At 36.3% G+C, this 57,671-nt stretch carries 49 protein-coding genes (2 of these 49 cut by a window edge); 9 read left to right on the top strand and 40 right to left on the bottom strand.

The window, feature by feature from the left end; translation table 11 throughout:
- The 22 genes from ACE1OF_RS06050 to ACE1OF_RS05945 all read right to left on the bottom strand — a co-directional run.
- Positions 1 to 719, bottom strand: partial view of a hypothetical protein gene (locus ACE1OF_RS06050; protein WP_448893352.1) — the 5' portion only. 514 nt of this gene lie to the left of the window's left edge; only the first 719 of its 1,233 coding nucleotides appear in the window; the start codon lies at positions 717 to 719; its stop codon lies beyond the left edge, outside the window.
- Between the two features lie 96 nt (positions 720 to 815).
- On the bottom strand, positions 816 to 1,112 hold the full coding sequence (locus ACE1OF_RS06045) for a PAAR domain-containing protein (protein WP_448893351.1): 297 nt from the start codon (positions 1,110 to 1,112) through the stop codon (positions 816 to 818).
- A gap of 82 nt (positions 1,113 to 1,194) precedes the next feature.
- Complete coding sequence (locus tag ACE1OF_RS06040) at positions 1,195 to 1,548, bottom strand: hypothetical protein (RefSeq protein WP_448893350.1); 354 nt, start codon at positions 1,546 to 1,548, stop codon at positions 1,195 to 1,197.
- 2 nt (positions 1,549 to 1,550) lie between these two features.
- Positions 1,551 to 3,359 carry a type VI secretion system tip protein TssI/VgrG gene (gene tssI, locus ACE1OF_RS06035; RefSeq protein ID WP_448893349.1) on the bottom strand — a complete coding sequence of 603 codons (1,809 nt, stop codon included), beginning with the start codon at positions 3,357 to 3,359 and terminating at the stop codon, positions 1,551 to 1,553.
- Positions 3,360 to 3,426: 67 nt separating this feature from the next.
- Positions 3,427 to 3,906 carry an Hcp family type VI secretion system effector gene (locus ACE1OF_RS06030; RefSeq protein WP_216021911.1) on the bottom strand — a complete coding sequence of 160 codons (480 nt, stop codon included), beginning with the start codon at positions 3,904 to 3,906 and terminating at the stop codon, positions 3,427 to 3,429.
- A gap of 337 nt (positions 3,907 to 4,243) precedes the next feature.
- Positions 4,244 to 6,847, bottom strand: coding sequence for a type VI secretion system ATPase TssH (gene tssH, locus ACE1OF_RS06025; RefSeq protein ID WP_448893348.1), 2,604 nt, complete (start codon positions 6,845 to 6,847; stop codon positions 4,244 to 4,246).
- A gap of 63 nt (positions 6,848 to 6,910) precedes the next feature.
- Positions 6,911 to 7,897: a type VI secretion system baseplate subunit TssG gene (gene tssG, locus ACE1OF_RS06020; RefSeq protein ID WP_448893347.1), complete on the bottom strand. Its 987-nt coding sequence runs from the start codon at positions 7,895 to 7,897 to the stop codon at positions 6,911 to 6,913.
- A 62-nt stretch (positions 7,898 to 7,959) separates the two neighbouring features.
- Complete coding sequence (tssF, locus tag ACE1OF_RS06015; RefSeq protein WP_448893346.1) at positions 7,960 to 9,792, bottom strand: type VI secretion system baseplate subunit TssF; 1,833 nt, start codon at positions 9,790 to 9,792, stop codon at positions 7,960 to 7,962.
- A complete protein-coding gene (tssE, locus tag ACE1OF_RS06010; RefSeq protein ID WP_448893345.1) occupies positions 9,792 to 10,280 on the bottom strand; it encodes a type VI secretion system baseplate subunit TssE in 489 nt (162 codons plus the stop codon). Before tssE ends, tssF begins: the two co-directional genes overlap by 1 nt.
- A gap of 253 nt (positions 10,281 to 10,533) precedes the next feature.
- On the bottom strand, positions 10,534 to 11,313 hold the full coding sequence (locus ACE1OF_RS06005; protein ID WP_448893344.1) for a type VI secretion system accessory protein TagJ: 780 nt from the start codon (positions 11,311 to 11,313) through the stop codon (positions 10,534 to 10,536).
- Positions 11,314 to 11,331: 18 nt separating this feature from the next.
- Positions 11,332 to 12,864: a type VI secretion system contractile sheath large subunit gene (tssC, locus tag ACE1OF_RS06000; protein ID WP_448893343.1), complete on the bottom strand. Its 1,533-nt coding sequence runs from the start codon at positions 12,862 to 12,864 to the stop codon at positions 11,332 to 11,334.
- Positions 12,865 to 12,908: 44 nt separating this feature from the next.
- On the bottom strand, positions 12,909 to 14,396 hold the full coding sequence (tssC, locus tag ACE1OF_RS05995) for a type VI secretion system contractile sheath large subunit (protein ID WP_448893342.1): 1,488 nt from the start codon (positions 14,394 to 14,396) through the stop codon (positions 12,909 to 12,911).
- Positions 14,396 to 14,896: a type VI secretion system contractile sheath small subunit gene (gene tssB / locus ACE1OF_RS05990; RefSeq protein ID WP_448893341.1), complete on the bottom strand. Its 501-nt coding sequence runs from the start codon at positions 14,894 to 14,896 to the stop codon at positions 14,396 to 14,398. Before tssB ends, tssC (ACE1OF_RS05995) begins: the two co-directional genes overlap by 1 nt.
- A 49-nt stretch (positions 14,897 to 14,945) precedes the next feature.
- Positions 14,946 to 16,058 (bottom strand): type VI secretion system protein TssA, encoded by a 1,113-nt coding sequence (gene tssA / locus ACE1OF_RS05985; protein WP_448893340.1) that lies wholly within the window; start codon positions 16,056 to 16,058, stop codon positions 14,946 to 14,948.
- A 173-nt stretch (positions 16,059 to 16,231) separates the two neighbouring features.
- Positions 16,232 to 17,005 carry a PP2C family protein-serine/threonine phosphatase gene (locus ACE1OF_RS05980; protein ID WP_448893339.1) on the bottom strand — a complete coding sequence of 258 codons (774 nt, stop codon included), beginning with the start codon at positions 17,003 to 17,005 and terminating at the stop codon, positions 16,232 to 16,234.
- A gap of 2 nt (positions 17,006 to 17,007) precedes the next feature.
- Positions 17,008 to 17,724: a type VI secretion system-associated protein TagF gene (tagF, locus tag ACE1OF_RS05975; RefSeq protein ID WP_448893338.1), complete on the bottom strand. Its 717-nt coding sequence runs from the start codon at positions 17,722 to 17,724 to the stop codon at positions 17,008 to 17,010.
- On the bottom strand, positions 17,706 to 21,263 hold the full coding sequence (gene tssM, locus ACE1OF_RS05970; protein ID WP_448893337.1) for a type VI secretion system membrane subunit TssM: 3,558 nt from the start codon (positions 21,261 to 21,263) through the stop codon (positions 17,706 to 17,708). The genes tagF and tssM overlap by 19 nt, the downstream gene beginning before the upstream one ends.
- Positions 21,264 to 21,282: 19 nt before the next feature.
- Positions 21,283 to 22,578, bottom strand: coding sequence for a type VI secretion system protein TssL, long form (gene tssL / locus ACE1OF_RS05965; RefSeq protein WP_448893336.1), 1,296 nt, complete (start codon positions 22,576 to 22,578; stop codon positions 21,283 to 21,285).
- Positions 22,579 to 22,721: 143 nt separating this feature from the next.
- Positions 22,722 to 23,468 (bottom strand): hypothetical protein, encoded by a 747-nt coding sequence (locus ACE1OF_RS05960; RefSeq protein ID WP_448893335.1) that lies wholly within the window; start codon positions 23,466 to 23,468, stop codon positions 22,722 to 22,724.
- A gap of 156 nt (positions 23,469 to 23,624) precedes the next feature.
- Complete coding sequence (locus tag ACE1OF_RS05955; RefSeq protein WP_448893334.1) at positions 23,625 to 24,797, bottom strand: lipase family protein; 1,173 nt, start codon at positions 24,795 to 24,797, stop codon at positions 23,625 to 23,627.
- Positions 24,798 to 24,842: 45 nt separating this feature from the next.
- Entirely contained in the window at positions 24,843 to 25,376 is a 534-nt protein-coding gene (locus ACE1OF_RS05950) for a DUF6795 domain-containing protein (RefSeq protein WP_448893333.1), read from the bottom strand.
- Between the two features lie 165 nt (positions 25,377 to 25,541).
- Positions 25,542 to 25,955: a hypothetical protein gene (locus ACE1OF_RS05945; RefSeq protein ID WP_448893332.1), complete on the bottom strand. Its 414-nt coding sequence runs from the start codon at positions 25,953 to 25,955 to the stop codon at positions 25,542 to 25,544.
- A gap of 416 nt (positions 25,956 to 26,371) precedes the next feature.
- Here ACE1OF_RS05945 and ACE1OF_RS05940 point away from each other — a divergent pair, with 416 nt between their 5' ends.
- The 4 genes from ACE1OF_RS05940 to tssK all read left to right on the top strand — a co-directional run bounded on the left by ACE1OF_RS05940 (position 26,372) and on the right by tssK (position 31,553).
- Positions 26,372 to 28,342 carry a serine/threonine-protein kinase gene (locus tag ACE1OF_RS05940; protein WP_448893331.1) on the top strand — a complete coding sequence of 657 codons (1,971 nt, stop codon included), beginning with the start codon at positions 26,372 to 26,374 and terminating at the stop codon, positions 28,340 to 28,342.
- Between the two features lie 100 nt (positions 28,343 to 28,442).
- Positions 28,443 to 29,720, top strand: a complete 1,278-nt coding sequence (gene tagH, locus ACE1OF_RS05935; RefSeq protein WP_448893330.1) for a type VI secretion system-associated FHA domain protein TagH — start codon at positions 28,443 to 28,445, stop codon at positions 29,718 to 29,720.
- Between the two features lie 16 nt (positions 29,721 to 29,736).
- Positions 29,737 to 30,207, top strand: a complete 471-nt coding sequence (gene tssJ, locus ACE1OF_RS05930) for a type VI secretion system lipoprotein TssJ (RefSeq protein ID WP_448893329.1) — start codon at positions 29,737 to 29,739, stop codon at positions 30,205 to 30,207.
- Positions 30,208 to 30,224: 17 nt separating this feature from the next.
- Positions 30,225 to 31,553, top strand: a complete 1,329-nt coding sequence (gene tssK, locus ACE1OF_RS05925) for a type VI secretion system baseplate subunit TssK (protein WP_448893328.1) — start codon at positions 30,225 to 30,227, stop codon at positions 31,551 to 31,553.
- A gap of 176 nt (positions 31,554 to 31,729) precedes the next feature.
- On the opposite strand, the gene ppsA is transcribed toward tssK, so the two are convergent.
- Positions 31,730 to 34,111: a phosphoenolpyruvate synthase gene (gene ppsA, locus ACE1OF_RS05920; RefSeq protein WP_448893327.1), complete on the bottom strand. Its 2,382-nt coding sequence runs from the start codon at positions 34,109 to 34,111 to the stop codon at positions 31,730 to 31,732.
- 160 nt (positions 34,112 to 34,271) lie between these two features.
- Here ppsA and ppsR point away from each other — a divergent pair, with 160 nt between their 5' ends.
- On the top strand, positions 34,272 to 35,081 hold the full coding sequence (gene ppsR / locus ACE1OF_RS05915) for a posphoenolpyruvate synthetase regulatory kinase/phosphorylase PpsR (protein ID WP_448893326.1): 810 nt from the start codon (positions 34,272 to 34,274) through the stop codon (positions 35,079 to 35,081).
- A 317-nt stretch (positions 35,082 to 35,398) separates the two neighbouring features.
- Positions 35,399 to 36,448, top strand: coding sequence for a 3-deoxy-7-phosphoheptulonate synthase (locus tag ACE1OF_RS05910; RefSeq protein ID WP_448893325.1), 1,050 nt, complete (start codon positions 35,399 to 35,401; stop codon positions 36,446 to 36,448).
- 114 nt (positions 36,449 to 36,562) lie between these two features.
- On the opposite strand, the gene ACE1OF_RS05905 is transcribed toward ACE1OF_RS05910, so the two are convergent.
- Positions 36,563 to 38,875 (bottom strand): EAL domain-containing protein, encoded by a 2,313-nt coding sequence (locus tag ACE1OF_RS05905; RefSeq protein ID WP_448893324.1) that lies wholly within the window; start codon positions 38,873 to 38,875, stop codon positions 36,563 to 36,565.
- 399 nt (positions 38,876 to 39,274) lie between these two features.
- Here ACE1OF_RS05905 and ACE1OF_RS05900 point away from each other — a divergent pair, with 399 nt between their 5' ends.
- Positions 39,275 to 41,146 (top strand): choice-of-anchor I family protein, encoded by a 1,872-nt coding sequence (locus ACE1OF_RS05900; RefSeq protein ID WP_448893323.1) that lies wholly within the window; start codon positions 39,275 to 39,277, stop codon positions 41,144 to 41,146.
- Between the two features lie 90 nt (positions 41,147 to 41,236).
- Here ACE1OF_RS05900 and ACE1OF_RS05895 read toward each other — a convergent pair whose 3' ends face one another.
- Positions 41,237 to 42,541 (bottom strand): DEAD/DEAH box helicase, encoded by a 1,305-nt coding sequence (locus ACE1OF_RS05895; protein WP_448893322.1) that lies wholly within the window; start codon positions 42,539 to 42,541, stop codon positions 41,237 to 41,239.
- A gap of 245 nt (positions 42,542 to 42,786) precedes the next feature.
- Here ACE1OF_RS05895 and ACE1OF_RS05890 point away from each other — a divergent pair, with 245 nt between their 5' ends.
- Entirely contained in the window at positions 42,787 to 43,974 is a 1,188-nt protein-coding gene (locus ACE1OF_RS05890; protein ID WP_448893321.1) for a hypothetical protein, read from the top strand.
- Positions 43,971 to 44,777: a hypothetical protein gene (locus ACE1OF_RS05885; RefSeq protein ID WP_448893320.1), complete on the top strand. Its 807-nt coding sequence runs from the start codon at positions 43,971 to 43,973 to the stop codon at positions 44,775 to 44,777. The genes ACE1OF_RS05890 and ACE1OF_RS05885 overlap by 4 nt, the downstream gene beginning before the upstream one ends.
- Positions 44,778 to 44,903: 126 nt before the next feature.
- On the opposite strand, the gene ACE1OF_RS05880 is transcribed toward ACE1OF_RS05885, so the two are convergent.
- The 15 genes from ACE1OF_RS05880 to ACE1OF_RS05810 form a co-directional block, all read right to left on the bottom strand.
- Positions 44,904 to 45,383 carry a low molecular weight protein-tyrosine-phosphatase gene (locus ACE1OF_RS05880; protein WP_448893319.1) on the bottom strand — a complete coding sequence of 160 codons (480 nt, stop codon included), beginning with the start codon at positions 45,381 to 45,383 and terminating at the stop codon, positions 44,904 to 44,906.
- A gap of 139 nt (positions 45,384 to 45,522) precedes the next feature.
- Positions 45,523 to 46,068, bottom strand: coding sequence for a hypothetical protein (locus tag ACE1OF_RS05875; RefSeq protein ID WP_448893318.1), 546 nt, complete (start codon positions 46,066 to 46,068; stop codon positions 45,523 to 45,525).
- Position 46,069: 1 nt separating this feature from the next.
- On the bottom strand, positions 46,070 to 46,930 hold the full coding sequence (locus ACE1OF_RS05870) for a hypothetical protein (RefSeq protein WP_448893317.1): 861 nt from the start codon (positions 46,928 to 46,930) through the stop codon (positions 46,070 to 46,072).
- Between the two features lie 2 nt (positions 46,931 to 46,932).
- Entirely contained in the window at positions 46,933 to 48,033 is a 1,101-nt protein-coding gene (locus ACE1OF_RS05865) for a hypothetical protein (RefSeq protein ID WP_448893316.1), read from the bottom strand.
- Between the two features lie 2 nt (positions 48,034 to 48,035).
- Positions 48,036 to 51,380, bottom strand: coding sequence for a phage tail protein (locus ACE1OF_RS05860; protein WP_448893315.1), 3,345 nt, complete (start codon positions 51,378 to 51,380; stop codon positions 48,036 to 48,038).
- Between the two features lie 18 nt (positions 51,381 to 51,398).
- The gene (locus tag ACE1OF_RS05855; RefSeq protein WP_448893314.1) at positions 51,399 to 52,004 is read right to left on the bottom strand and encodes a baseplate hub domain-containing protein; all 606 of its coding nucleotides are present in this window, start codon (positions 52,002 to 52,004) and stop codon (positions 51,399 to 51,401) included.
- The gene (locus ACE1OF_RS05850) at positions 52,004 to 52,576 is read right to left on the bottom strand and encodes a hypothetical protein (RefSeq protein WP_448893313.1); all 573 of its coding nucleotides are present in this window, start codon (positions 52,574 to 52,576) and stop codon (positions 52,004 to 52,006) included. The genes ACE1OF_RS05855 and ACE1OF_RS05850 overlap by 1 nt, the downstream gene beginning before the upstream one ends.
- Before the next feature lie 72 nt (positions 52,577 to 52,648).
- A complete protein-coding gene (locus ACE1OF_RS05845; RefSeq protein ID WP_448893312.1) occupies positions 52,649 to 54,688 on the bottom strand; it encodes a phage tail length tape measure family protein in 2,040 nt (679 codons plus the stop codon).
- A 211-nt stretch (positions 54,689 to 54,899) separates the two neighbouring features.
- Complete coding sequence (locus ACE1OF_RS05840) at positions 54,900 to 55,250, bottom strand: hypothetical protein (RefSeq protein WP_448893311.1); 351 nt, start codon at positions 55,248 to 55,250, stop codon at positions 54,900 to 54,902.
- A complete protein-coding gene (locus ACE1OF_RS05835; protein WP_448893310.1) occupies positions 55,250 to 55,663 on the bottom strand; it encodes a hypothetical protein in 414 nt (137 codons plus the stop codon). The genes ACE1OF_RS05840 and ACE1OF_RS05835 overlap by 1 nt, the downstream gene beginning before the upstream one ends.
- A gap of 3 nt (positions 55,664 to 55,666) precedes the next feature.
- Positions 55,667 to 56,059 (bottom strand): tail completion protein gp17, encoded by a 393-nt coding sequence (gene gp17, locus ACE1OF_RS05830; RefSeq protein ID WP_448893309.1) that lies wholly within the window; start codon positions 56,057 to 56,059, stop codon positions 55,667 to 55,669.
- Positions 56,040 to 56,573, bottom strand: coding sequence for an HK97-gp10 family putative phage morphogenesis protein (locus ACE1OF_RS05825; RefSeq protein ID WP_448893308.1), 534 nt, complete (start codon positions 56,571 to 56,573; stop codon positions 56,040 to 56,042). The genes gp17 and ACE1OF_RS05825 overlap by 20 nt, the downstream gene beginning before the upstream one ends.
- Entirely contained in the window at positions 56,573 to 56,899 is a 327-nt protein-coding gene (locus ACE1OF_RS05820) for a phage head closure protein (RefSeq protein WP_448893307.1), read from the bottom strand. The genes ACE1OF_RS05825 and ACE1OF_RS05820 overlap by 1 nt, the downstream gene beginning before the upstream one ends.
- Positions 56,896 to 57,510 (bottom strand): head-tail connector protein, encoded by a 615-nt coding sequence (locus ACE1OF_RS05815; RefSeq protein WP_448893306.1) that lies wholly within the window; start codon positions 57,508 to 57,510, stop codon positions 56,896 to 56,898. The genes ACE1OF_RS05820 and ACE1OF_RS05815 overlap by 4 nt, the downstream gene beginning before the upstream one ends.
- 17 nt (positions 57,511 to 57,527) lie before the next feature.
- Positions 57,528 to 57,671: the 3' end of a hypothetical protein gene (locus ACE1OF_RS05810; protein WP_448893305.1), read on the bottom strand. It continues 174 nt past the right edge of the window; 144 of the gene's 318 nt are visible here — the last part of the coding sequence; the start codon falls outside the window, past its right edge; it ends in the stop codon at positions 57,528 to 57,530.

The raw sequence follows: 57,671 nt of genomic DNA, 5'->3' as shown, positions 1-57,671 counted from the left end.
ACATCAAACAACGTACTATGCATATAATCATTCTGTATAAACTGCTGGGTTATTGCTTGTACATCAAACTGATTATTTGCCCTTAGCTCTGTACCTAACTCTGCTCTTAATTCTGTACTCAGACAATTTGATAATACATCGATAGTTAGCCAATTTATTACCGATAAATTATTATTGTTATGTCTGTCGTTCCTATTTTTATACTTAGGTATCATTTCGTTTAAATAATCATTGAGTGTTTTACGATAATACAAATGAAATAATACTTGCTGAATAAACGCTTGTTGATGCAAACATTCATTGGATTTTGTCGTGAGAATATATTGGGTTGCCTGAGTAAAATCTAGCGTAATGATCAACTTATCACCAAGCAGTTTTGCAACAGCTAATACCAGAGATTGTAATTGCGGTTGTGCGCTATTTAAATAACGTGGTAATAATTGTTTTTGTAAGCTTGGCTCTAACATTAATTTCAGCGCTATAACTAGCGCAAGCTCATCGTCACTGTAATAATGTTCAGCATTGATATGCGTGATGATTTGTTCAACATTTTGGGCACTAAGAATACATTGGTTATTATTTTCATACTGAATTAATCGAGCAATTGTTAGTAATTTTTGTGTATTATTAACCATATTGTCTTTATAACAGCAAAAATTAAAACTCAAAACATTTCGTTGAGCCATTAATTGAGCTAGTTGCACAGTTAATTCATCCATAAGACTATTTACTTAACACAAGAGTAATGTACCGTTTAATTGGTTATGCTCTTGAAATCCTTTTTTAATTTATTCAATTTATTTATCTAATATAGGTTACCCAATTAACACCGTTGGATTACCCACCACAATTGACCCACCATGAGCAGTACCATCACCTAAACGAGCAGCAGGCTTTCCATTAATTTTTACAGTACTTGACCCCCCAGTAATAGTGTCGGGTGGCCCAACACAAACGAGCTTATCGCCCTTTCTTGCTGCGGGTAAACTGCCAATTAACACATTGGGTGAACCTGCCACAATAGGACCACCCACATGAGGAATAGGTGGGGTTCCTGGATTGACCTTAGGGCAAACATGCATATGCGTGATAGTAGAAGCTGGCATTCCCATTTTATCTTCCTTTTAATTGGTTTGAGGTAAAGTACATTCTAAAATTTATGGTAACTTGATATTGAGTGAAACAAGCTAATTATTAAGACTCACTTAACGGAATTATTAACAAGTTTCCAATAAATAATTCATGTGCAATCCACTTTATCGATTTAGCTAAACTTTGTGTAGAATGCTGGTAATCATCATGTGCAAGGTAATGGAAAATTTGGTCAATAATATTTTCTTTGTTTTTCCACGGGTGTAAATTTCTTAAAAATTGTTCACCATACGTACTACTCACTAAAAATTCTTTTAATGATGCCTTTAATAAAGGATCATCTGGCTTATCTTCAGGACGACAAACCAAATAATGGTAACCAAACTGACATATAACATAATGCCCTTTGCAAAAACGACCTGAACGACCTACATTAGGGTATTGATAAGCTTCCATTATTAATTCAACTTAATTTGAGGAGCTTTCATAGTGATACTTGTACCGTTAACTTTTATATCGGTTCCTTGAACTTTGATATTAGTCCCTTTAATGGTAATAGAACCATCACTAGTCATTTTGATTGAAGCACCACCTGTTTTAAATTCTATTTCGCTACCGGCTGTCATTTTAAGAATATTACCAACGTCTAACGTGTCATTATTGGCAATAGTCGTTAGTCTGTCATTGTCAATTGTATCTTTTTGATCATGCTTAACTTTTAGTTCATGGTCTTTTTCGGCTTGAAAAAATAAGAGTTCTTTACCTTTGTCATCTTCAAAGCGAACTTCATTAAAGTTATCTGCCCCACCATTTTTAGTACTGTGCGATTTGATGCCACTTTGCGTTTTTTTAGCAGGTAATGCATACGGAGGCATTAAATCAGCATTATAAATAGCACCACTAATAATAGGTTGATCGGGATCACCATTAATAAATTCAACTAACACTTCTTGGCCGACACGAGGAAAAAAGAATGCGCCCCATTTATTGCCCGCCCAGTTTTGAGCAACACGGATCCAACAAGAGCTTTTACTGTCATATGCACCTTCACGATCCCAGTGAAATTGCACTTTAACTCGACCATATTTGTCAATGTGTTGTTCGTCACCAGGATCACCAGTAACAACTGCTGTTTGCACACCGTTTATCAACGGTTTGTTAAGCGATATGGTAGGTCTGTATGGCGTATCTTTAGGTACACATTCAAAATCATTAGTAAAAACATTATCAGACGCCGATTGATTGGCACCCGATTGATTGGGCTGTGTTGCATTGGTTCGAATTGCTGTTAATAAATACGTTTTACCCTTATAACTGCTGTCTTCATGATCTTCAAAAGTAAATAATTTACCGATACTAAAACTACGGCAATCCCCTTGACCAGAGCACTTATGCATGTCTTTTTGTAATGCTTCTAACTGGGTATTAGCATAGGGTTGTGGACGTTTGTTAAATTCTGATTCGCCTAAATAGTCAAATATTTCCAAACTACCTTGCGCTGGTAAACTTGCGGTTACTTTATTGCCACTTGGAAAAAGTGTCGGTTGTTCAAAATCATAACCTTTTTGTTGGTATGCTCCACTAACCATACTCAAACCACCTTGCCAATGCGACACATGGGGTTTGGAAAGATGTCCTGAAAAACATCTAACTTTTGCTTCAGCACATTTTTTATAAGCGGTGATATCATCAGCTAAAACTAAAGTGTGTGCTGAGCTACTATGTTCAAAAAAGTAAAAAATACCTTCTTGTTGTAATAAGCGCGCAACAAAATCTAAATCAGACTCTTGGTATTGCACACAGTATTCGTATTTGGGATAAGATTTGGTAGTTTTATCTTGAAAAGCAACACTGTGCTGTCCAAAAAGATCTGCCACTATATCAATCACTGATAAGTTTTGGTAAATACGGCAGTTACTTCTTTTTTTCATAAACGCAGCTGTTGGCACAATAACAGCTTGGTAATCAATATAATCTGCAGCATCATCAGGTGCTGATGTGCGCATACCCGTTGACTCTAGATGGCTAACAACACCATGGTAATAACGAATAGCACCACCACTTTCAGCATTTCTTAACGAAACGCAAACATTTTTGCCCACTAAGCCATCAAGTGAAATAGTTGTACCGACAGTAAACATAGAAACTGTAAAAGAATACAGTTGTGAAATAGCCTCGGTGGCACAAAGATGTGTTAAATAAAGGGTATCTTTACCTAAGGGTGTAGAGATAGAGATAATATTATTTTTTTGGGTAGCTTTTTGCATTCCTTGCCTCAATAATCAAAAATAACCTTAAGGGATGAATCCCTTAAGGTTTAGGTAACAAAAAAAATTACATTTGTTGACCTTTAACGCCACTGTAGCCGTATCTAAGCGCAGCAGTAATGTTGTTTTTGTCGTCTGTTGGTGTAACAGCCATCATCATTTCAGTGTAACTAATAGTGATAGTTTCAACTGGACGATCACCCTGAATTGAAACACTATAGCTAGAAATCATTGCATCAGTTAATTCAATTTGCATGATTTCTTCAATTTTATCACCTTGCTTAGTGATATAAAAAATTGCTTTTTTACCTTTACCTATAGTTGCTTCTTCAAATAAATACGTTGATGCATTATCTTGAAGTTTAGTGATTGTTACATCACCAAGACGTGTTGCGCTAGCTTCACGATCTTGTGCTGTACCAGTATATGAAGAAAGTTCACGGCTAACATTCCAATCAACAGAAAGTACAGTAATTTTGTCTTTGTATCCTTCAGCCGTTGTTTCGCCTTTAATTCCTTCGTAGTCCAAATATGTATTTGCTTGCATTATTAATGCTCCTTTTGCATGTATTGTATCCATTAATGGATAGGCTATTTTTAATTTAATTAAACATTAAATTAAATTTTATAGAATATAAAAATCTACACTCTATTTTATAAAAAAACTCATTCTTATCGACTTAACTGCACATAAAAAATTTGTTTATAAAATAGCTGAATTATCACCAAATAAAAAAAGATTATACTCAAAAAAAACAACATAGCAACCACAAAATTAAAACAATTTCAATATAAATCAACAGCTTATAAAAAATAAAATTATACAAATGTCTTCCTTAATAATAAGGAAGACATCATAAAAATATTATTTTGATTGTTATATTTTAAACTTTATAAGTGAATTCATCTTCCTTAACATTAATATTCACATTGGTCGTTTTCTTATCACTAGTCATCTTATTCAAAATTTTAATCGACAATTCAGGTAACATAATATTTTGCAAAATATTATGTATATTACGTGCTCCTGATCCAGCGTCTTGACATAGTGAAACTATTTTTTTCACTACATCATCACTATACGTAAATTTAGCTTGATGGTGATTAGTAAGTCTTACACCAATTCTTGCCAATTGAAGTTTAGTTATTTGATTGAGCATCTCGTCAGACAGTGGAACATAAGGTACAACATTTATACGTCCTAAAAACGCTGGTTTGAAATATGTCAATAAGTCATCTTGTAATGCTTTACGTAAACCAGTGATAGATGGTGCTGTATTTTCATCTTCAAATAACGTCATTGTTGTGTCTGTACCCGCATTTGAGGTCATGATAATAATGGTATTTTTGAAATCAATATCTCTACCCTCACCATCTTTGATCGTTCCTTTATCAAATACTTGATAAAAAATATCTTGCACTCCTGGATGAGCCTTCTCCATTTCATCTAATAAAATAACACTGTAAGGTTTACGGCGTACCGCTTCAGTGAGTACTCCACCCTCACCATAACCTACATAGCCTGGAGGAGAACCAAGTAATAAGGATACTTTATGTTCTTCTTTAAACTCAGACATGTTGATAACAGTTATATTCTCTTCACTTCCGTACACTTGCTCGGCTAGTGTCAGTGCAGTTTCAGTTTTACCTACTCCACTTGGCCCTGCAAGTAAAAAGACACCAATAGGACGTTTTTCATCTCCTAATTGTGCTCTTGATATTTGTACTGTTTTAGCAATAAGATCCAGTGCATGAGGTTGGCCAATAATTCTTTTTTCCATGGTGTCTTTTAACGACAAAACCATGTCAATTTCATCGTTTTGCATTTTACCGACCGGAATACCTGTCCAATCAGAAATAACCTCAGCAACCAGCTGTTCATCAACTTGCCAGTGCACCATCGGCTGTAGGTTTTTAGATAATTTATCCTTTAATTTATTCAACTCTTTTAACTTGCCATCACAATCAACAACGTCATCGTGCTGTAATTCTGTCACTAGTGTTGCAACGTTTTTCACAAGTTCAAGTTCATCTTGCCATTGCTTTGTTAAAGGGAGTAATGCTTGTTGAGTTTCTTTTAAGGTTTTACTCAGTTCTTGCAATTGCTTTTTATGGTTTGCACCTGTTTTGACTTCTCGTTTTAACAAGTTTATTTGCGCTTGAATTTGTTGTTCTGTTCGTTGTAAATTTTCTACAGCACCAGGAGTAGAGCCCTGGCTCATCGCAACTCTTGCACAAGCCGTATCAAGTAAACTCACGGCTTTATCTGGCAATTGTCGACCGGTTATATATCGATGAGATAAGCTGACAGAAGCACGGAGCGCTTGATCAGATATGATAATTTTGTGGTGACTTTCCATGACAGGTAATAAACCACGCATCATAACTATGGCTTGCTTCTCTGTTGGTTCTTCAATTTTAACCACTTGAAAACGGCGTGTTAATGCAGCATCTTTTTCAAAGTATTTTTTATACTCGGCCCAAGTCGTGGCCGCTATCATTCTCAACTCACCTCGCGCAAGTGCGGGTTTCAGTAGATTAGCGGCATCATTTTGTCCTGCTTGTCCACCGCTACCTATCATGGTATGCGCTTCATCAATAAATAAAACAATAGGATTTATCGAATTTTTAACTTCATTTATAAGTGATTTCAAACGGTTTTCGAATTCACCTTTCATACCTGCACCTGCTTGTAACAATGCTAGGTCTAATACATGAACGCGTACTTTTTTTAATGCTTTAGGTACATCTTGTTGTGATATTTTAAGCGCTAATCCTTCAACTACAGCTGTTTTACCAACCCCTGCTTCCCCAGTCAAAATGGGATTATTTTGTCGGCGGCGAGTTAAAATATCTATCATCTGCCTAATTTCATTATCACGCCCTAAAATAGGATCAATTTTACCTAATTCCGCTTGTGCCGTTAAATCTTGCGTGTATTGATCTAAACTCGGTGTTTTGGTTGTTTTAGTTACCCTAGCATCATTGTTAGATTGGTTATCACCTGTTGATTCACTTGATTGATTTGAAAGTTGTGGCCAAGCATGAAGTAACTGTCCCGCATCAATTTTTAGTAGCTGTTTCGCGGAGCGAGAAATAAGTACACTTAATGAATCATTATTTAATAACGTATAAATAATATAAGCTGTGCGGATAGAATTATCATTAAATTCGATCGTAGTATTAAGCCAAGTTTGGCTTAATAAGTTAACAATATGTGGGGATAAACTGGGGGCAGCGCTATTACCTGTTTTTAATTTTTCTAAACCTTGTTGTAGCTCTTTTATTAACAAAGTACGATCAACAGAAAAACTGGCCATGATGAGTCTTAAGTCATCCGATTCCTTTTCAAGTAAAGCAAGTAACCAATGCTCTATTTCTACAGTAAATTGACTTCTGCTATGACAAATACTTGCAGCAGCCTCTAGTGACTGCCTACAATCTGGTGTTAGTTTTTCTACGAGTTTACTTAAGGTCATTGCTGACATATTCGTTAGTCCCTTATTTTTTCATTTTCTTATAATTCAATTTGTTATAGTGTAATTATCTAACTACAACGGTAATAAGCACATTTTTAATTCTGTATTCTTTTTTGATAATAAACCACACCCATGTCCTAGCGGTACAGCGGCTTTAGAAAATTGAGCCATTGGAATTTGCCTAGTTTGTATTTCCAGGTGTAATTTAAATTTCATAGCAATACCTAAATAACTCTTTATCAAACTCTTTAACAAGCGACTTGTTTCTTGTCCCGGTAAAAATGAACGTATTGGTGTATCAGTTCTCGGTTTGATAACAATCGCTATACCCGCATTGATATCCCATACTTTACTGCCAATGGTGGCATCAACCCCAAAGGCTGCAAACTGCCCCTCAGGAGATTTTCTACCCCCTAAACGTGTTTGATCAGTAATTGATAATTTCTGCCATCGACCTTGAAATTGTTTAATCGTCACGTCACATTGCGTAAAATCTTTTAAAATCAATGTTAGACCATCAATGGTTCTAATTTTCTTATTAAATAAACCAGCGTAATATTGTTTTATTGCTTGTTCACCAGACAGTTTTTTTAACACTGAGGTAAAGCTGTCAGGGTTATTCTGTAAATTATTTTGATAATTTACAGAAAATCTATATTTTTCCCAGGCACGATAAAAGAGTGAAATAAGACGGTGATTGAATAAATCATAAAAATCACGCATGCCCGTATCTTTTAATTTAAGCCTTTCTAACACTAATTCACTATAATGTTGCGGCAATGCGCCACTTATACCCGTTAGCCCCATAAAAGAAACATGCATATCTACAGCAACTTTATCCTTATCGTGACTATCTTTTAGCTTAATTTTACTAATAGATTGACCAGGAAAACCTAAATGTTGATCAGCCTTAAATCTAATAAGCTCACTTTTGGGTATACCGTCATGCCCCACTTTATTGTGTTTAGACTTCTTTGAATTCAATTGCTGCTGCAAAATGAATACAGCTTTATAAAAGTCATGTTCATTTGGGTTATCTATCAGTGATTGAATACTCATATTTTAATACTCATACTCTTTAATCATTCTCTTTAATCATTCTCTTTAATCATTCTCTTTAATCATAGTAACGGTGCCTTGCCTGCTCTACTTGGCCAAGTATGATATATGCCGTCTTGATTATTAAATTGAACACTTAATCTTGTAAAACTATTAATAGCCGCAAATTGCGCAAAGAAACGGTCTAATACTGTGCAAAAGAAAAACACGCCACTACCTAAATAATGATCTTTAGCAAACGTAAGTAGAATGTCATTACCCGTACTAAAACCAACTAAACCACGTTGATTTACTCTTGCTGTTGCCGTTTTAATATCAATGGCAATAATGTTTTCTATTAACGTTTTGTTTTCAGGCGAGCACCTAAAGTCATAAAGTTTTAAAACTTCTTTTAACTGATGTAGTGCGTTTTCACCACTAAAACTATCAAGTGATAAATGACTGATCAGTTGCCATCTTGATGCTTCATTTAAGGCAGCTCTAACGGGTAATGTGGGTGCTAATAAACATTTAACCTTTTTAATAATATCAGCCCTATCGGGAATAAACATTTTAGGTTCATCAGTACCAAAAGGTAAATGTGCCGGTAAATTTCGATTACTACATTCTGCTCTTATACTTAATAACCATGAGCCATAATCCTCTTGCGCATTAAAACCTTTAAATTGATGGTCAACTAACGATAAGTATAAATCTGTACCAAATTCAGCATAACCACCAGCCCAATTAGCAGCTTCGCGACGGGCATTCCAAAATAGTCGATCTTGATCAAGGTATGCTGGATGCGTTTCACCATAAAAAGGTGTCACGGTCGTTTTATTGTCTTTTGGATCAAAAGCAACCACTTCTTGAATATTTATTATTTCAGCGACTTCAGCATCAAGATACCTAGGAGAGAGTTTGTATTCATATTCAGAAGACTCGATACGAACAGGTTCAAGCTCTTGTTCGAATACATTAATTACTGGCGTACAACCTAATAAAAAGTTATTCACGTTAACTTGCTTTTCGAGATCCTCAGAGCCTTCTTTTAAATAGACGAAAATTTCAAATTTATCATCAATATTCACCCACTTTTTATCTAGATCATCAATATCAAAAAATAGGAATTTTTCCGGAAAAATAAAATTTTCAACCAATAACCGAAAGCCAGATAAGGTTTTTTTACTATAGGGTACTACCTGATGTTCATCATCGAAACCAACCGCTTTAAGGTGTCTTTTCTCTAAATATTTAACTGTTGACCAGTCACCATTTTTTACAATGGCAAGCCCGACACAATGTTGGAATAACAATTGATATAAATAATAGGTTTGATGTGCTTGACCATTTAGGAAAAATCTTAATTTATTAAGCCCTAATGTCGCCATCGTGACATCTTCAAACTCACCTTGTATTGAAAGTTTTATGATTGCTTTTGGCCGTGTATTCCATATAGGCTCAGGGGCATTGAATGGCGCATTTTGGAATTGAGCACCAACAACTTCAATCGGCCACAAATAACTGTCATAACATGTTTTAAAGTGACATGTTTTCATCCCATCTACTTGTGTATCCACCTTGGTATTTTGTGGAAGTAAAACCCCCGTAGTTGATACATTTTCGGTGACCATTTTAATCACTGTCATTGATGGAACAGGTGCTTGATAATCAGGATAAAGCTGTCCTAATAGTGCTTCAGTTAACTCAGGAAAACTGTCATCAAGCTTTTGTCTAATCTGTGCTGTTAATAATGAAAAAGCCTCAATTAAACGTGAGACATGCGGATCTTCAACATGTTCATCGCTTAAACGTAATCGCCCTGCTAGCTTAGGGTAATTTGTCGCAAACTCTGATCCCATATGACGGATAAAAGCGAGTTCTCTATTGTAATATTTCAATAAATCTTCATTCATTACATAGTCTCAACTACTTTTAGCCCTAAATTTACTGGCTCTACTTCTGAGTCAAAGGTGATATATTCTGGTTCAGGGTCAGCATAAAGCAACGCATTTATCCGCAATCTCATTATACGGTCTAAGGGTTGTTCACTATCTATCGCTTCAACATCAACCTCAATAAAGCGAGGCTCAAAACGTCTAATAGCTTCAGCAACCTGTTGGCATAAAAGTTTCCTACCTTCAAGACTGGCAACAGCCATACTCGAAAAATCGCGCAGGCCATAATTAAGTAGGGAATGATCTAGTTCTTTATAGTTTTCAGGCCATGTTAACCAAGGTACTTTAGCATTAAGCAAGTTTTCGAGGTCGCGCCTGACATTCGCCCGTAATTGTTTTAAATTAAGGCCTTTATTAGATTCTTTAATATCTGGAGTTTGGGGAGAGTCATCTATAAGCCTATCTAAAACAGAGGCTTGAATGAACTGTTGCTTATTTATACGCACGCACTTTCCATAATATCTTCCATAATACTTATAACGTAACCCCTAATTATTTGCAGAAATATTTCTCAAACTTAAGTTTACGTTTATCCAATAGTCTATATCCGTTTAACAATGATCATTCTACGTATAAAATAACTAAATGTTAAGCATAATTTTCTATTTTAAGTAAAAAAATTTAATGCTGTTTTTATCAATTAAAACGGCATTAAAATCTTAAATAAATTGGGTAGTGTTTTATACTTTCAATAATCGCCTAACTTGCTAATTTAATAAAATTAGATAGTGGTACCGCTTGATCATTAACAAACCACATTTTTTGACCAAGACCCACCATGACATCAGGTACAGTTTCTTGCCAATCAGTTTCTCTACCTAACTTTTCAGCATCGGTAATACTATTAGCATAAACTAATGGAATATGTGCTTCACCACTTGGCCCATCTTTTATGCTGAGTTCAACACGACGCCATACTTGTTCAATAAGCGAACTTACGGGTTTAAAATAGATATATTCAATATCTTTTATTTGTGCAATATAATATTTTCCATCGGTACCAAATATCTCAATAAATCCGCCAAGAGAATCGTCTAAATCTCTAAACTCTTTTACGCTTTCACCGTTTAACTCTACTGTGGTTTCTGGTCTTTCTTCTTCAAGAGCTAAGACACTTTTGGTTATACTTTGTTGGTCACCTTGTTTCATTTCAACTCGCAACTTCATGAAAGCTTCAATATGCGCGTCTGATGGAGTGAATAAATGGGGTACTGATTTACCAATCAAAAAGTCTTGTCGACTTTGTTCTGCAAGAATTAGCTGTCTTAAATTAGCTGCACCAATTAAAAAGTCTGGGTGTTTTTGTACCATATAATTAAGTTGTTTATCTGCTCGTTCCAGCTCTCCATTAATACAAAGTAATTCGATAAAACTACTTTTCAAATCAACGTTAAGTGGATCATCTCTCAATTGAACTTCTAGGTATGTAATGCAATCAGATAATCTCGCTTCTTGCAGCATTTCTTGTATTTTTTTCATTTTAATTCCTTTTGAAAGTTAATTTTTAGGTGTTAACTCTGTCACTAGTTTTATACTTGAGATCATTTGATCTAACTGAAAATGGGGTTGCAATTGAATAGTTGAATAAAAATGTCCTGGTTTACCTCGCATTTCTTTTACTTGTACTTGTGCTGTTTTCAATGGATATTTACTTCGAACAGCATCCGAAGCAGATTCTGATGCTGTCGTATATTGAAAAAGCCACTTTTGTAACTCACGTTCACAGAGATCCGCATTTCTGTATGTACCAATTTTTTCACGACCAATTGCTTTTATATAATGAGCAAATCGAGAAACACATAAAATGTATTGCAGCATGCATGATAACTTTGCATTAACAGTTGCTGACAGTGAATCGTATTCAATAGGCTTCTGGGTTGAAGCATTACTATAAAATACCAAATGTTCAGTGCCAGAAACCGCTGATAAGGGAATAAAACCGTTATCTGATAACATTTTTTCTGCGCGATCACTAATAAGAAGATTAATAGAAGGTTTGCTTCTACCTCGATATAAATCGGTTTCATATTGGCAAACTGGTAGGTCACACACTAAACCTTTACTTTTTTGACCTGGTTGCATTCCTCTAATTTGCCCGAACCAAGCAGATTCAGCAAAAGCACGAATTAGTACACCACCAAAGGCAAAAGCAGCATTTCCCCATAGATGATCTTTTTGCGGATTTTTAATCACTTCCGAAAACCGAAAAGCTTCATTTCGACTACCATCGTTTTTGTACGGAGCCCTCATCAGGATATAAGGCAAAGTGAGTCCTAAAAATCGGGCGTCATCCATTTCTCTTAACGAATTCCACTTTGTGTATTCAATTTGGTTAAATGTATAGGTAAAATCTATATGTGATGCTAAATCAGAAAATTTATCTGCACCAAAAAAAGAAGGTGCTGCTGACGTAATAAAAGGTGAAAAAGCAGCTGCTGCAGTACGAGTAATTTCTTTAAGAACGTCCATATCATTTATCAGTGTACCCTTTCTATTTTGATGAGATATTTGATAATTACCAATTAATACCCCGAAAGGTTCACCGCCTGACATATCGTATTCGTTGTTATAAACAAGTTTAAAAAATTCACTTTGGTCGAATTCTATCGCCTTATTTATATCTTTACTTAGTGTTGTCCAACTACAATCAAGTACTTTTATTTTAACTTTTTGATTTTTATCGTTGTTTTCTTTCTGATTAACTAAATATAAAACACCACGCCAACCTGATTCAAGTGCTTGAAATTCACTATGGTGGATGATGCAATTAATTTGTTTGGATAGCTTTTTATCAATATCTGATATTGCTTTGCGAAGCAGTGAAAGGATACTGATCTTTTTCATGTTATTAATGTTATAGCCAGAATTTTCTAGCCATAACATTAATGATTTTTTTAAGTCTGTTTCACGTAAAAAGCGGTCAACTAAATGTTTACTTTGTAACTGTTGAGCTGAAGAGTATGTGGTTTCAGTATCAACCTGTTTGGTAAATACTTCATGTTCCACAAATGAAATAGCTTCCTGCTGCATAATGCTTGTATGTCCTTTAACCTGTCAGCTCAATAGTCTACGTGTTAACCAATACTTGGAATTTTAGCAACTAAACGTAAAGAAGCAGTTAACTCTTCCATTTGCAACCATGGACGTAACCAAGCAACGGCATTATATGCACCTGGTTGACCGGGTATTTCTTTAACCTCAACTTTTGCATCAGCCAAAGGATATTTAGCTCTAATTTCTTGACCACCTCCTTCTGACGCATTAACAAACGTTAAAATCCAACGGTTTAACCAAGCTTCTACATCGTCTGCTTCCATAAAGCTACCAATTTTATCTCTTGCCATTACTTTTAAATAATGAGCAAAACGTGATGTTGCCATTAAATAAGGAAGACGTGCAGAAATTGCGGCATTTGCCGTCGCATCATGACTATCAAATACTTGCGGTTTTTGACAGCTTTGTGAGCCAAAAAATACCGCATAATCAGTATGTTTATAATGGCATAAAGGTAAGAATCCAAGTTTACTTAATTCCGCTTCACGTCGATCAGTAATACCAATTTCTGTCGGGCATTTAAGATCTGGATCACCATCATCACTGGTAAATATATGCGCAGGTAAACCTTCAACTTTACCACCGCCCTCAGCACCTCTAATTGCAGTACAAAAACCATACTTGCTAAATGCTTTGCCCATGTTTGTTGCCATAACATAGGAAGCATTCATCCAACAGTAATTGCCATGGTCTGCTGTTTTCGAACGAGTTTGTGCATCATCCAATTCTAATTCTTCATAGCGAAATTCTTCCACAGGCAGAGTTGATTGACCATAAGGTAATCTTGCTAATACTCTTGGCATGGTTAAAGTAACAAAACGAGAGTCATCACTGTCTCTAAATGAGCGCCACTTAGTATACTCTAATGATTCAAATACTTTCTCTAAATCACGTGGTTTGCTAAGTTCTGTCCAGTCATCAAAACCGAATAAAGATGAACCAGACGCCGAAATAAATGGGCAAAAACCAGCAGCAGCAACATTTGACATTAGCGATAACGTTTCTACATCTGCAGGGTGATTACTAAATTCATAATCACCTACAATGCATCCATAAGGTTCACCACCGGGGGTACCAAACTCAGCTTCGTATATTTTTTTAAACGTTTGGCTTTGATCAAACTCAACCGCTTTACTTAAATCTTTATGTAGTTCTTTTTTACTTAAACTCATAATACGCACTTTTAACGTTGCATTTGTTTCTAAGTTTTGAACCGTGTGATTAAGCCCACGCCAACTTCCTTCAAGTTTTTGAAATTCATCATTATGCATAATAGCAGCAAGTTGCTTTGAAATAGTTTCATCAATAGCTTGAATAGCTTGGTTAAAGGTAACGGTAAGGTTTTTATTCCATTGTACCGTACCTTTGAGTGCTTCCTCTGTTAAGGAGCGAATCAACTCTTCAGCACGAGATGATTCCGTTTGTTTAGTCGCATCAATCGCTTGGTCCAAAAGAGAAAAACTGACTTCTTCAGTTGATTGTTGTAATGCTTCAGCTTCCGTACTCATTATTCTGCTCCCTGAATATCTAATTCTTTAGCCAATTTATCTAAACTAGCCGTATTACTTAATACATCTTCTAAAATATTTTCTAAGTCTTCAGACCGATCAACTTTAGTCATCAAATCTCGTAACTTATTACGTGTTTCCATCATTTTTTTAAGTGGATCAACCTGATTAACAATTGCCGCAGGTTCAAAATCATTCAGCGATTTAAAGTCTAAAGACACCTTCAATTGTGTGTCATCATCCGCTAACGTATTGTCAACCGCAATATCTAACTTCGGGTTCATACGATTTAACACATCATCAAAATTATCACGGTCTATTTGAACAAAACGGCGATCCTTCAACGGTTTCAAATCTTTAGTATTATGGCCCGAAAAATCACCTGTAATACCAATGACAAAAGGCAATTCTTTTTTAACAATAGCACCTTCAGTTTCTACGTCGTATGTAATGTGAACTCTAGGTTTTCTAACTCTTTTTAATTTATCATGTATACTCATGAGATCTCCTTTCAAATATTAAATTACGCAGTGTAGTACCGCTTGAGTGTTATATTTCTGTTTCAGTTTCTGTTTTTATGCCTGATAATTTGAAAAAGCCATTTCTCGCTTCTCCGTCTTGAATAAGCTCTTGTAACAATTCGGGGAGACTTAAGTCACTCCAGCGAATAACTTGTTCAATCGCATACGACATTGGTGAATGAGGTTCTGTTTTGCGAAAAAAATCGGCAATAGTGCCCAAGTTTTGAATGGCTTTTTCTCTTGAGTTGATGTGTTGGTTGACACCTTGTTCTGTCACAGGATTGTCATCGTTCTGAGCAGTATTTTCCGTTTGTTCTTCAACTTCATTATCTGACGCTTTTTTAAGTATTTTTTCAGCAAGTTGTTTGACGCAAGTAGAACAAGATTGAATAGCCGTACTGATGTAACTGGTTGGTTGAGGTTCCCCACCCATGGCTAAATCCATGACCTTAGATAAACGATTAAATGCTGATATTGAGGCTTCAATATCAGCATTTAATTCTATAAAGAAACTATCTGGCGTTTCTTTTATTGCAATACTAACATCCTCTAAAGCTACAGCCCCAGATTCAAATTTTTTGATTTGTTTGTCTTTATCTAAACGATCAACTTCTAAGGCTTGTTCGTATTGCCAAGTAGAAAATGGCCCTTCTGACTGACCTTCAATAATTAAAATAGCTTTAATTGGTTGTATTAATGAGCCTTCGCTTTCAATACCATTTAAACCAATTAACGGTGCTAACCTTTCTGAGAGATCATTTGGATCTGGGGTTGGATATAAGTTATCCCAATAACGTTCAATAAGTTCAGCCGCGAGTGTAAAACCAAGTGCTAAGCCTTTAAAGCCTTGTAAACGGCATAGCGCTTCTATTAGCCAGGCAACAAATTCCAAATCTTTGCTCTGATTTTGTAATATATCGGGTACTTGTTCAAGAATTGGACGCCATTCAATTGCAATAGAAAGTAAATTTTCTTCGTTAACTAACGCTTTACGTTCTTTTGCCCTAGCAGTATTACGAATATCTTTTAAAAGATAATAAATAGACGTTGGAGATATATCATCTCGAGGGTTTATTCCCGTTTCGACAGCAGCATCGATAGGTTTAATAAGATCTTCAATTGTAGATATATGAATAGACAAATTTTAACTTCCTTGTATTTTCTCTAGATTCATCATCGAATCAGCTCGACAATACTAAACCAAGTGAATCAAGCATAGCAATAATTATTTTATTATTTAACCGAATTACTCACTAATTGCTTGAGTATTTAAATTAATATTTACAATCTATATTAAAAAATATCATCATAAACTTAAGTAAAAACAGGAATGGTGGCATCATTATTATTTATCGTTTTATTACTTTCGAGTGAATTATTTTTAACAAGAATACAAGTGACGTTGTCCCTAGCATTACGCACCAATGATGCATGCATTAAAGCCATACCCGCGTCAATTATATTACCTGGCTGTAATGCTTTTTCAATTTCATTATCACTCACTTCTTTATTAAGACCATCGCTACATAATAAAAAAACATCGCCAACCAAAATAGGTGCACTTTTTACATCAATATTTAAAGTATCATCAACACCAACTGCCCGCGTAATGACATTGGCTAACGGGTGACTTTCAGCTTCTTCCGCTTTTAATACACCTTCATCTACCATGTCATTCACTTGGCTGTGATCTTTAGTTATTTGCTGTAATTTATGATTCCGTAATAAATAACCACGACTATCACCTGCCCATAGCAACGTGTAATGATCATCTTTGAGCCATAAAACAACAACCGTGCTACCAACAATATTACCAGCAAACTGACTTTCGCTCATTTGTTGTAATTTAGCATTACTCTGTTGTAGTGCCTGAATTAATAACTCGGTACTGATTTGATCAACAGGATTATATTCCACAGCTTGTTGAATCGTATCAATCACAAGTTGGCTTGCAACATCACCTGCAGCATGTCCTCCCATACCATCAGCAACCACCCACACCCCCTGTTGAGGTAATTCTAAAAAAGCATCTTCATTCAATTGTCTAACGGTGCCCCGATGAGTTTGAGCATGGCTTGATAGATACATAATTATTCCTTTAACATTCTCGTAATATTCCAACTATTTTCTTGCCATTGGCCATTCAACATGGCAACAAATTGACTTACCTGAGGTAAACCATTTGTAATAATAAAACAAGGTTCGACTGAGTATGAACCCAGTGTCCACCACAAACTATAACAACCATAATGGCAACTATATTGTTGATGAAGCAAGTCTATAAGTGCTGGGGAAACATCTCCTTGAATTATCCAAGCTTTTTTTACTTTATCATCAGACTCGCAACTTACTGTACTCGTTTTTAAATTACTCATTTCAATATGTTCGTCAGTTAATTCGACATACCAAGCATCTAATTCAAACTCATCCTCAAGGACAGCTAGGATGTGCTTTTCGAATTTTTCTGACCAACTATTTTTATACCATCCTTGTAATGCAGAGCCCTCATGTTCTGCCGCAAGTGTAAAAGGAAAGGGTCTATTCACTTGATCGACACTGGGAATCACAGTACCTACCATCGCTGAATCACAGCAAATACCAGCAGAAAGTGAAAAATGCCAAACAGGGCTGGTTAAAAAACAATTTAACCAGCCTCCTCCTAATTGCTCTTTGCTAACCGAGATAACAGCTTGGAGCCACTCATTCCAATGTTTTAAAAACTCACTGTTTAATTCATTTTGTACAAAATCCCCTTTTGTGGGGATTTTTCCACAAAATCCGATTGAACTTATAGTGTTGTTGGGCATGAAAAACTCTCCAAATTCACCATCCAAAAAGGATTGTTCACACTATTAGCAATTAACATAACATCAGCATTGTATCCACTAAGTGATATTTTTAATAATCCATCCTTTTTAGTTTCGGGTCTTGCTCTATTTAAGTCATCAAAAAATTTGAATAGTGACCATTCGCCAGCATACTTTTTATTAAGTGGACGACCACCGTTTGGTGGAGTAAAAGCAATTCTAGTCTCATTATTGGCACTTGCTCCAGGCCAAATAAATTGCTCTTTTCTGGTGGGGCCATGACGATAATTAAGTTGTTGACCATCAATTTCCAACATAAATTGGCTAACATTTCGATCAAGGTATTGTGCCTCAAGGCTAAAATCTACCTTAGGATATTTAGTCTCTGATTCAAAAAACGCCTCTCTAATTACATTTGCACGTTGATACATGGTTAAAATCTTATTACTAATACCAATGTTTTTGGTGAAATGCCAAGATGATTTACTGGTGTCAACATACTCAGCTAAATATTGTTTCCAAAATTTATCTAACGTGCCACCATAAGCAAAAAATCGACTAAAATCTTTAATTCTTACTTCTCTAGTTGCACTACGTTTAAAGGGGTAACGACCTCTAATGGCTCGGCGATATTCAGCTAACACTTGTGATTTCCAAATACTATTTAAGCGTTGACTTTGATTGGTTTGTGCAAATCCTTTGGTTCGTTTGGCAATGGGTTCAAGCCAACCAGCTACTGGAAATGGCATATCGGCAATTTGTTTTTGTAAATCAGAACCCAATGAAGCAAATTCATTTTCTAGACGCTGATTCATGTAAGATGAATTTTGCTGAGAAACTTGAGAAGACAAGGCTATCTTGCCAATACTACGATTAATTAATCTAAGAGTTCCTTGTACATCATCTAATTGTCTAATATCTACCGAAAGTAAATCAGTAAAGGCAAATTCTACTTCTTGGCCTGGTAAATCAATATCTAGCTCTATCGGCTCATCAGGTAGTAAACGACTAATTCGGGACTTTTTAGATGCAAATAATACATCTGTTGTACTTTTAGCAATTTCTGCCGCTGCTTTACCATTTTTTGACAAAGGTATTTTGGTTAACTGTACATTTTTTTGTGCTGCGGCAATAATACTTTTAATAGGTGCATCTGAACTTGACAAGGCGCGAGTGACATCAGCTCCTTCATCCAAAGAATTCATTGGTTTAACTATTAAATCACTTAAAAAATCTTCCCAATAGAAAATATAATCTCGAATATATTTCTGTTCTAACTGGGTTGTTATTTGCGACTTAGTTGCCTCATCAAGTGTATTTAAATCATCACCATAAACCCAACTATCTTCAATTAATCGTTTTATAATTCTATTTTTTTCTATGCTGAAAATCCCATGAAAACCATTATAGGTATATAAACTGGGAATTCCGTCGTTAAAACTACGTCCACTTTGAAAAGCAAATCCTTGGAGGCTATCAATACTTAAAATATCAATTAATTTGAAATCAGGAATGCTGCTATCAACAAAATCGCTTTTTAGCCGTTGATAAGCTCTTTCAACTAACGGTAACATAGTTAATGTGCGTCTGGCTTGTAAAACAGCCTCTTCATTATATTCATTTCCTCGCGTTCCCTTAGCCAATAAAGTTGATAAATGCTGATTAAGTTCATTACGAATACTTGTATTAATTTTTCCAGGTATATTTCTATCAAAATAAGCCGAGAACCAAATCTTAATATCTTCTTCTTGGTAATATTCAGGATTATATAGCATTAAATAGGTCTTAAGCGTTTCATATACATAGTTTAAATGTAATGAATTATCTAACATTTCTTGCGTTAATGCCTTGGTTAAATAAGGTAATAAATAGGCATCTAATGCTCTTTCATAGGCAGCTTTCGCAGGTTGCTTTAATTTATTACCTTGGTATAAACCTAAGGTACGAGCATCATCGCTTTCTTCATGGGCGTAACCAACTGGAAAGTTTCTTAATGTCGATAAGCCTTTAGTTAACGTGATAATTTCAGATTGAGCAGTTAACCCACCAGCGGTAACTTCTTGATACTTCTCAAGGGCATCTTTGGTATGATCGACGAGTTCAGTATTCCAAGAATAACTCGACCACCAACCATAAATAAAGAAAACAGTAACCACTGAGGCAATAGCGACCGTAGCGCGTCTTAGTAATAAGTTATGCTTATCATGTTGTCGATTAACCGAAGCTAAGTTTTTTTCAGGAAAAATAACATCTTCAAGCAAACGCTTAATAAAGTAACTACGTTGATGTTTTACTTCACTAGATTTTAACTGCGTTTTACCTCCAGCAGCCAATGTTGACGACAAGTGGTCAATGGGAGTTCCTTCTTGTGTCGCACTGGTTAAGTAAACACCACGCAATAAAGGTGCTTCTTCATAAGCATTAGGTGAAAAGATTTCTTTTAAAAAATCATCAGCCGCACCTTGTAATAAACGTAATTGCTTTGGAAATTCATATATTGCAGCACGGCGATCAAGATCTCTTTCATTTTTTAATCGAGCGTTAATTCGTGCGTTTAAATTACTTAATAACGTATGAAATTCTTTATTAAAAGTACTAACAATGCTCTCTTGATCATTGTTTATTGTCAGTGGAAATGTTACGCCCCAAATTTGCTCGCAATCTTCTTTTGCAAAATCATCGAAAAACTCATTAAAGCCAGCTATTAAATCAGATTTAGAGAATAAAACATAAACGGGGAAAGTCATACCAAGTTGGTTTTGTAACTCTTGCAAACGTTGTTTTATTGCACGAGCATGTAAATTTCTTTCAGTTTTAGTTTGATTCAATAACTCAGACATTCCCATACTAATGATCACGCCATTAATCGGTCGTAGTGGTCTAAATTTTTTCAGTAAACCTAAAAACCCTTGCCAAGCACGTGAATCTTGTTTTGCATGGCTGTCTTGTGTTGTATATCTGCCTGCAGTGTCAATTAATACGGCTTTATTAGTAAACCACCAATCACAATGGCGAGTACCTCCTACGCCTTGTATCATGTCTATACCCATTTTTTCTTTTAACGGATACTCTAAACCTGAATGTTGAATGGCCGTAGTTTTACCTGAACCTGGAGGACCAATCATAATATACCAAGGTAGTTCGTATATATTCTTACTATTAGCAAACTTTGTTGCTTTTAAAATATCTAACGCTTGCAGCATCTTTTTATGTAAGACATCAATTTCACTCTTCACGGTATCATCAGTTGAGCTTTCTGCGCTACCCTCCTCACCATTAATGAGGTTATTAACCATTTCTTCACTTTGCTTTTTATCTTTAACTTTACTGGTAAACTTTATTGCTCCCCAAATGATTACAATAATTAATAAGAGGATAATACGAGCAGACATACTAATCAGCGGTTCATGACCAGCAATGGCAATTAATGGCCCACCAAACCAAATTAATAATGCCAAACAGACAAACCCTAAAATAGTAATCACTGTTTTAGATTTTAATTTGGTAATAAGTTTATTAAAATTTTCTTTAAATGACATAACAATTCCCTGTAAACAACTAAAACAACAAGTCTATTTCAATTCGACGATTTAATGAGCGATTCTGTTCGTTACTATTATCAAATCTGGGTTGAGATTCCCCCATACCTTCTGGCCATAAACGTCCTTTTAACGAAGCATTATTAGCGAGAAAATTACCGATTGATGTGGCTCGAGCTAACGACAAATGCCAATTAGAGGGGTATTTAGTCGTAAATATTGGCTCGTCGTCTGTATGACCTGTGATTAATATTTTTCCTTCTGTACTCTCAAGTGTTCTAGCAATTTTGGCTAATATCGCTTCAAAATCGGCTCTAGGTTGCGTGCTACCTGACGCAAACAATGCGCCTGCACCAATGCGTATTCTGATTCGATCAGACAATTGATCAACTTCTAGTAAGTTCTTATCTATTTCAGTTTGTAATAATTGTTGTAAAATTAAGGCTTCGTCACGACTAAGGCTTTGGCTAAGTGTATTTTCAGGTTCTTGCCATGGCACTAAAGAGACTAATTCTTTATAGACACTAGAAGAGTAACTATTGATGTTATAGCTGAACGACATATATATAAAAAGCAATAACACACCAAACAAGGCACCAATTACCCATAATGGAAAAGGTTGCTGAAATTCGGTATTGTGAATTACTTTATCTCGCCAACCTGGTGATAATTCACGTAGCAAATCACCTTTGAAGGATTGGACGCTGTGATAAGCTTTTTCTCTTAAATCCTCCAGCTTCTGTTCACCTTGCACTTCTACCTTCATCTTTCCAACAAAACCTAGTGTTAAACAAATGTACATAAGTTCAAGTAAATGGTACTTTTCAGAGGAATACTGTAAAGCGTTTTCAAGCAAGGTATAAAAATACTCGCCACCAAAAGTTTCACTATGAAAGGTCGATAATAAGCTTTCTGAAGCCCACACACTATCGCCACCCCAAGGCGTATTTAAAATAATTTCGTCCATGAAACTACATAAACAATAACGTGCTGATTGAATATCTTCAGCGCTGACATTAGCAACCCGCAATGTATGTTCGTAATTTTTAATTAAATCTATGCATTGAAGTCTTAAGGTACTGACATCATCGTACTCTTGAGTATTTCTTAATTTGATGCAAGTTGAGAGTATGGCGCCCGCGTTATCAACTAGAGGGTTATTCGTCATTGTTAAGATGGCATTGGAAGCTTTACTATCAACTTTTTCTTCGTGCACAATGGTTTTAACATTATTTTCTGACGGGGAGCTATCTACTTTACTAAACGAGCCAGCACCTCGTCCTGGCCGTGGTTTTACTATAGTTTTATCGTTCACAGTAATATCAATCCTTAATTTAATAACTAAAACCAAAATATTTTACGTTTTAAAAACCTTAAATTTTTAGCACAAAAGATAATGAAAAATTCTTTTGTGCTAAAAATTTAGGGCTATTTTCCATAATAACTCTTTCAATCAAACTAATAGAACAACCAGTAAAAAAGTACATTTAAGTGGCTTAGAGCAAAATAGACATAGCTAAAGAGTCTTGCTATATCAATGGCTTCCTGTTTATTTTCTTCTTTATATCCATAAACAAAAAACACCACCAACGGCATAAAAATAAACGTAACGAGTAAAAACCACCAAAAATGATCGCTAAACCAAGGTAACACTAGGGATGCTGGTATAAGAAAAAGTACAAAAAATACAGAAAACTCATCTTTCTCTTGTCGCTCAGGCAAACGATCAAATAGAGTGGCTAATAACATAACAAGAATAAGTGCAACATAGGTTAGGTATGGCCAATGATTTAACCCCGTAATTATCGTGTTTGTTTTGTTAAACCATATTTCGGGCTTTGCCATATCAGAAAACTCAACTGACACGAATAAAGATCTCATATAAGCCACTAATTTATATAGCCCATACCCCAATAAAGCCAAGCCGACACTGCCAATGCTGTAACTTTTCATGAGTTCAAGGTCAAATTTAACCCATCGATATTTATGCGCTACAACTTTTAAAGCTATTCCATATATCACAAGCAGCATTAATATTAGTAATGCATAAAAAAACTGCGCACAGTAGAAGAATGCCAATAACGGAGTAACTGCCAAAATAAACTCACTATTTTGCTTCTTTATTGAATCAACTGACTTGTAATCGCTGTAAATGATGATGGGTATTAATAAAAATACTGCCATCATCATAAGATTAAAACTCATTTTTATTACCTAATACCAATAAAAACCCTACCTTTTTCTAGCCTTGTTTATTGATTAAAACATCAATAAACAAGGTCCAGCTATCGAGCTGTTTTTAATAATTCATACAATCTAAAGTAGAGTGTTACAAACCGTTTATAATTAACCTAATAATATTTAAAAAGTACTATTAATAGCTTCTCTGACCGAGCGATATAACACCCCTAAGGTTTTATCAAAAACCCATTTTATTACTTCATATGTCAACTCTGTTAGTTTATAAGCAATCTGCCCTGCAAATACCAACATATGACCAAGCAAACCAGCAACTTGTTTGGAACGCTTAACCGATGCCTGTGCAACTTTGACTAAGGTTCTGGAAATTAGATCATAAAAAGTTAATGCCGAAGAAGCCGTTGCTTGTGCCATTATGGCATGATAATACCCCGCATCTTTCAACAAGGTAATCAGCGCGGCACTAATTTTATCGGCCCAATAGGCACTGTAAGAAGCTTGATTGCGGTTTTCATAATCGAGGCGCACGGGAGTACTTAAAAAGTTATCAGAACGTTTTTGTAATGCTCCCCAGTCATACCCTTTAGCCGAGTTAACATAGCCAGGATTACCATTCGTTCCCATTTTATGCGCACTTGGGCTAAAACCTTGACCACTATTTAAGCGATATTCGGTGCCGTTATAAGGCGCATGAGCGAATGGCCATAAAGGCACGTTAGGCACAGGATCTGCACCATGGGTACAACGGAATATGTTATCAACTCTTGCAGTTGTTTGGGCTGAAAAACCATTTAAACCTATACGTGGCGCACCAAAGGTATATAAATTTACTGGCATACCATATTCACTTTTCAACCAATCAGCGGTTAATCCTGCCAAAGCACCACCTAAGCTATGACCAACACAATGTACCGTACCAATCGAACCTTGCTTTTTTGCTTCAGTGATATATTGCTGGAAAGCAGGTTTCATCGTGTTAAAGGTCTTATTAAAGCCTGCATGTACACTCGATCCATTTTCTGAACTTGTTAAACCGACATGAAAATTAGTTATCCAATCACGTGATATGTCTGTTCCTCTAATAGCAATTACATGATCACCATGAAATATACCTTTGCCTTTCCCAAGTAAAGCAAAACCCGTGGTTCGATTGAATAGGTGTGATAAAAATCCACCAGAGACCCCTTTTACTGGGCCATTCGATAGATCAAAGCTGAAATATTCATTCAATCTTTTTGCATTTTTTCCAAGTTGATAACCAGCCCGTCCTGAGTCTTTAATTTTATATACAGTATCTGCCAGCAATGAAGCAAAGTGAGGGGAAATAGTCGACATACTTTAAGTCCTTTTAAATATTATTTATAATTAATTTTTTGAAGGTTACCAACGGCAAATACTGTGCACTAAATAACCTGCTTGTGGATACTCAACACTATCAAATTCAAATTCTTCTTGTGAATTAGTTAACTCACAATTTAACTTTATTAGACGCTCTGTTAACGCTTTATTTGGCTCAATACCTATTGCTTCGGTATACCATAGAATATATTTTTCACCCTCATAATCTACGTCTATCGTCTGTCGAATACTAGACTCATCAAACATAGAACCAGGTTTTCTTGAACGGATGTTTTTTTCAGGAAAAGAAAAACGGCCTTCATCGTCAGTTAAGGTTTCGTCAATCAACTCTTTGTCATCACCATAGGTCAACCCCCGAAAAACCTTTAGACCTACAACAGGTGCTCCGTTATTGGTAATAACACCGTGAACTTCTGGTGATAGGTGAACATCGTATTTTTTAAATAAACCAAACATAGTGGTGGCTGCCTGTGTCGAAAGTAAAAAAAGAAGCGCAGAAACAGCAAGTATTACAATAACGAAAAAGCGTTTTTGATGAGAGAAAGCAGAAGCCATAGTCGTCCTTGATTACTTGATATTCCTTTATTTTTTAAGCTACTGCTTAAAAGCAATGTATTAGCATTACAATGCGAGAGTAATATAAAAGAAAAAATGTGTTGTTTCAAGTGCAAGTTCTCACTGATGTTATCGATACATTAAATTTTCCAATAATAAATAAAATCAATGGGTACGTGTAATATTAAATTTATCCATAAACAAATCAGCACTAAAAACACCAATAAGCCCACCAAACGATAGCGTAAACATAATAATGAATGGCAAAGGTTTTAGATAAGTATTATCAAGATATGTCCCCAGAAACCATTGAATAAAAATAGCTAGTACTAAAAATAAATAAGGCAGTTTACTTAGAATGAAATAGGTCGCTATTTCAAATACCCACAATTCTTGGCTATCTTTAAAGCCAAGAAAGCTAATAAAAAGGTATAAGGACAATGAACAAAGAACAACTAGAATCAGTATTACTGAATGTGATACAACTGAATAACTTACCATCAACGAATAGCCCATTTTCAATGCATAGATGGCAATCAAAACCCACACAATGACAATAGGCCCTAAAATTAATCCCATAACAACTCCATGTTTATATTTATACCATTAATTCACTAAATTATTGCCCACTTGTGCTGGTTAAAATACTCTATGGCGGCGTTGCTCTCAATCCCAATAGCCTGCTATTGCTCAATCACGCGCCTTGCTCTAATTTATTTTTCCTACGCACAACAAGGTCACAAACTTAATGAAACTGCTATTAGCTATATCTTTAAGCTAAAATATTAGATTAGCATCTTAATCGTGAATGTTAATATCGATAGATCCAAATTTACAAAACCAACCTAAAGAACACAAGCCTCTTTTTATTATTTTTAAAGTAATAATTATTTCTTATTGAATTTTTCTCATTTAAGTTGCAGAATATTGCTGCTGTTTCATTAGGTACACTTCTTATTGCCTATAAATGTTTTTAAAGGACTAATGATTAAATTATGGATAATACTCATACAAACACCCCTATTGCAGATGATAAAACACTCGTCGCTGGCGTTTCACCGCGAAAAACCACTGCGCCTATCAATTTAATTGGTAAATGTCTCAAAAATCGATACCTAATAGAATCACTCATCGGCTCTGGTGGAATGAGCGATATATACAGAGCGAAAGATTTACATTTAGAAACAGCCGGAATTAATGAGCCTTATGTTGCCATTAAAGTGCTACTGCAACAGTTTTCATCTATTCCAGAAGCAAAACAAATTTTAATTAAAGAAGCAAAAAAAACACAGCAACTTTCTCATCCAAATATTATTAGAGTTTATGATGTAGATTCACATGATGGTTTTCATTTTATTATCATGGAGTGGTTAGACGGTGAAACACTCGATCAAGTAATTAAACGTTCTAAACCTATGGGATTACCTTTTAAAGGCGCTAATAATTTAATTCAACAAATTGGGGCGGCTCTTATTTATGCTCATAAAATGGGGATTGTTCATACAGATTTAAAACCTTCTAATATTATTTTAACAAGACAAGGTAATATTAAAGTGTTTGATTTTGGTGTTGCAAGCGCACTGCAATTAAACTTTGATAAATATGCTATACAAAATAATGACCTTTCATCTCCGTTAAGTGGGTTTACCCCCGCTTACGCAAGTTTTGAACAATTAGAAGGTAAAGCGCCTTGTGCAGCTGATGATATTTTTGCTTTTTCTTGTATTATTTACGAGCTTTTATCATGTAAACACCCTTACCAGCGCATAGCAGCAAATAAAGTAGACTTAACTAAAACACCATTAAAAAAACCAAAACACTTAAATTGGCTTTTATGGCCCAGTTTGAAAAAAGGCCTAGCAATACATAAAGAACAACGTTGCGATAATATTCAAAAAATAAATGATGCTTTTTCTCAAATAATTTGGCCTAAAGTGCTAACGGCATCAGCGGCTATTATTATTGCAACGGCAACATTTCAAGTTTATCAAACCCAACAAAATGAGATAAAAAACCTTAATGTACTTATCACATTAAACGATAATGAACAAAGTAAATTGAATGCATTTAAAAACTTGTCAACAATCGATTTATTAGCGCAATTAGATAATATTCCCACAGAACAAAGACTATTAAAACAAGGCTTACTTCGAGAACACCGACAATCAATTATCAATATTTCTGAAAAACGAATCATGAACGTGGCAAAAGACCCGAGTGGAATATACAAAGATTACGATCAAGTTGATTTTATTCTTGCTAATGCTCTTAACATTTTTCCTGACTCTGTTCGATTAAATCAATTAAAAAATGAAGCCAGCACAAGCCGCATAGCTATAGTTGATGCATTGTCCGAACGCCTAAATTTACTGTTACTTCAAGGTAGATATAACGAAAAAGACGACAATAGCATAGAAAAAATAATCAATGATTTAAGCTTTGTAGACCCTACATTTAAGTTTAAGCCTGAAGAAGAAGTTTTTGCTATTTATAACGACAACTTTAATCTAGCGTTGACAGAGCATAATGTTGATAGAATTACCTTACTAATTACAGTGGGTGAACTTGCCTTTACTCATTATGCTGATGCCGAACCCCTATTAGATTTTGGCAAAAAAATGAAGTCATCCGTTGCTGAATTAGCTAAGTATAATGAAGACATTGAAGTCGGAAGATCTACCGATTACCCCTACGAAGCTGCTGAAGTTTTTTACAAGTCAACATTTACTCAGTTTAACTATGAACTTTCACTGGTTGTGAATCCAAAAGAGTTAATGAAAATTGATGACAAAATTGGTGAATTAGAGCTACAACTACCAACAGATTTTTCCCCCTTAATCGCAATTAAGAAAAAAATGGCAGGTTCGTATCTTAATTATGGTAACCAATATTTAGAGAAAAAGAATTTCAAAACAGCTAGACAATTAATTAAAAGAGGCAATGAACTTTATACACTTATTAATTAATATAAAACCGTAATATATTTATATTAATCTCAATGGAATAATAATTTTTAATAGTGCACATAAGCTATTGTACGCACTACTTTATAAGGCATAAAAATTCATGGAATTAATTTTTGAAATAGTTAGTTATCATCGACTTTCTCCCGAACAAACTTCAAAAATGAGTATAAGTAACACCCTTACTTTTGGTCGTTCTGAAAATAATGATTGGCATTTACCTGATCCAGAGAAAATTATCTCTGGACATCATGCCCGTGTTGAAAAACGAGCAGACGGTTTTTATATCTATGATTTATCAACCAATGGCTTATACATCAACAGAGCTGTAGAAGCGCTTGGTACTACAAATACTCACAAATTGTGTGAAGGTGATTTATTAACTTTTGGTGACTATGAAGTCTCAGTTTCGCTTGTAAATAAAGTAGTAACTAATGAAGCTATACATAGTACTCCATCAATTGCTCAACCCTCATTAACCCAGAGTAACAAACCAATCATAAGTTCTCCTGTTCAAGGTATTGCCCCGAGTACTTTATTTGGTGATCAACCATTAGTACCAAATAACGCATCGAATATATTGGTGACTAATGACCTAAATGACCATTTTGATGTACCGCAACCTATACCTGAAGAATGGGACACAAATATTCTTAAATCTAAAATGACGAATAACCCTGTTTTTGATGAACCAGTTAATCCAGCCAGTGCACCTTCGGCTCCTTTACATACAGAAACGGCAATACCTGTTAAACCAGTAGAAACCACCCAAAAGCAATATAAAAGCCCCGTTGCTGCAACTAACACAAATTTTGACGCCTTTATTAAGGGGTTAGGTATTTCTGAGTTAGTCAAATCAGAACAACTAAATGATGAACTGCTCTTTGAAATGGGTCAAAGTATGCAATTAATGTTAATGGGTTTAGTTGAGTCATTAAGAACTCGTTCAGCATTAAAAAGTGAATTTAGAATTAACCAAACCACTTTTCAACAGCAAGAGAACAATCCACTAAAATTTTCAGCGACAATAGACGACGTTTTTCATAATTTATTTTTAAAACGAAGCTCAAGTTTTTTACCGTCATCAAAAGCAATTACAGAAGCCTTTAATGATACAAAAAAACACGACATAGCCCTTACGGCAGGTACAATGGGCGCTATTGAAGGCATATTTAAGCAACTTGCGCCAACCGAAATAGAGAAAAAAGACTTAAAGGATTCTGTATTTGATCAGTTAATTCCAGGCCAAAAACAATTACGTTACTGGAAAACATATCAAAGTTTACATAAGGACATGGTCAATGAAATCGCTGCTAATGGCAGTTCAGTGTTATCAGATGACTTCGTAAGAGCATATGATAAGAAAATTAAATCATTATAAGTATTAGTAGGTAAAAATGACTTTAAAACATATAATTCTAACCCTGTTCGTTTCAATTAATATAATATTAATTGCAAGTTGTACGACCATAAACGCAATCATACCACCATCAACCGATATCAATTTTAACGCATCAGCTGATATCAATCCAGATATGAACGGTAGAGCTTCCCCTGTTGTCATCAAAGTTTTTGAGTTATCTTCACGTACAATCTTTGATACTCAAGATTTTTTTACACTATATGAATCACCTGAAGACATTTTGGGACCAGATTTACTTAAGAAAGATGAATTAGAACTACAACCTGAAGAGTTACAGCAATATAAAATGGTATTAAATAAAAATACGCGTTATGTAGGTTTTGTTGTTGCTTATCGAAACATTGATAGCTCTCGTTGGCGTTCAGTTATTGAGGTTTCTCCAACGGGCTACGATAATTTCACGATGAATATTGAAAAATTAGCTATTTATAACAGTAATAAATAAAGTAAAAGAAGGATTTTATGAGTGATTTCAGCCCAGTAGCATGGACAGAAGGAATGTTCTTACGTCCGCAGCATATGCAACAACAAGAACGCTATCTGCAGTTTCAACAAGCAAGAATTAACGCCAAAACAACCCCTTTTTCTTGGGGAATATTTGATCTCGATATTGATCACAGTCTACTCTCTTTAGGACAGTTCCGACTCAATAGTGTTGAGTGTCTTTTTCCAGACAATACACTAGCTATTTTACCCGAACAGGGCTTGTTACCTGAAGCCATTAGTATACCTTCAGGCACGTTAGATCAATTAATTTACCTAGTATTGCCCATCAGCAAAAGTACTGGTTTAAATATTTCAAATGGAGAAGAAACCTTAATCACTCGTTATCATTATCATGATCATAATATTATCGATACAACGATTGGCTCTGACGCGACTGAAGTGCTACAGATAGGTAAACTACATTGCCAATTTAAGTTGCAAGATGAAGACCGCTCTGGCTATGTTTCCATTGCAATCGCCCGTATTATTGAAGTATCAGAAGAAGGTGTTATCTCATTAGATAAGAAGTTTATTCCCGCCTGTTTATCTATTGACAATATTCAGGGGCTAGTCAAGGTAACGCGAGAGATAAAAGGCATGATAAACCAACGCGCAGACGCAATAGCCGCACGACTCTGCCAAGCACAAGGCTCTTCAAGTTCTATATCAGATTTTTTAATGTTGCAATTACTAAACAAATACCAGCCATTATTTGAGCATTATAACTTAATGTCAGGTATTCATCCCGAAGCCTTATACCGTACTATCATTACTTTTTCAGGTGAGTTAGCAACCTTTAGTGCCTCAGACAAACGGTCTCCTGAATTTCCTAAATATCAGCATGACAACCTTTGTTATGTTTTTAGCAATGTGATGGCAAGTATCACACAAAGCTTAAGTACGGTATTAGAACAAACTGCTATAGAGTTACCATTAGAAAAAAGCCAATACGGTATTTATTTTACACCAATACATGATAAAAATTCTTTAGAACATGCTGACTTTATCATTGCAGTAAAAGCTGCATTACCAAACGAAGAAGTGCGCAAACGTTTACCTGCGCAAATCAAAATAGGCTCAGTTGAAAGCATAAGAGAACTCGTAAATAATCAACTTCCTGGTATTGGTATTATTGCGTTACCGGTAGCACCAAGACAAGTACCTTACCATGCTGGTTATCATTATTTCCAACTAGACAAACAAAATAGTCATTGGTTAAAACTACACGCAAGTGGCGGTATTGCACTCCACCTTTCTGGACACTACCCTGACCTTGAAATAGAACTTTGGCAAGTTAACCAATAATCTAAGTCTATAACCAAAGAATCAATATTAATTGGTTTTCCACTCTATACAAAGATGATCAAAAAAGGTGAGTGTAATTTTTTATTGCACTCACCTTCATCAAAATGTTTTTTAAACTAATTTAAGTACAACTGTGGTTACAAGCATATTAGCGCTTATACTCACTATTTTACGCGTTACTGTTCTCCAGCTAATTTATCAGCAAGATATAGCCATGTTGGCAATACGGTATCAGGATTTAGTGACACACTGTCTATTCCTTGCTCAACTAACCAAGCAGCAAAGTCTTCATGATCTGACGGTCCTTGACCGCAAATACCAACATACTTGCCACGTTTTTTACAAGCACTGATAGCCATAGACAATAAAACTTTTATCGCAGGGTTACGTTCATCAAACAAGTGAGCTATTAATCCTGAATCTCTATCTAAACCAAGTGTTAGTTGGGTTAAATCATTAGAGCCTATTGAAAAACCATCAAAGTAATCAAGAAATTGATCCGCAAGCAAGGCGTTTGAAGGTAATTCACACATCATGATGATACGCAACCCATTCTCACCACGCTTTAAACCATGTTCGGCTAAAATATCAATTACCTGTGACGCTTCTTCCAATGTTCTCACAAACGGGATCATAACTTCAACATTGGTTAAATCCATCTCGTTTCTTACACGTTTAATGGCTTCACACTCAAGTGCAAAACAATCACGGAAATCTTTAGAAATATAGCGAGCAGCCCCACGATAACCAATCATGGGATTTTCTTCGTCTGGCTCATACTCTTCGCCACCAACTAAATTAGCGTATTCATTTGATTTAAAATCAGACATACGCACAATCACTTTTTCAGGTGAATACGCTGCGGCTAACGTAGAAATACCTTCAGTCAATTTGGCAATATAGAACTCAACAGGGCTGTCATAACCTGCAATAATATCACTGATTTCATCTTTTAAATCTGCTGATTGTTCATCAAAATTCAATAACGCTTTCGGGTGAATACCAATCATTTTGTTAATGATAAATTCTAAACGGGCTAAACCAACACCAGCATGAGGTAATTTAGCAAAAGCAAAGGCACGATCAGGGTTTCCCACATTCATCATAATTTTTAGTGGTAACTCTGGCATAGCATCAATTTCTGATGTTGTTACCGTGTAATCAAGTTTTCCTTGATAAATAAAACCAGTATCACCTTCAGCACAAGACACCGTGATATCATCACCTGTAGCAATTAAACTGGTGGCATTACCGCAACCGACAACAGCAGGAATACCCATTTCACGTGCAATAATTGCCGCGTGGCAAGTTCTACCACCACGGTTAGTTACAATAGCTGATGCACGTTTCATAATAGGTTCCCAATCAGGGTCTGTCATGTCAGTAACCAGTACATCGCCAGGTAAAATTTTGTCCATTTCATCTAACGAAGCTAAAACTTTTGCTTCACCACTGCCAATTTTATGACCAATTGAACGACCTTCACAAATCACATTTGCACTGGTATGTAACTGAAATTGTTCCATTACATTTGAATTTTCGCGACTTTTTACTGTTTCTGGACGTGCTTGAACAATATAAAGTTTTTGATCTAAGCCATCTTTTGCCCACTCAATATCCATTGGGCGACCATAATGTTTTTCAATAATCACCGCTTGTTTTGCTAATTGTTGTACTTCATCGTCTGTTAGTGAAAAACGATTTGAGTCTTGCTCATCAATATCAACAATTTCAACCTGTTTATTGTGTTCTTGTGACTCGGTATACACCATTTTGATAGCTTTACTACCAATATTACGGCGAATTACTGCTGGCTTACCTTTAGCTAAGGTTGGTTTATGAACATAAAATTCGTCTGGGTTAACAGCACCCTGCACTACCATTTCACCTAAACCGAAACTTGAGGTGATAAAAACAACATCTTCAAAGCCTGATTCAGTATCAATAGTAAACATAACGCCAGAAGCTGAAATATCACTACGCACCATGCGTTGAATACCCGCAGATAAAGCAACGCCACGATGGTCATAACCTTGATGTACCCGATATGAAATAGCACGGTCATTAAAAAGCGAAGCAAATACGTGTTTAATGGCAACCATTACAGCATCTAAACCACGCACGTTAAGAAAAGTTTCTTGTTGACCAGCAAAAGAAGCATCTGGCATGTCTTCAGCTGTTGCCGACGAACGCACAGCAAAAGAAGCATCGGCAGTAAAATCACCCGCTAACTTATTATAAGCCTGTTCTATATCTTGTTGCATTTGTGGTAAGAATGGCGTGTCGATAATCCATTGACGAATAGTTTCCCCACTCTTTGCTAACGCATTTACATCATCAACATCAAGGGTATCTAGTAATTGGTATATTTTTTCATTTATGCCACTTTGCTCAAGGAACTCGTTAAAAGCAAAAGACGTTGTCGCAAAACCTGTCGGCACTTGTACACCTACATTTGCCAAATTTGAAATCATTTCTCCAAGTGATGCATTTTTTCCGCCAACGCGATCAACATCACCCATTCCCAAGTTTTCATACCAAAGCACATTCTCTTGCACAACAATTCTCCATTAAGAAGTCAGTAAAAGGTTAAATTTGTTTATTTATTTGTAGCTAAATACATTCTACACTGCCAACTATTGAAACAAAACGTTAAAATGAAAGATAATGTAAAAGTTTTCTTTGAATATCTCAAAAAATAACTCTATAAGGATTCACATGCGCACTGCATTTTATATTTCTGACGGTACAGCAATCACCTCTGAAGTTTTCGGCCATGCATTACTCTCATTATTTCCAACTGAATTTGAGCATCAAACCATCTCCTTTGTTGAAACAATCGAAAAAGCTAATGAAACAAAAGAAAAAATTAATAAAGCCACAGCTCGTTCTAAAGAGCCTGCGTTGGTTTTTCATACCTTTGTAAATAATGATATTCGTGAAATAATAGATAGTTGCGACGGGGTTATTTTTAATTTTTTAGAGCATTTTGTTGAACCTTTAGAAAAAAAATTAAATATGAAAGCTAAACCTAAGGCTCACAGAACACACAGTATTCATGAAAACAGTTACGACTACAGAATAGAAGCCGTTAATTATGCCTTAGCCAATGATGATGGTTCGGTAGTAACCAATTATGAAGATGCCGATGTTATTTTAGTTGGTGTTTCTCGATCAGGTAAAACACCAAGTTCATTGTATTTAGCGCTTCAGTACGGCATTAAAGCCGCAAATTACCCATTTACCGACGATGACATGGATGAACTTAAACTACCCGAGTTTTTAAAACCCTATAAAAAGAAATTATTTGGATTAACCATCGACGCTCAACGATTAATTGATATTCGTGAAGGGAGAATGTCAAACTCAAAATATTCATCAGCTAGGCAGTGTAAAATGGAGGTGAGAGAAGTAGAAAAACTCTATAAAAAAGAAAAGATTCCTTTCATTAACACCACTAAATTTTCAGTAGAAGAGATCACTGCAAAAATTCTCAATGAAACAGGACTGCAAAGATATAAATACTAAATTGAAAAAAAACGCTCAAACTATATCAACTTTTAAGACGTTATATTGTTAAAATATTTCACATTATCGTTAAATTTAGCTATGTTAGCGCCCATAATTTAGTTTATACCAAATCACTTGAATTATTTCCCTCTTATCCCCTCTTAGTGATAGCTAAAAGGCTTAAAGGGAAGTTATTGATTAATAAATAATACTTATTTTATTTATTAATCTACTTGGTATTACATGCATAAGCACTCTTAATATTTCATAATATTTTGTTCTTTTTTGAGAATAAGAATACTCAAAAAGAGAGTGCTCAATAAAAAAGAATAAATATGACTATTAAAACAGATGAACTACGAACAAGTTTGATTGATAACTTAGTGTCTCCAGCCCAACTAGCAGAGCAAATTCCCCTTACTAAAAAAACAGCAGACTTTATCATGAAAAGTCGTCAAGAAGTTGAAGCTATTATTAGTGGTGACGATAAACGCTTGTTAGTGATAATAGGCCCTTGCTCCATACACGATACCAAAGCAGCTATTGACTATGCTGAACGACTAAAAACATTACGAGATAAATATAATAACGAATTATTAATTGTTATGCGTGTTTACTTTGAAAAACCGCGTACAACTGTTGGTTGGAAAGGCCTTATTAGTGATCCTGATTTAGACAAATCATTTCATGTAGCAAAAGGCTTAAACCTTGCCCGCCAATTATTGGTTGATATTAATGCTATGGGCTTGCCTGCGGGCACTGAATTTTTAGACATGGTTACAGGTCAATATATCTCTGATCTCATCAGCTGGGGTGCTATTGGCGCTCGTACCACTGAAAGCCAAGTACACAGAGAACTTGCTTCAGCACTTTCCTGCCCTGTAGGTTTTAAAAATGGTACTGACGGTAATGTTAAAATAGCCTTAGATGCCATAAAAGCGGCAAGCGTTCCTCACGTACTTTATTCACCAGATAAAAGTGGTCAAATGTGTATTTATCGTACCCATGGCAACCCTTTTTCGCATGTGATTTTACGCGGAGGTAAAGTACCTAACTATCATCCTGAAGATATAAAAGATACACGTGATAAATTAACAAAAGCAGAACTAAATACTGGCATTATGGTTGATTGTAGTCACGGTAATAGTTACAAAGATCATAACAAACAAATTGATGTTGCTCGCTCACTTGCTCAACAAATCACACAAGGTGACAACAGTGTGTTTGGCGTTATGATTGAGAGTTTTATTGAAGCAGGAAATCAAACAGTAAAAGCAGATTCCCCACTGGTTTATGGTAAGAGTATTACGGATGCTTGTATTGATTTAACCGTGAGTGAAGAAATATTAGTCCTATTAGCTGATGCGGTAAAACAAAAACAATAATATTGTGCAGGGTTGATAAATATCATAACAATGATTTTATTAACCCTAGTAAATAATACTAATTATTAAAATGATGCTATTCAAGAGCCTTTATTTGTCATTAACGTCTATTTACTATTCCTCTACCATCATATAATTAGTACTTTCATCAAAAATCAAACCATGTTGATTTATATGTTTCTCGTAATCTTCTACAGATAAAGGTTTTGAAAAATAGAACCCTTGAAACTCTTGACAACCAATACTCGACATAACTTCAACTTGTTCTTGAGTTTCAACGCCTTCAGCTACACATTGTATATCTAATTCCTTGCACATAAAAAGTATAACTTTGGCTAACTTAATTTGTCGTGAAGACGTTGTAATTTTGTTTATTAAAGATCTATCTAATTTAAGTTTATCAATGGGGAAATCAGCTATTCTAGATATATTTGAATAGCCAACACCAAAATCATCTATTGAAATAATAAAACCCCAAGACTGCAATGACTTTAATAAGTTAATAGAATACTCTTGATTCGTTTCAAGAGCTGTTTCAGTTAGCTCTAACTCAATTTGTTGTGGATTAATAGTAAAATCAGCTAAATTTTTCACTAAATTTGACATGAATTTAGGTTTATTAAAATTAATCAATGAGATATTTATTGCTACAGTGACCGTTTCTACACCGTCATTATTCCATGTTGATAATTGAGAACATACATTTTTTATTACAAAATCAGTCAAGCGATCAATCATACCGTACTCTTCCGCTATCGGAATAAATATGGCGGGTGAAATAGTTCCAATTGTAGAGCTATTCCATCTTGTTAATGCTTCTAGCCCAATGCATTTCCCATTGGCTAGCACTTTGGGTTGATAAAAAATATCTAATTCATCTGATTTTAATGCTTCATCAAGCAATATTGATATTTCATACTTCTCTATAAAGAGTTTCGACTTTAATTCGTTATAACAGTTAAATGGATTATTTTTATTTGACTGTTTTAAAGCACTAATTGCATTATTAAGAACTGTTTCACAAGTTTGAACCTTTTCTGAAAAAGCATCACAGCCAAATATAAATGAATGTTTAAACTTTGAATGTTTAAACTCAAAACTAGAATCTAGATCAGGCTTAATCTGAGTAAGAATTTTAGTTTTAAGAACTTTCTTTGATGGAGTATTCATCAATAAAGCAAGCTGATTTGAACCTATATATGCACAAGCTAATACATCATCAACTTTTTTTATTAACTGTTTGTAAGCGTCAGCTATCATTATTTTAGACGCATTTTTGCCGTATTTTAATTGAAAATACTCGTTGTCTGCATTTTGCAATACAATAATATATGAATATTTTTTATAGGTGGGATACTTACTAAGAAGATGCTTACATTTTAACTCAAACCATAACTTGTTAGGCAAACTAGTATGCTTGTCAAAATAGCGTAAGCGCTTGTTTTCCTGTTCAGTTTCTAATAAATCATTTTTCAAATGTTCTTCTTTTGTGCAGTCATTAAATTCATAAACAATAAAGTTTGACCTAATTACCTTATGACTCGTTACTTGTACGTAAGAACCATTATATTCAATTAACGGAATACTCGCTTTTGAAAATTTTTTTTTGAAATTAAATAATATTTCCTCTAGAGTTACATTATGACCATTTGGTTGCTTTGAAAGGTTAAAAAGTTTCCTTGCTTGATTATTAAAATCTACAATTTTTCCAAACTCGTCAACAACAACTTTGATTTTACTTGATTGTGTAAAAAAAGTTCGGTATAGCTCTTTTTTTTCTTTAAGGTGGTAGGCTGAACGTAGTGTACTTTCATTAAGACGCTTTGCCGCAATACTAGTACGAGCAACAGCAAGCGGAATACAAATATTGAAGAATAAAAATAATAATATATTAATAATTCTATCAGCACTTGGTAATTGGCTGGTAACACCGCTATAGACAGAAAGATCTATATTATTAACAATCAAGTAAAGTGGAATTATATTCAATAAGGCATAAAATATGGCCGTTTTATATCCTATTATAATAAACGCTATAACTGGGCAAGTGTACATTAGCATGGAACCTACTTTAGCCAATTCAATATCAGTTAAGAATAAATTCATAACCAAACTTGCTGTGACTATTAAAAGTAGTAAGGTATGTGCGCAAAAAATATAATATAATCTACTAGCCAGTAATAAAATTATAGAAACGGAAAAAAAAACAATTGTTATCACTACTACATAAAGTAAATTAAGAGATAAAGCTGAGTTATACGTGCTAATAATAGCTATTAAAGTTATAAGCACCGCACAAAACAAAATAATTCTTAACGAGCTTATACGCCAATTGGGCATACTGTTACGCAGTGTATCATTATCCGAAAATAGAAATAATTTGTCTAAATATCGACCTGCGGTACTACTTAGCAAACTTGACTCCATTCTTACACCAAAATAGAAGATACTATTCTAAGCAATTAAACCTAAAGTTGTAAAGTGAAAATGATTTAACAGTATAAATAATAAAATCAATATATTACTTCATCAAAAACACCTGTCCATAGCGCTAACCTCCAGTTTAAAACCAAGATATATTTTGCGTAAAGGATAGAATATCCAAGCTAATTACTCTTCTCCGCTTTAGTGCCTTTTGCATCCACTAGTCTACCGTAAAAAATATGCCCATATTATTTTGATTTAGTATAATTACCTATTGTTCTCAAATTAAAGCTTACCCCTCATGTAATATTTCCTTCACTTATCTAACATAAAAATGTCACTTACTACTTTTACACTTGCTGGGTTTTAAAAATCATAAACTCATTAAAAAGTAGGAATACCATGTCTATAAGAAAAACTGTCATTGCTTTGTCAATAATATCATTATTGTCTGCTTGTCAATTTGAAGGTGATAAGGGTGATCAAGGGGAAATAGGCGCAACAGGTTCGCAAGGCATTCAAGGTGAGCAAGGAGAACAAGGACTTGATGGCGAAAATGCAATACAAAATATAAAAGTTGAAGTGGTTGGACGATTTAGCGCAGGCGGAAGCGAAATAGCAGGTAAAAGCGCTGCAGAAATTGTTCAATTTCATCAAGTGTCCAATTCGGCTTTTGCAGTAAACAGTGCACTTAATCAAATAGAAGTCATTAACTTAGCTAACCTGCCAACAACCGAGGTAGGTAATCCAATTACCGATACTAGCTTATCCTCAACGGCATTTACGTTTCCAAATCAAGTAACAGTATTATTGCCAAATAATGCAAATGAAACCATTACTTTGGGCGCAGCCAACTCTATAGCTATATTCGAAAACACCTTAGCTATTGCCGTAGAAGCTGATGATAAAACCAACGCTGGAGCTGTATTGTTTTATCAACTAAATAATCAAGGCGTTGGTACTTTCATTAAAGCAGTAAAAGTTGGTGCTTTACCAGACATGGTCACATTTACTCACGACGGTAAAAAAGTGTTGGTGGCAAATGAAGGTGAGCCAAATACCGATTATACCATTGACCCTGAGGGCTCTATTTCTGTTATTTCGATAACGAATAATTTGCCCGATAATCTCGCTAACAACATAAATTTATCAACTAACATTACTTTTAGCAGTGATCTTTTGTCTGCTAATGACTATGACACTGATGCAGAGCGAATAGCATTACTCAAACAAAGCGGATTAAAGTTAGCTGGACCTGTACACACAACTTTAGCTCAAAGCTTAGAGCCTGAATATATTAGCGTGAGTGAAGATAACCAAACAGCATTTGTGTCTTTACAAGAGAATAATGCTATTGGCATCATTGATCTCAACAACAACACAATTGAAATTAAACCATTAGGTTTTAAAAACTGGGATGAATTTCAATTAGACTTCACCAACAAAGACGAAATTGCTTCATTTAGTCACGTTAAAAACTTATTCGGCATGTACCAACCCGATACAATTACGTCGTATCAATGGAACGGAGCCACCTTTGTATTGTCTGCTAATGAAGGCGACTCACGAGATTATGACGGCTACTCTGAGGAAGTTAGAGTAAAAGACATCATCGACGTTGACGAACTAAACAAAGCCTTGTCTCCTGACCTACAAGCATTTTACGATGCAAGTGGCGGTTCCGATGGTTTGGGCCGTTTGAAAGTAACAACAGCACTTGGCGATGCGGATAACGATGGCATTTACGAGGCATTATATACTTATGGTGCACGCTCGTTTTCTATCTGGGATCAAAATATTAATTTAGTTTATGATTCAGGTGATGACTTTGGGAAAATTTCAGCTTCGGTTTTAGGCAATAACTTCAATAGTGCTCACACTGAAAATAAAGGCGATAATCGCTCTGATGATAAAGGTGGAGAACCAGAAGCCATTGCTGTAGGAAAAGTGGGTGATAGAACTTATGGTTTCATTGCCGCTGAACGTTCTGGTGATTTATTTATTTATGATATTACCAACCCGTTTAACGTTACCTTTTCAGCCTTCTACAACAACCGAGATTTCAACGTTGATTTTGAGTTAGATGACGACTTAGACAACCCATGCGATCCTAACGAAGGCATGGATTGCACTATGATTTCAAGTGCAGGCGATTTAGGCCCTGAAAGTATAAAGTTTGTGAGTGCTGGCCATAGCTCTACTGGCAAACCATTATTAATTATTGGTAATGAAGTCAGCGGTTCTGTCACTATTTACCAAGTCCTTACTGAATAGCATCTTACTGAACAATATATTACTGAACAGTATTTTGCTAATCACATAGTGCAATAACTACCCTAGTAACAGAGTTTGTTGCAAGGGTAGTTAATCATTATTTGATAAATTCAACCAAATATCCGCATTAACCGAAGCTTTCTTTTTACGTTTTTTCTTACCTGTGCCTTCAGGCTTTGCCATCGGTTTAGTTTCAGCTAAGTGCTGAGAAACAGCTTCCTCATCAACTTCAAAGCCAGCCACTTGCTCACGTTCGAGGCGTATTTTGTTTTTCTTTTCGATCACCTTAAAATGATGATAGTCTTCAAAATCAATCAGCGATAAAGCTAAACCTATTTCACCCGCACGACCACTTCGGCCGATGCGATGCATGTAATCCGCTGGGCTTCTAGGTAAGTCAAAATTAATCACAACGGGCAGCTTTTCAATGTCGATACCACGAGCAGCAATATCTGTGGCAATTAGCACATCAATTTCCCCGGCTTTAAACGCATCAAGCACACGATTACGCGCCCCCTGTCCTTTATCACCATGAAATACCTCTGCTGCGATACCACGCTTGGCGAGTTTTCCCGCTAAATGCTCACAACTATTTTTTGCATTCACAAAAATCAGTGCTTGTCGCCATTGATGTTGCTTAATTAAATGCGCCAACAGCGCTGTTTTCTCGCCTTTATTAACGGTAAACACACGTTGTACCAAAGTACTGGCATCGCGACTTTGCACTTGTATTTCAATAGGATTATTAAGTAACGTTTGTGTTAACGATTGAACTTGCTCTGGAAACGTTGCTGAAAATAGTAACGTTTGCTTTTTCTTTGGTAATAACGCTAACAATGCTGATAATTCTTCGGTAAAACCTAAACTTAACATTCGGTCAGCTTCATCAAGCACCAAGGTGTTGACTAAATCAAGTTTAATAGCGTTACTTGAAATTAAATCAAGTAACCTACCTGGCGTTGCCACTAAAATATCGGTGCCGCCTCGTAAAGCCAGCATTTGCGTATTTACTGAAACACCGCCAAACACAGCCACCGTTTTAATCGCACCGTTAAAGTGTGCCGCATAAGATTTGATGCTATCAGCCACTTGCTTAGCCAACTCGCGCGTAGGCACTAAAATAAGTTTAGCTACCGTATTGCTTTTATTAGATTTCGCTTGTGCTGTATTTGTTTGATTATTAGATAATTGCTGTAACAGTGGTAAGGCAAACGTAGCAGTTTTTCCTGAGCCTGTATTAGCCCCACCAATTAAATCTCGTCCTGCTAAAATGCTGGGAATAGCCTTCGCTTGAATAGCCGTTGGCTCTTGATAGTCTAATTCAACTAATCGTGCTAACAAAGGTGGAATAAGACCAAGTTCATTAAAATTGGCGAGTGTTTTGGTAGAGGTCATTAAATAAAGGTTCAAAGCTATAAAGAATTATTTGTTATTTTAGCGTATATATACCCACTTGAGTATGTAAAATCTAATAAACAATAATATGACCATCCCATACTTGAACAAGCAACATCAAATAATACAACGTCACCTATCTAAACTTACGTGAATCTTTAGATTGCTGGCTATCGTTACTTTACAAAGATTTAGTTTCCTAATATCCTAACGGCAATGGAATCTTAACTTAAATGGAATTTACTATGTCTTGGACAAAACTTAATAAACAAATTAATGCAAATTCACTGATGGCAATAGATGCCCTTTCATGTCGAGATTATGGCGTAAAGCTAGATTATAATTTTCCTTTTCATAAAGTTAAATTTACCTGCCAAGCCTTGGCAATGCTAGCTCAGTTAAACGATTACGACCAGCATATGGTGGCAAAAGACATAGAACACATCTGTGCACACCCTAATGCTAAAAACTCATTGAAACATAGTCGAAATCCATTACGTCGTTTATGGCGAACTAAATATCCCTTTCGAAATTATCATTTTTTATTAGCCTATACCCATAAAGATAACCGAATTAATATTGAGGAAATTTTCTTTGATAAACAATTAAACGGTCCAAAAGATAATTTTTCTGCTGAACGCACTATGCTTTACAATGTAAATAGGCAAACTTCTGCAAGTTATAATAAAGCAATGGATAAAAAAGAACTTGATAAATTAGCAGGAGCTTGGGATAGAGCCCCTACACCAACAACCAAAATTAATACGGGACATGCCGCGGTTAATGGTATGTTAAATGAATTAGATAAGGCTACATGGTTAATGGGAACACATTTAGATACCGCCTATCAAAGTGACAATATAAAAGCCTATACGCTATTTCATAACCCGACCGATAATTTTGGCTTAGATATAGTTGAATGTATCTTTGATAAAAGCCAAGGGCAAACATCACATAATGCCCAACACCTAGCGGCTGTCTTAGCGCAAAATCATCAACAAGGTAAGAAAGTTAAATGGGTGGCGCACAGTCAAGGGGTTATTATCTTTTGTTCTGCGCTAGAGCACTACCGCATTAAGTACGGTAAGCCGCTAACCACTCAACAACTTGCAATACATGGCTCTGGTACTAACCTTAATCGACTCCAACGCATTGCACACAATACAGGAATGACGATTAACTCTATTCGTAACAACCCTTTTGATCTAGTGCCTAATATTGGTGGTACAAATGATTTATCAGGCAGTAGCTTAGCCCGCTCAATTAAATTCGGAAAATACCTCGTAGCAGATCCTGGCATTAGCCCGCATACGTTACCTTTTTTGGGGCTAAAAACCTATGCAGACCAGTTGCAATTGTCTGGTAATATTCCCGCAGCGACCAAAGTAAGAAAGTTTATAAAAAAACTACCTGAAGGTGATAGTAGACTATGATAAACCTGCTTAAACTCACTAAAGCATATTGGCGAGGCTTTGTTGGCGGTCCAGACTTTAATCGCTGTATAACATATCGTTTTCTTTTAGATGCACAACAACTTAGTATTGAGCTACCTGACAGTAATGTTGCGGCTGCACCTAGCACTATGAATGCTCTTTTTCCATATTCATCAACCGATTGGTTTGAACAACATGTTGAGGAAAGCTTTGATCAACATTTATATGTTCATATACTCACTGAAATCTGGATGTATGTCCCCCCAATAGCCTTAGTACCAAGTAGTGAATATGGCATGTTAAGTTGTCAATTACGTATTAAACAAACCAATAAGATTAATGTGTTAGACAAGCAAGCTTTGTCTCAATTCGTCATACAAGAATATGATAATTACCATAATGGCCCAAGTGGTAAAAACACCAAAATAAGACAAGAGACAATTGAACGCTATAGTAAAAGAGCAACTCAATGGACACCAGAAGAAATAGAAGAGGAAGCTATGGGATGGATTGAAAACTGTGGTATGCCCTCTATTCCACCGGCTCTCATCAAGACATTTAATCAAACTGATTGGGTATTCTATCAAGAAGTAAGAAGTAACCGTTTGTCTCGTCACGACTTTTATTGTTTACCTTTAAGTGAAAACAGCTTTTTAGAAGTAAAGTTTAATCACAGAGTCGATCGCTCTGACAAACACAAAAAATGGGCTAAGCATGCACTTGAATCTCAAGAACGTATTATGGCGTCTATATATTTAGATGAGTTACCAGATGCAACTTTAATTGAAGGCAGTGATAAATAAGCTAATAAAAAAGGAAGGTTAATGCCTTCCTTTTTAGCTGTGTAATTTGGTGTTATACAATGTTGAGTTACACAATATTCAGATATACGATGTTTAAATAGAGTGTTTTTACATTATGTGGTGTAATTAAAGCTTAGCGAGTAACCCATCACTTGCATCTTCAATTAAATCTAGCACGTAACGAAAACCATTTGCGCCACCATAGTAGGGATCTGGCACTTCAGTTTCTTCAAAATTTTCAGCAAAATCTAAAAACAGCATGGCTTTATGGTGTAGGTGTTTAGGCGCTATTTTCTGTAAATCCTCAAGATTAGCATTGTCCATTGCTAATATAAGATCAAAGGTTTCAAAATCTTGAGCTGTTACTTTGCGTGCTTTAATACCGTCGAAAGAATAACCACGTTCAACGCCAACTTTTTGCGCTCTGTGATCAGGTTTCTCCCTAGCATGAGCCCCAACAGTACCTGCCGAATCGATTGCTAAAGACGCCCCCTGTAATTTAGCTTTGTGCCTAAAAACAGCTTCCGCACTCGGTGAACGACATATATTGCCCATACAGATAAAAAGAATGCTTTTTATTTCTTTTAAATTCAAATCGTTGCGCATATTAAAAAGCCCTTTCATTAGTTTTTTTTGCTTGTTTTTACCTTTATTACAACTAATAAAAACAATGACTTGTGTTTTTGTTTTGGGGAAAAATCATTGGTTAATATTAGGTTAAATTACCCCAAATTAATAGTATTATCTAAACAAAAATATCAAATTCAACATCATCAAATGATAGATGCACTGATGAACCAATTCTGTCTAAACCCTCGTTCATTCGTTTTGCTGATAATAAGTAATTACCAGGAATTGGGAAGTTAACTGTCATTGTGAATACACCACTTGCTATAGTCGCTACAAACCTAACATCATCAACAACAGTTTTCGCATTAACTACACGTTCAGCCATGATCATGTAATCACCATCTGGTAATGCTAAGTCACCGGTCACAACTGCATCAGTGTCTTTTGCTAACCAATAAATGTTGCCTGTTAAAGTTGCAGGGCTAGCAATTGATAAGTTACTAAGGGGTAAGACAGGTTTATGTGATGGAACGCCAACAATATCATTAACATCAATTGGTAAAGTTTCAGGTGGAATAAAATGATCGTCCTTAAAAAGATAACCAATTGGAACTGAACCAAGTATTGCAATGTCATTATTATGGTTTTCAATTATATATTCTTCTGTAGCTTCTATTACATTATCAACTACGCCATTTTTTACAATCGTATATTGTGCCATTTTAAACCACCGTTACTATTTCAAATTTAAGGGTTATGTCTGTGTATGTACCAGCAGCTCTGTCTGCAGTATTAGTATTAGCCGAACCACCGCTACCGTAGGTAACGCCTTTTAATGGTAAAGATGTACCATAGTCACCACCTTCTCCTCCATAGCTAGCGCCACCCCCACCAAAATAATAGCCACCTGAATCAGCGCCAATACCACCAGAAAATCCTCCAGCAGATTCACCATTACTATATGATGAGGTAGTTACATCCCCCCCATCCCCACCATTAATAACGGTGGAACTCTCTGGTTGTGGTATACCACTAAGTAAAACGCGGCCACCTTCACCACCATTACCTTGTGTGTAATAATTACCATGACCTCCTGATTTAACCTCAAGATTCCCTATTACCTGATTAGAACCTACTGTGACTGATAAAGTACCCCCTGCCGTAACACCGATAGGGAATTCAACAACAGATGCACCACCACCTCCTCCTCCTCCATTAGAAGAACTATATCCATTACCACCAGCAGCACCACAACTAACAAAACACCTTACAGCGTTAGCAGGTACTGGATGAGCAGCATTAGAAGACGTTACAACATGGGTTTCATATGTTGTATGTGTTTGAGCTTGAGTAGCATTAATCAAACGACTTGCCAATAATATATCTTCATGTGCAGTACTGGATGTTTGAGTATCTATAAGCGTTTCAATTGCTGTTTCCAAAACACTATAGTTCGAACAATTAAGCCCAGTAGCGGCTTTAGCAATAATTAATAATTCATCAATAGTTTCAGAACCTGTAAGCGCTGTAATTAACGCTTCAACATTTGTTTTAGTTGTTAATATAGCTGTTGAATATGCCATGTTTATAATCCTGCTAGTGCGAGCTTACGCACCTTATCTAATTGTGTCTGTAAAGCGGATAAATCACTACTATCTGCTTTATCGTCTAAAGCAGCTTGCGTGGCCGTACTTACGGGCTTATCCAAGTCAGAAGTATTGTCAACATTGCTTATATCACTACTATCCGCTTTATCATCTAAAGCAGATTGCGTGGCAGTTGATATAGGCTTATTTAAGTCACTAGTGTTGTCGACATCGGATAATCCAATATCTATTTTGCTTAGTGTGATGTTGTCAGAGAGCGCTTTACCGTTAACAGTGGTAGATTGGCTAACATAGTTACCCCCTACAATAGCACCCGCTTGGTTTTTAAAATCTTCTGCTTCATCACGATACTGTTCGGCCAAGTCTCTAGCTGATTCTGAATCAGTCTTAAAACCGTTAATATCCGAGTACCAACCATTGATAGTCGTGTATTTACTATTAACGTTAGTATTCCAACCATCTACAGCAGAATGCCAACCACTAACATCATCGCGATAATTCGAAACGGTAGAAACATAACCTTGCAGTGTAGAATCGATACTTGCTAAATCAGATTGTGCAGTGGTTAATTGATCAGACAAACCGCCAACCCCGTTGATTGCTGCATCAACTGCTGCTAAATATGCTACTGAGCTTGTAGCTGAACTTTCTAAAGCGTCAAGGTCAGTCTTGTACTGTGGAATGCTTCGTATAGTTATATCAGGATCAGATATACCAACCCCACTAAACGTAACTGTACCACTAGCTTGTGCACCAAACGCAAAGAAACTAGCAAGTTGCGCGAACACCTTAGTTTTTGCATCAACTAATGCTTGTGCTGCTGTATTAAAATGCACCGCATGGGGTATTACGGTAGCTGGAACCAGTGACTGAGAAGTATTGGGCCAATTATTTTTTAGTTTAATAGTTTCTTCATCTGTTGAAACATCAGTATACGTTTCTAATATTTCAACTTCATCAAACCCATCAATACGTAATCCGTCACCATCACGTATTGCATTTATATACTCACCACTATTAACAACTACAATATCTGAGCCATTGGTTGCTGTTACTTGTGCTGCTGTGTACCAATCCATCTTTAACCACCCTTGTAATAAACAGCTATAAGTTTCGTATTACCAGGTTCGTTTTCCCAGTTAACATATTCACTTGCTTTAGCCACTGTATAGTCGGTGAAATACTTTTCGTACTCGCCCGTTTTTTTATCTGTTTGTAGCATGGAGTGACCACGCATCGACGAAGAGCATAGCCACTGTCCCGCTTCAATGTCGCCAGACTCATTGCAAACCCACATTAGCCCTTCGCCAAGTGCATTGATGTAACCAGCCGCTATTGTTTTACGAAGTGTGTTTTCTTCTGTTAAACCCACACCAGATAATGTTTCATCATTATCCATTAATAGCTTTTCACGTGCAGAAAATGAACCTATCGCTAATGTTGAACGAGGTTTAGAGGATAAATTTGCATAGAATAACGAGTTATTAATATCTACATGTCTGTATAGTTCGCCCTGCTCGAATAATTTCCCAATTGGGTTCTCGCCTAAATTTAAGGGCACTAAATAGCTATGCTTTCCTGTAAATGGGGCAACACCATCATGGAATTTTGCCTGCCCAGTTCCTGTTTCTGTTAATACAGAGTTACCGCCTGCAGCAATGTGATAACTAGAAGACACTCTAAGACCAGGCTTTGCTCCCTGCGAACGATTAACAGTAAGCGCACCATCACTATCCATTCGCACACCATTGTTATTATTTGCGTGCGCTGCAAGTACAGCATAAGACCCAAACGATGCACCAATGGCAACACGGGCTTGATTATTGAATATGGGTTTACCGCCGCTATATGATATAGAACCTGAACCAACCTGTAGCGTTTCAGATAGTAACCATGAATCTTCAAGAATCATCTGATTAGAATTGAGATATAAGTGTGGTTTAAATGCCCCACTTGCCCAGCGTCCAACACGATAGTTATCTGCTAAAATGTCAAATTGCGTAGTAGCACCATCATTATGGGTTACAAAGCCATTAATAAGCCCATTTACATCAGTTAACATGCCGCCTTTTGCAATTAAATTGCCATTATCATCTTCAAATGCTTGCGCTATTTCACTAACCTTGGCTGTGCCATTTGATGTCGTAACTTTTACACTTCTAAGGCGTTCCGATAACACACCTTCGTGCCATGTACTACCAGACCAATAGCCTATACCTGCATAAGTATAATTATTAGCTTGTGCTAAAATTCCGTAGCTTGAGTGATTTATTTGGTTAATTTGCGATGTGAAGTTTGAACTTTGAATATTAAGCTGTGAGATATTACTTTCAGCACTACCTATTTTTACAGTATTCGTTTGTAAATCAATTTCTGCATCAATATCATTTTCTAGTTGATACAGTGTTTTTATTTCTTCCTCAGTTACTCTGTCATTTAAAATAGTAAATTCGCGATCTGCTACGCCAATCATACTTGCTAAGTTTTCATCTAACTGTTCAAAAGTAATATTGGTTATATTACTGTCAGACGCTAACGTGGTCGCTGTAACCTCAACCCACGCAGATTCACCGGCAACATTGACCGTTTGGCATTTAAAGTTGTAGGTGGTTTCGGGCAATAAACCTGTGTATGTGTATATGTCACCTTTTACTATTTTACCTGTTACGGGTGCAGCGCTTGAGCCTAAAAACTGCCAGTAAAATGTAGTGGCTAAACTAGGTAAGCCGCCCACGGTTGCAGATAGTGTAATACTGTTACTACTGATTGCATCAACAGTAACCGTTGGAACTGTGGGTAGAGCAATATTAAATTGTATTACTGACCAGTCCGATTCATAGCCAATGCCACTAACCGCTGCGACTTCTGCGGTATAACTTCCTTGAATTAGGTTTTCAATAATGTATTTTTTCTCGTTTGGCTCTGCATGAATTACGACGACATCACTCGAGTTAAAAATATTGACTATGAAATTTGATCGGCTACTCTCCCACGATAATTCTAATTTTGAATCAGCAAGTGGTAAAATTGCTAAGTTGGTTGGTGATTGCACGTTACGCGGATCATGATAAGACACATCAGGAATACTGCGAATAACACCATCCCAATTATAAATATAGGGTTGATGCTCTCTAACGTGTAACGTTATTTTACCCTCTTTATGGTAGTCAATGTTTGTGATCCGAAACGGTTTAGACGCCCACATTGGGGATGGGTGTGTAATAGGAACAATATCACCCACGGTATATTTGATGCATTCGGGGGTACATTCAATGGTACCGCTTAACGCCTCCCTACTAAGTAAGCACAATATACGTGCCATTTGCCGCGCTTCATTGTGATCAGTGCACGTTTCAAGGGTTATTTTTTTCTCTAAAAGCTTATCATTGTCTTCTGCTTTAAAAACATTATGTTGAGCAGTATCAGGCCAAATAGCTTCTTGTTGCTTCCAGTTTTGCGATTTATCAATAAAAGAAACAATCACGCGGTTGTAGCGTTCGTTAGTGCTCGATTCTTTTATTTTGATTGAGCCTATCACTTGATCTGCTGTAATTTCATCAGGTGTTACAACGTCATCTTGCTCTATTATTAGCGTTGTAATGCCGTTAATTTCCGGCAATAAACCCCTGCAGCCTTTCAGCAATGTATCAACATTGGCTTTAACTTCGTTAGCTGTGTCGATACGCATATTGCACGTAAATAAATTTTGATACTCGCCACTGCCTGGCTCAGTTTCTACTTGTGTTTCGCAAATGTCGGCCGCTGTTTTGAACGAGTTAATATCAAGGTCTTCTAGTAACATTCCTTTGCCGTAACGCGCATTCATTAAGTAATCTAATAAACATAGTGCGGGGTTATTCGACCACGTCCATATATCAGTGCGTGGGTCCCAAACAATACGTCCTTTAATATGCGCTAAGCAATTCGGCTTACCATTAAAACGGTTGCCGTTGTCCCATTCACAGCGAATATAACTAACCGCTTTTTCGGTAAATTTATGACGAGCAGGAATAAAACCCGTTTTTTCTAAAAGGGGTGCAGTAGCTATGCGTAAACCATTAATATAGTTGTAACACCACGCCCATTTATTACCAGGCGTTTTACTGTCGTTCCATGCACTTGTGCTTGCACCTTTTTCGTCAATATATACTTCAATAATTTCAGAAACAGATTCGCCCCATGTGATGATCATATGCAACAAATCATTTTTGATGTCGTCATCGTCACCGTCATTTGTGGCTAAATGCTGAATAGTGCCAGCAACACGGCCAAGCTCGCCATAAATGACCGCCTCCATCGCGTCTGTATCTGGTTTGGTAATGTTTGTGCCGCCACCATCTTGTGTAGGTGCATCGGGGGCCATCCAACTCGCCGCTGCATAAGATACAACGGCAACAATTGCGTAATAAATCCACCAATAAGCCATTATTTATTATTCCTCATGCTATAGATAATATTCATTGGTTAAATCGTCAAATTCTTGTGCTTTAATCGCTGTAGTTGTTAAACGCTTTTTACCCCATGGTTCATCGTCTGAAATTAGTGTTGCCAACTCATAACCAAAATCGTCTGGGTAAAAACGTTGTTGCGATTCAACATTGCATTTTGTGCCGGCTTCTTTTTCATGATCTGCCCAGTTTGTTGAGCCTGAAATAGTAAGCGTTGATTGTTTGTCGCTGTGGGTTTGCTCTTGGTTATCCATGCGGCCAGTTTTAATATGTAACGTGCCAATAATGTTGTAATTATCATCAAGGTAAGCGCGTTCTATGACAATGCGGGTGTTCATCCATGGGGCTGAGCCGATGATTGAAAGCAATGTTTGATCAGATAAACCAAATTCTAATTGAATTTTGTTCACTTGCGGTTTTGCAGATTGCTTTGCGTCACCCATACCAAGCCATGCTTTGGCTTGGTAAGTATCACCGTTATAAACCACGTCTATGTCATTATCTGTGTAACGTACAGTGGTACTTAAATACAGGGTTACGATATGACAAAATTGATGTTTGTTTTTAATTGCAGTTAATAATTCAGGGCTTAAATTCAACATTAAATATCTTCCACTACATCAAGTTTAATTTCTGTATATTTGCCGTTAGTTGCTTTTACTAACAAATCATTTTCATCATTTTGCAGCGCTACTTTAAAAAGTACGTCTGTGCCATATTTTATAGGGCTAGCCGCACCCACTGCCGCTTTTAGTTTTGGGTAAAAACTTACTGTTGATTCAGTAACGTTGGTAACTAAATAGGTTTTGTCGTGGCTTGAGAATTGAATAAAATCTCCCGCCATATAATTAGATGCTGACAAAACAAAGCTGTCAGCACCTATGGCAATATTAGGCGCTACTCTGGCAGCTAGGTTTTGTGCAATTGTTGGAAACGGATTAGGAACATAAAACGTGCCGTATTGACCGCCTTGCGAACATACGAATGCGAATAATTCTAGTGCTTGCGCGTAAGTTAACGGTGGTGTGGTAAAATCAAACTCCCACCATTGAGGGTCGCCAATTTTACGTACAAAGCGTTTACCGCTGTGCGCGGTGTCTAATAATGTTTTGGTAACATTTTTAGGCTTAGCGCTTTGCATTGATACAAATTTAGCTGCTAATGTGCCGGCCATTTACTTACCTTTATTTTGTTCAATAAAAAACCCACTAAAAAGTGGGCTTGTGATTTGTTAATTTACATCGTTTTAAGCGGGAGAACGTACTGCATCACTAACGTCTGCAATGATCATATTTCTATTTGAGCGGTACCAAGTATCAAAGCCGCCTGTGTCGGTTGCTGTTATGTTGAGATTTACGGTTACGCCACCTTGTGAAATGCCTTGCCCTTGCTTATGATCGTAAATAGATTCATCAGGATGCAATACGGCATATTTACCACCTCTACCATCTACACCACCGATTCGGGGGCCATCGGGTATATAACCACCACCTTCAAACCCTGCGATTGATTGGCTTCTTATTGCAGATACGTTTGCCATACCTGCTGCAATTGCAGCAGCAGCTGCTGCAGCACCTAAGGCTGGGCCAACATAAGGAATGGAAGATAAAGAGGCATAGGCACCAGTTGCAGAATCATATGTTTTGATTGTTGCTTGAGATATAGCCGCTGCTTTAGCTATTTTGCCCATTTTTTTACTTTTACTGCTTGCCATTTGTAAGTCTGCAACAATTTGACTACCTGCTGCCGCTTGCTGATTTTTTCTTAAATAATCTTCCCATTTGGCTCTATCTTCATCCGATTTTTTCGTGGCTGCTTTAGCCTCTTGAATTTTCTTTTCTTTAGCAATGGCGGCATCAATTTCTTTTTGATTGCGTTCTTCTATTTTTGCAAATTCAGCATTAAATGCCGCATCATTAGCATCACGATAATAATTTTTAAGTTGCTCTATGCTTTCAAAGCCTGCCCGTCTTATTTCTAGTTCTGAAAGAACCATTGATGATATTTTTGCATCTTGTTGTTCCCATTTTTGATTAATGAGTTCTTCTTCATCAGCAAATTGTCTCGCCATGGTCGCTAATGTTTTACTTCCAGCTACTTCTTGTTTTCTTAACGTTTCAGCCTGTTCATTTTGTTTTTTTATTGCGTTCTGCTCATCAGCAAGCTTTTGAGCTTTGCCTTCTTTTTTAATCGATTCAACTTTAGCATCTTGGATGGCTTGTATTTCTGTTCTAACGCTGTGCATACTTAACTGCAAATTAGCCATGCGTTCGTCTTTAAAAACAACCCATTTTGAATCGTTTAATTCATTCCATGTAGCCTCAAGTTCTATAAGCTCGTTATGAAGTGCACGTAATTTTATTTTTGGTTCGTCTGGAGTTATTGCTTTAATGCCGTTTGCTAATGTACTTATAAACGTAGTCGCAGCACTACCTGACGATGACGATTTAGCCATTTCATTCAACATTTCTCGCCAATTTTGTCCTAATGTATCAACAGCACCAGCTAACCCCCCCGCTTCAGCTGAGCCTGCACCGCCAACTTGTTTTTCAAGTGTTTCTAATATGTAGCCTTGGGCATCTGCTACACGTCCGCTGTCTTGCATTTCTCGAATCAACTCTTTCTGAGACTGGGTAAATGACACGCCTGAACGTTTTAACGCATTTAACCCTGTAATAGGATCTTCAAGCGCTTTTCCAAGCTGTAACGCCGCGGCTTTTATGTCGGTACCCATTACAGAGGCTAAATCTTGAGAAAGCTCGATGGTTTTATCAAACGTTTGGCCTTGTATTGATTTAAACGTGAGCAACACTTGTGAGGCACTACGCACCCCCTCAACACTAGCTAGGGTATTTAATGCCACTTTACGGCTAAGGTTTTCAATATGTTCAGCGGTTAATCCTGCTGAAAAACCAGTAGATTTCAATAGTGCTTCGGTTTTTAGTTGCCCTTGCTCGTATTCAGTAAATACAGCTAATGATTTAGAGGTAATCACGGTAAGTGATGTTATTGCAGCACCAGCTATTAACCCAGCGGCACCAATAGCGCTAAGCCCTGAACCAACAGAAGACAACCTACCACTAACTGCGCCTAATGGTCCGTTAAATATTGCAGCAGAATTTGCTGCAACTTTAAAACTGTTAGACAGTTTCTTACTAGCACCATCAGCATCGTTGGCGGCTTTTCTGTATTTTTGGTTAAGTTTTTCAGCTTTGCCTATTTCTTTTTGAAACGACGCTGAATCAACCGACATTTTTGTGACTAAATTACCAACTACGGTACTCATGCTAGTGCCTCTTTCATTAGTGTTATTTCGTCTTCAACGGATAATTCATTATTAGGTTTTACAGATTCATTCATTGATGAGTTATTTTGCAATGCGTAATAAGCCATCCATTGTGATAGTTCGAAACTGTCTATTTTTTGATGGATTTCTGAGAGGGTGCAGCCAAGATCAATACATAATTGAAATATAAATTGATTCGTTGGCTGCTCTTTTAGTTTTTTTCTAGCTTTCCAATCGCTTTGTTTGTTATTGCTGATAACTTATCTGCTTCTTCAAAAAGTAAATCAACAACTTCGTGATCACCATTTTCTAAGCTTTTATAAATTTCCATTACCGGTGCTTTTTTGTGAAGTTTTTCACCGTCTTCATCAACCAATGAGAAAGCGACAAGCAATGTTGCAACATTGGTATTATTGTTTTCACCTGAAAGCAATTCAAACATGTTCGATCTTTCCGATAGGCTCAAACGTCTCACCGTCGTTTTACCACCCCATTGCTTTATACTTACTTCTACTTGTGGCAATTCATCGGCAGATTTATTTATTCTCTCTAATAAATTCATTATGCTTCTGTCCATTGAGTTATGCCGTTTTGCTTAGCTTTAACAGTAAATGTTAACGCACCCTCGCCATCTGGTTCGTTCATTTTGAAACCAAGCAACACTAGATTTAAACTAGCCGTAACGCCATTGTCATAAGCAATTTCAAAGTTATGTTTTGTACGGTTTTTGGCAGCAGTACGGAAAATAGTTTGTTGCGCATCATCTTTTTCATAGTTACCGACAATTTCAAGTTCTTGGCCGTCAACAATGCCTGAAATGTATTCTTTCCCTTCATCTTCTAAGGTAGTTACATCAACTAAAGGTGCTTCGTCACCAATGGCGCCAATTGATTTAATTCTTGGTACCAAAGTAAATTGTTCTGTTGTTTCGCCATCGCCCATTTTAAAGAACGTTTTTATGCCTAATTTAGCCATGATTTATGCCTCGTTTGTGAAAAAAGTGAATTTTAGTGTGATTAAGTAGCGTTCAGGGTCTGTTTCTACGTCTTCTGATACGTCATTAAATTTTATTAAGTCAATTTGGTTACCGTTAGCATTGCCGCTAAAACTGGTTAGAAACGCTTTAATTTTTTCAGAGAGTTCTTTTACGTTGATATAAGAAATATCCCAAACATCAAGGTCTATATTGTGTTCGCTAATACTTGAGAAAGTACCGTCTAAATACTGCTCTTGATCAAACCCTGTTTTTTGATACGTTACTGCAGGGTAGTTTTCGTCGTTATCACGTATGTACGGCGAGACTCGGTTCTTTAATACAGTATTTATGTCGCTGTTTTGTTGTAACAGCCAGTTAATTGATGTTTCGACCACTTTTTTTAATCGCCTCTAATATGATTCGTTGTTTTAGTCGTTTAGCTAAAATTTCTGTTGCTTGTTTATGCGTGCGCTCAAAGGCAGGAACAATAAAAGGCTTTGCTTTTATTCCTGGATGTCTAACACGACCAAAAACTTTGCCGCCAAAGGCAACAACCACTTTGTTTTTTGTTTTGTTTTTTCCGCGACCAGCTGTAGGGCTGGGAATGTCATGAGCCTTGGTACCGTATTCAAGAAACTTTGCATAAAAGCCAGGGGATTGTTTTCCCTCTTTGAATGTGCCGATCATAACGGTAGCAACGTTATTGGTTGATCCTTTGCCAGCTATAGCTTTAGTTTTAATAGCACGCCTAAGATTTCCACTTACTTTTGGGGCTGATGCGCGCATTTGTTTTCTTATAGGCTTTGCTGCATCACGTAATGCGCCTAACAAAACTTTTTTACCTGCCCGTGCGCCCATTTCCGACAGTGCTTTTTCCAACTGAGCCATGCCTTTTACTTCAAATGACATTAGATAGTGTCCACACTAATGAGTAAGTCTTGATTTAGTTCTTCTGGGTTTTCAATGCTTTTAATTTCGTACTTAGTGCCTTTAAATTCGATGATGTGATCTGATGTTATCCAGTTTTTGTATAACACTCGAAAAGTTTTGGTACTGTTATATTCCATACCATCGGCTACATCTTGTTCATGAATTTTAGTTTGCATAATTGCAGCACTAATGGTTTTTACAAATACGTAATTTTCTACGGTTTCACTAACTGCATTTTTAGTTTTTTCAATAGTAAAAAAACTAATTTTATGACGTCGTGCGCCTGCCCTGAATTTTTTACTCATAACAGCTCTACCGCAAGTTCTGTGCAAATAGCTTTGAATGCGTTAGGTACGTCGTAAAGTTTTACGGGGGCTGAATCTTCACGGTTTATGAACCAATCTGCTATTAATATTAAAATAGCTTGTTTGGCTAGTTCGTATTTGTCGGGATCGTTAATGTTGGCTGTGTCTATCTCTGATTCATCATTATTAAGTGGGGCATGACCAAAAACACCCTCTATTTGCACTGCGTCTGCTACTTTGTAGCCGGGGGCTGGCCAACTGCCGCCCAATTTTGGTGTTATGATTGATGTTAATCCAAAATCTGTTACGCGATAATCTTCTGGGTCAATAGTAATTAATTGTCCATGATTATTAATGTATTTAATGAAAGATATGCTCTGCAAAGGCGCTATAGGTATTACTATGGCGTTGGCGAATTTTGGTAACGCTATTTGCCATGTTTGTTGTACTAATAAACGTCCTGTATTTTGTTCGAAGCGTTTTCGGGCACGCGCTATTAACGGTTCAAGGTAAACTTGATGATCACTATCGGTGTTAGTGTGTTCGTAAACGTCACTTAACGTGATAGGCTCAAGCGTTGGTGCGCTGATTATTTTGCGGAGCATATTCATGGTTACTCGCTTAATTATTAGGTAGTCGTGTTGTCAGGGTCTGAATCTTCTGACTTGTCAGGGTCTGAATCTTCTGACTTGTCAGGGTCTGAATCTTCTGACTTGTCAGGATCTTCATTACTTGCCACTTTTGTTAATTTGGCAAGGTCTATTGGTTCAAG

Source organism: Colwellia sp. E150_009 (assembly GCF_053543955.1).
The sequence above is the reverse complement of the archived record's forward strand: the minus strand, read 5'-3'. Positions and strand labels throughout refer to the sequence as shown.

Bases quoted from the DNA above. Each gene is read 5' to 3' on its own strand.
- tssI (WP_448893349.1), bottom strand. From the start codon at position 3,359: ATGCAAAAAGCTACCCAAAAAAATAATATTATCTCTATCTCTACACCC.
- tssK (WP_448893328.1), top strand. From the start codon at position 30,225: ATGAGTGATTTCAGCCCAGTAGCATGGACAGAAGGAATGTTCTTACGT.
- ACE1OF_RS06030 (WP_216021911.1), bottom strand. From the start codon at position 3,906: ATGCAAGCAAATACATATTTGGACTACGAAGGAATTAAAGGCGAAACA.
- ACE1OF_RS05945 (WP_448893332.1), bottom strand. From the start codon at position 25,955: ATGGGATTAATTTTAGGGCCTATTGTCATTGTGTGGGTTTTGATTGCC.
- ACE1OF_RS06040 (WP_448893350.1), bottom strand. From the start codon at position 1,548: ATGGAAGCTTATCAATACCCTAATGTAGGTCGTTCAGGTCGTTTTTGC.
- ACE1OF_RS05980 (WP_448893339.1), bottom strand. From the start codon at position 17,005: ATGTATCTATCAAGCCATGCTCAAACTCATCGGGGCACCGTTAGACAA.
- tssF (WP_448893346.1), bottom strand. From the start codon at position 9,792: ATGAATGAAGATTTATTGAAATATTACAATAGAGAACTCGCTTTTATC.
- tagH (WP_448893330.1), top strand. From the start codon at position 28,443: ATGGAATTAATTTTTGAAATAGTTAGTTATCATCGACTTTCTCCCGAA.
- ACE1OF_RS05895 (WP_448893322.1), bottom strand. From the start codon at position 42,541: ATGACCTCTACCAAAACACTCGCCAATTTTAATGAACTTGGTCTTATT.
- ACE1OF_RS05910 (WP_448893325.1), top strand. From the start codon at position 35,399: ATGACTATTAAAACAGATGAACTACGAACAAGTTTGATTGATAACTTA.
- ACE1OF_RS05880 (WP_448893319.1), bottom strand. From the start codon at position 45,383: ATGCGCAACGATTTGAATTTAAAAGAAATAAAAAGCATTCTTTTTATC.
- ACE1OF_RS05815 (WP_448893306.1), bottom strand. From the start codon at position 57,510: ATGAATATGCTCCGCAAAATAATCAGCGCACCAACGCTTGAGCCTATC.
- tssC (WP_448893342.1), bottom strand. From the start codon at position 14,396: ATGAGTACGGAAGCTGAAGCATTACAACAATCAACTGAAGAAGTCAGT.
- ACE1OF_RS05845 (WP_448893312.1), bottom strand. From the start codon at position 54,688: ATGAGTACCGTAGTTGGTAATTTAGTCACAAAAATGTCGGTTGATTCA.
- ACE1OF_RS05835 (WP_448893310.1), bottom strand. From the start codon at position 55,663: ATGGCTAAATTAGGCATAAAAACGTTCTTTAAAATGGGCGATGGCGAA.
- ACE1OF_RS05940 (WP_448893331.1), top strand. From the start codon at position 26,372: ATGGATAATACTCATACAAACACCCCTATTGCAGATGATAAAACACTC.
- tssG (WP_448893347.1), bottom strand. From the start codon at position 7,897: ATGAGTATTCAATCACTGATAGATAACCCAAATGAACATGACTTTTAT.
- ACE1OF_RS05855 (WP_448893314.1), bottom strand. From the start codon at position 52,004: ATGTTGAATTTAAGCCCTGAATTATTAACTGCAATTAAAAACAAACAT.
- tssJ (WP_448893329.1), top strand. From the start codon at position 29,737: ATGACTTTAAAACATATAATTCTAACCCTGTTCGTTTCAATTAATATA.
- ACE1OF_RS05955 (WP_448893334.1), bottom strand. From the start codon at position 24,797: ATGTCGACTATTTCCCCTCACTTTGCTTCATTGCTGGCAGATACTGTA.
- tagF (WP_448893338.1), bottom strand. From the start codon at position 17,724: ATGCCCAACAACACTATAAGTTCAATCGGATTTTGTGGAAAAATCCCC.
- ACE1OF_RS05950 (WP_448893333.1), bottom strand. From the start codon at position 25,376: ATGGCTTCTGCTTTCTCTCATCAAAAACGCTTTTTCGTTATTGTAATA.
- ACE1OF_RS05865 (WP_448893316.1), bottom strand. From the start codon at position 48,033: ATGGATTGGTACACAGCAGCACAAGTAACAGCAACCAATGGCTCAGAT.
- tssH (WP_448893348.1), bottom strand. From the start codon at position 6,847: ATGTCAGCAATGACCTTAAGTAAACTCGTAGAAAAACTAACACCAGAT.
- ACE1OF_RS05890 (WP_448893321.1), top strand. From the start codon at position 42,787: ATGTCTTGGACAAAACTTAATAAACAAATTAATGCAAATTCACTGATG.
- tssC (WP_448893343.1), bottom strand. From the start codon at position 12,864: ATGCAGCAGGAAGCTATTTCATTTGTGGAACATGAAGTATTTACCAAA.
- ppsR (WP_448893326.1), top strand. From the start codon at position 34,272: ATGCGCACTGCATTTTATATTTCTGACGGTACAGCAATCACCTCTGAA.
- tssB (WP_448893341.1), bottom strand. From the start codon at position 14,896: ATGAGTATACATGATAAATTAAAAAGAGTTAGAAAACCTAGAGTTCAC.
- ACE1OF_RS06005 (WP_448893344.1), bottom strand. From the start codon at position 11,313: ATGAAAAAAATACAAGAAATGCTGCAAGAAGCGAGATTATCTGATTGC.
- ACE1OF_RS05850 (WP_448893313.1), bottom strand. From the start codon at position 52,576: ATGGCCGGCACATTAGCAGCTAAATTTGTATCAATGCAAAGCGCTAAG.
- ACE1OF_RS05960 (WP_448893335.1), bottom strand. From the start codon at position 23,468: ATGAGTTTTAATCTTATGATGATGGCAGTATTTTTATTAATACCCATC.
- ACE1OF_RS05905 (WP_448893324.1), bottom strand. From the start codon at position 38,875: ATGGAGTCAAGTTTGCTAAGTAGTACCGCAGGTCGATATTTAGACAAA.
- ACE1OF_RS05840 (WP_448893311.1), bottom strand. From the start codon at position 55,250: ATGAATTTATTAGAGAGAATAAATAAATCTGCCGATGAATTGCCACAA.
- ACE1OF_RS05900 (WP_448893323.1), top strand. From the start codon at position 39,275: ATGTCTATAAGAAAAACTGTCATTGCTTTGTCAATAATATCATTATTG.
- ACE1OF_RS05825 (WP_448893308.1), bottom strand. From the start codon at position 56,573: ATGTCATTTGAAGTAAAAGGCATGGCTCAGTTGGAAAAAGCACTGTCG.
- ACE1OF_RS05875 (WP_448893318.1), bottom strand. From the start codon at position 46,068: ATGGCACAATATACGATTGTAAAAAATGGCGTAGTTGATAATGTAATA.
- ACE1OF_RS05885 (WP_448893320.1), top strand. From the start codon at position 43,971: ATGATAAACCTGCTTAAACTCACTAAAGCATATTGGCGAGGCTTTGTT.
- ACE1OF_RS05820 (WP_448893307.1), bottom strand. From the start codon at position 56,899: ATGAGTAAAAAATTCAGGGCAGGCGCACGACGTCATAAAATTAGTTTT.
- ACE1OF_RS05870 (WP_448893317.1), bottom strand. From the start codon at position 46,930: ATGGCATATTCAACAGCTATATTAACAACTAAAACAAATGTTGAAGCG.
- ACE1OF_RS05860 (WP_448893315.1), bottom strand. From the start codon at position 51,380: ATGGCTTATTGGTGGATTTATTACGCAATTGTTGCCGTTGTATCTTAT.
- tssM (WP_448893337.1), bottom strand. From the start codon at position 21,263: ATGTCATTTAAAGAAAATTTTAATAAACTTATTACCAAATTAAAATCT.
- ACE1OF_RS06045 (WP_448893351.1), bottom strand. From the start codon at position 1,112: ATGGGAATGCCAGCTTCTACTATCACGCATATGCATGTTTGCCCTAAG.